General features: G+C 67.2%; 54 protein-coding genes, 1 tRNA gene and 2 riboswitches (2 of these 57 running past the window's edge). Of the genes, 31 read left to right on the top strand and 24 right to left on the bottom strand.

Annotated elements, in window-relative coordinates; all coding sequences use genetic code 11:
• The 6 genes from Q9Q79_RS18195 to Q9Q79_RS18170 all read left to right on the top strand — a co-directional run.
• On the top strand, positions 1–625 hold the 3' end of the coding sequence (locus tag Q9Q79_RS18195) for a HAMP domain-containing sensor histidine kinase (RefSeq protein ID WP_024957883.1). 674 nt of this gene lie to the left of the window's left edge; 625 of the gene's 1,299 nt are visible here — the last part of the coding sequence; its start codon lies off the left edge, out of view; its stop codon occupies positions 623–625.
• 72 nt (positions 626–697) lie between these two features.
• Complete coding sequence (locus Q9Q79_RS18190) at positions 698–1,198, top strand: MarR family transcriptional regulator (RefSeq protein WP_043034562.1); 501 nt, start codon at positions 698–700, stop codon at positions 1,196–1,198.
• Positions 1,195–1,935, top strand: a complete 741-nt coding sequence (locus Q9Q79_RS18185; protein WP_005411219.1) for a DNA alkylation repair protein — start codon at positions 1,195–1,197, stop codon at positions 1,933–1,935. The genes Q9Q79_RS18190 and Q9Q79_RS18185 overlap by 4 nt, the downstream gene beginning before the upstream one ends.
• Positions 1,936–1,982: 47 nt before the next feature.
• Positions 1,983–2,321: a DUF6616 family protein gene (locus tag Q9Q79_RS18180; protein ID WP_005411218.1), complete on the top strand. Its 339-nt coding sequence runs from the start codon at positions 1,983–1,985 to the stop codon at positions 2,319–2,321.
• A gap of 112 nt (positions 2,322–2,433) precedes the next feature.
• Positions 2,434–2,691, top strand: a complete 258-nt coding sequence (locus Q9Q79_RS18175; RefSeq protein ID WP_005411217.1) for a hypothetical protein — start codon at positions 2,434–2,436, stop codon at positions 2,689–2,691.
• A gap of 295 nt (positions 2,692–2,986) precedes the next feature.
• On the top strand, positions 2,987–4,060 hold the full coding sequence (locus Q9Q79_RS18170) for a 3-deoxy-7-phosphoheptulonate synthase (protein ID WP_201863714.1): 1,074 nt from the start codon (positions 2,987–2,989) through the stop codon (positions 4,058–4,060).
• Positions 4,061–4,228: 168 nt separating this feature from the next.
• Here Q9Q79_RS18170 and Q9Q79_RS18165 read toward each other — a convergent pair whose 3' ends face one another.
• On the bottom strand, positions 4,229–4,846 hold the full coding sequence (locus Q9Q79_RS18165) for a trimeric intracellular cation channel family protein (RefSeq protein ID WP_005411215.1): 618 nt from the start codon (positions 4,844–4,846) through the stop codon (positions 4,229–4,231).
• An 84-nt stretch (positions 4,847–4,930) separates the two neighbouring features.
• Positions 4,931–5,034, bottom strand: a riboswitch (glycine riboswitch).
• 13 nt (positions 5,035–5,047) lie between these two features.
• Positions 5,048–5,137, bottom strand: a riboswitch (glycine riboswitch).
• A 40-nt stretch (positions 5,138–5,177) separates the two neighbouring features.
• On the opposite strand from Q9Q79_RS18165, the gene Q9Q79_RS18160 reads away from it, so the two are divergent.
• The 3 genes from Q9Q79_RS18160 to Q9Q79_RS18150 all read left to right on the top strand — a co-directional run bounded on the left by Q9Q79_RS18160 (position 5,178) and on the right by Q9Q79_RS18150 (position 6,417).
• Positions 5,178–5,453: a GIY-YIG nuclease family protein gene (locus Q9Q79_RS18160; RefSeq protein ID WP_005411214.1), complete on the top strand. Its 276-nt coding sequence runs from the start codon at positions 5,178–5,180 to the stop codon at positions 5,451–5,453.
• 71 nt (positions 5,454–5,524) lie between these two features.
• Positions 5,525–5,956 (top strand): nuclear transport factor 2 family protein, encoded by a 432-nt coding sequence (locus Q9Q79_RS18155; RefSeq protein WP_005411213.1) that lies wholly within the window; start codon positions 5,525–5,527, stop codon positions 5,954–5,956.
• A gap of 5 nt (positions 5,957–5,961) precedes the next feature.
• Positions 5,962–6,417 (top strand): hypothetical protein, encoded by a 456-nt coding sequence (locus Q9Q79_RS18150; protein WP_012481379.1) that lies wholly within the window; start codon positions 5,962–5,964, stop codon positions 6,415–6,417.
• A 91-nt stretch (positions 6,418–6,508) separates the two neighbouring features.
• Here Q9Q79_RS18150 and Q9Q79_RS18145 read toward each other — a convergent pair whose 3' ends face one another.
• On the bottom strand, positions 6,509–7,789 hold the full coding sequence (locus Q9Q79_RS18145) for an NAD(P)/FAD-dependent oxidoreductase (protein WP_005411211.1): 1,281 nt from the start codon (positions 7,787–7,789) through the stop codon (positions 6,509–6,511).
• Positions 7,790–7,912: 123 nt separating this feature from the next.
• On the opposite strand from Q9Q79_RS18145, the gene Q9Q79_RS18140 reads away from it, so the two are divergent.
• Both Q9Q79_RS18140 and Q9Q79_RS18135 read left to right on the top strand, forming a co-directional pair.
• Positions 7,913–8,692, top strand: a complete 780-nt coding sequence (locus Q9Q79_RS18140) for an NYN domain-containing protein (RefSeq protein WP_005411210.1) — start codon at positions 7,913–7,915, stop codon at positions 8,690–8,692.
• Positions 8,693–8,835: 143 nt separating this feature from the next.
• Positions 8,836–9,456, top strand: coding sequence for a glutathione S-transferase (locus tag Q9Q79_RS18135; RefSeq protein ID WP_005414615.1), 621 nt, complete (start codon positions 8,836–8,838; stop codon positions 9,454–9,456).
• Between the two features lie 96 nt (positions 9,457–9,552).
• Here the strand turns inward: Q9Q79_RS18135 and Q9Q79_RS18130 are convergent, their stop codons facing one another.
• Positions 9,553–11,730, bottom strand: coding sequence for a primosomal protein N' (locus Q9Q79_RS18130; RefSeq protein ID WP_012481376.1), 2,178 nt, complete (start codon positions 11,728–11,730; stop codon positions 9,553–9,555).
• Positions 11,731–12,143: 413 nt separating this feature from the next.
• On the opposite strand from Q9Q79_RS18130, the gene Q9Q79_RS18125 reads away from it, so the two are divergent.
• The 4 genes from Q9Q79_RS18125 (at position 12,144) to sppA (ending at position 17,410) form a co-directional block, all read left to right on the top strand.
• Complete coding sequence (locus tag Q9Q79_RS18125) at positions 12,144–13,148, top strand: hypothetical protein (protein WP_049460254.1); 1,005 nt, start codon at positions 12,144–12,146, stop codon at positions 13,146–13,148.
• The gene (locus Q9Q79_RS18120; RefSeq protein WP_043034569.1) at positions 13,141–13,725 is read left to right on the top strand and encodes a DUF3106 domain-containing protein; all 585 of its coding nucleotides are present in this window, start codon (positions 13,141–13,143) and stop codon (positions 13,723–13,725) included. Before Q9Q79_RS18125 ends, Q9Q79_RS18120 begins: the two co-directional genes overlap by 8 nt.
• A 282-nt stretch (positions 13,726–14,007) precedes the next feature.
• Positions 14,008–15,372 (top strand): MATE family efflux transporter, encoded by a 1,365-nt coding sequence (locus tag Q9Q79_RS18115; RefSeq protein WP_005414611.1) that lies wholly within the window; start codon positions 14,008–14,010, stop codon positions 15,370–15,372.
• A gap of 115 nt (positions 15,373–15,487) precedes the next feature.
• Positions 15,488–17,410, top strand: a complete 1,923-nt coding sequence (gene sppA, locus Q9Q79_RS18110; RefSeq protein ID WP_005411204.1) for a signal peptide peptidase SppA — start codon at positions 15,488–15,490, stop codon at positions 17,408–17,410.
• A gap of 98 nt (positions 17,411–17,508) precedes the next feature.
• Here sppA and Q9Q79_RS18105 read toward each other — a convergent pair whose 3' ends face one another.
• Positions 17,509–17,721, bottom strand: coding sequence for a hypothetical protein (locus Q9Q79_RS18105; protein ID WP_005414610.1), 213 nt, complete (start codon positions 17,719–17,721; stop codon positions 17,509–17,511).
• A gap of 111 nt (positions 17,722–17,832) precedes the next feature.
• On the opposite strand from Q9Q79_RS18105, the gene Q9Q79_RS18100 reads away from it, so the two are divergent.
• Complete coding sequence (locus Q9Q79_RS18100; protein WP_005411202.1) at positions 17,833–18,609, top strand: SDR family oxidoreductase; 777 nt, start codon at positions 17,833–17,835, stop codon at positions 18,607–18,609.
• Between the two features lie 94 nt (positions 18,610–18,703).
• Here the strand turns inward: Q9Q79_RS18100 and Q9Q79_RS18095 are convergent, their stop codons facing one another.
• The 9 genes from Q9Q79_RS18095 to Q9Q79_RS18055 all read right to left on the bottom strand — a co-directional run bounded on the left by Q9Q79_RS18095 (position 18,704) and on the right by Q9Q79_RS18055 (position 28,343).
• Positions 18,704–19,450: a hypothetical protein gene (locus Q9Q79_RS18095; RefSeq protein ID WP_005411201.1), complete on the bottom strand. Its 747-nt coding sequence runs from the start codon at positions 19,448–19,450 to the stop codon at positions 18,704–18,706.
• A gap of 22 nt (positions 19,451–19,472) precedes the next feature.
• Positions 19,473–20,162: a DUF4124 domain-containing protein gene (locus Q9Q79_RS18090; RefSeq protein ID WP_043034572.1), complete on the bottom strand. Its 690-nt coding sequence runs from the start codon at positions 20,160–20,162 to the stop codon at positions 19,473–19,475.
• A 43-nt stretch (positions 20,163–20,205) separates the two neighbouring features.
• Complete coding sequence (locus Q9Q79_RS18085; protein ID WP_005411199.1) at positions 20,206–20,796, bottom strand: Sua5/YciO/YrdC/YwlC family protein; 591 nt, start codon at positions 20,794–20,796, stop codon at positions 20,206–20,208.
• A 129-nt stretch (positions 20,797–20,925) separates the two neighbouring features.
• On the bottom strand, positions 20,926–23,418 hold the full coding sequence (locus Q9Q79_RS18080) for a DNA topoisomerase I (RefSeq protein WP_201863716.1): 2,493 nt from the start codon (positions 23,416–23,418) through the stop codon (positions 20,926–20,928).
• A 193-nt stretch (positions 23,419–23,611) separates the two neighbouring features.
• Positions 23,612–24,544, bottom strand: a complete 933-nt coding sequence (locus Q9Q79_RS18075) for an RDD family protein (protein ID WP_005411197.1) — start codon at positions 24,542–24,544, stop codon at positions 23,612–23,614.
• A gap of 49 nt (positions 24,545–24,593) precedes the next feature.
• The gene (locus tag Q9Q79_RS18070; protein ID WP_111150225.1) at positions 24,594–25,358 is read right to left on the bottom strand and encodes a pilin; all 765 of its coding nucleotides are present in this window, start codon (positions 25,356–25,358) and stop codon (positions 24,594–24,596) included.
• Between the two features lie 39 nt (positions 25,359–25,397).
• On the bottom strand, positions 25,398–25,871 hold the full coding sequence (locus Q9Q79_RS18065) for a DUF494 family protein (protein ID WP_005411195.1): 474 nt from the start codon (positions 25,869–25,871) through the stop codon (positions 25,398–25,400).
• Positions 25,872–25,914: 43 nt separating this feature from the next.
• Positions 25,915–27,042, bottom strand: coding sequence for a DNA-processing protein DprA (gene dprA / locus Q9Q79_RS18060; RefSeq protein ID WP_012481368.1), 1,128 nt, complete (start codon positions 27,040–27,042; stop codon positions 25,915–25,917).
• A 167-nt stretch (positions 27,043–27,209) separates the two neighbouring features.
• Positions 27,210–28,343, bottom strand: coding sequence for a LysM peptidoglycan-binding domain-containing protein (locus Q9Q79_RS18055; RefSeq protein ID WP_005414604.1), 1,134 nt, complete (start codon positions 28,341–28,343; stop codon positions 27,210–27,212).
• Positions 28,344–28,469: 126 nt separating this feature from the next.
• On the opposite strand from Q9Q79_RS18055, the gene def reads away from it, so the two are divergent.
• From def to Q9Q79_RS18030, 5 genes are all read left to right on the top strand, one after another.
• On the top strand, positions 28,470–28,982 hold the full coding sequence (gene def, locus Q9Q79_RS18050) for a peptide deformylase (protein ID WP_005411192.1): 513 nt from the start codon (positions 28,470–28,472) through the stop codon (positions 28,980–28,982).
• Between the two features lie 120 nt (positions 28,983–29,102).
• Positions 29,103–30,026 (top strand): methionyl-tRNA formyltransferase, encoded by a 924-nt coding sequence (gene fmt / locus Q9Q79_RS18045; RefSeq protein WP_088431957.1) that lies wholly within the window; start codon positions 29,103–29,105, stop codon positions 30,024–30,026.
• A gap of 3 nt (positions 30,027–30,029) precedes the next feature.
• A complete protein-coding gene (gene rsmB, locus Q9Q79_RS18040) occupies positions 30,030–31,361 on the top strand; it encodes a 16S rRNA (cytosine(967)-C(5))-methyltransferase RsmB (RefSeq protein WP_059035547.1) in 1,332 nt (443 codons plus the stop codon).
• Positions 31,362–31,385: 24 nt separating this feature from the next.
• The gene (locus Q9Q79_RS18035) at positions 31,386–33,107 is read left to right on the top strand and encodes a glycosyltransferase family 39 protein (protein ID WP_201863718.1); all 1,722 of its coding nucleotides are present in this window, start codon (positions 31,386–31,388) and stop codon (positions 33,105–33,107) included.
• A gap of 132 nt (positions 33,108–33,239) precedes the next feature.
• On the top strand, positions 33,240–34,514 hold the full coding sequence (locus tag Q9Q79_RS18030; protein WP_219625281.1) for an O-antigen ligase family protein: 1,275 nt from the start codon (positions 33,240–33,242) through the stop codon (positions 34,512–34,514).
• Here the strand turns inward: Q9Q79_RS18030 and Q9Q79_RS18025 are convergent.
• On the bottom strand, positions 34,487–35,608 hold the full coding sequence (locus Q9Q79_RS18025; RefSeq protein ID WP_065183215.1) for a glycosyltransferase family 4 protein: 1,122 nt from the start codon (positions 35,606–35,608) through the stop codon (positions 34,487–34,489). The two genes, Q9Q79_RS18030 and Q9Q79_RS18025, sit on opposite strands and share 28 nt — an antisense overlap.
• A gap of 43 nt (positions 35,609–35,651) precedes the next feature.
• Positions 35,652–36,470, bottom strand: coding sequence for a glycosyltransferase family 2 protein (locus Q9Q79_RS18020; protein WP_065183214.1), 819 nt, complete (start codon positions 36,468–36,470; stop codon positions 35,652–35,654).
• On the opposite strand from Q9Q79_RS18020, the gene Q9Q79_RS18015 reads away from it, so the two are divergent.
• Positions 36,469–37,527: a CDP-glycerol glycerophosphotransferase family protein gene (locus Q9Q79_RS18015; RefSeq protein WP_012481363.1), complete on the top strand. Its 1,059-nt coding sequence runs from the start codon at positions 36,469–36,471 to the stop codon at positions 37,525–37,527. The two genes, Q9Q79_RS18020 and Q9Q79_RS18015, sit on opposite strands and share 2 nt — an antisense overlap.
• 114 nt (positions 37,528–37,641) lie before the next feature.
• Here the strand turns inward: Q9Q79_RS18015 and Q9Q79_RS18010 are convergent, their stop codons facing one another.
• The 4 genes from Q9Q79_RS18010 to Q9Q79_RS17995 form a co-directional block, all read right to left on the bottom strand.
• The gene (locus tag Q9Q79_RS18010) at positions 37,642–39,180 is read right to left on the bottom strand and encodes a PH domain-containing protein (RefSeq protein ID WP_099484464.1); all 1,539 of its coding nucleotides are present in this window, start codon (positions 39,178–39,180) and stop codon (positions 37,642–37,644) included.
• A complete protein-coding gene (locus tag Q9Q79_RS18005) occupies positions 39,177–39,677 on the bottom strand; it encodes a PH domain-containing protein (RefSeq protein WP_005411183.1) in 501 nt (166 codons plus the stop codon). Before Q9Q79_RS18005 ends, Q9Q79_RS18010 begins: the two co-directional genes overlap by 4 nt.
• A gap of 75 nt (positions 39,678–39,752) precedes the next feature.
• Entirely contained in the window at positions 39,753–40,889 is a 1,137-nt protein-coding gene (gene ribA, locus Q9Q79_RS18000) for a GTP cyclohydrolase II RibA (RefSeq protein WP_099484463.1), read from the bottom strand.
• Between the two features lie 65 nt (positions 40,890–40,954).
• Positions 40,955–41,875: a lauroyl acyltransferase gene (locus Q9Q79_RS17995; RefSeq protein ID WP_059035534.1), complete on the bottom strand. Its 921-nt coding sequence runs from the start codon at positions 41,873–41,875 to the stop codon at positions 40,955–40,957.
• A 61-nt stretch (positions 41,876–41,936) separates the two neighbouring features.
• On the opposite strand from Q9Q79_RS17995, the gene dtd reads away from it, so the two are divergent.
• The 6 genes from dtd to Q9Q79_RS17965 all read left to right on the top strand — a co-directional run bounded on the left by dtd (position 41,937) and on the right by Q9Q79_RS17965 (position 47,923).
• Positions 41,937–42,377 carry a D-aminoacyl-tRNA deacylase gene (dtd, locus tag Q9Q79_RS17990; protein WP_201863720.1) on the top strand — a complete coding sequence of 147 codons (441 nt, stop codon included), beginning with the start codon at positions 41,937–41,939 and terminating at the stop codon, positions 42,375–42,377.
• A gap of 89 nt (positions 42,378–42,466) precedes the next feature.
• Positions 42,467–44,320 carry an RNA polymerase sigma factor RpoD gene (gene rpoD / locus Q9Q79_RS17985; protein WP_005411179.1) on the top strand — a complete coding sequence of 618 codons (1,854 nt, stop codon included), beginning with the start codon at positions 42,467–42,469 and terminating at the stop codon, positions 44,318–44,320.
• 588 nt (positions 44,321–44,908) lie between these two features.
• Complete coding sequence (locus Q9Q79_RS17980; RefSeq protein ID WP_236672469.1) at positions 44,909–45,238, top strand: hypothetical protein; 330 nt, start codon at positions 44,909–44,911, stop codon at positions 45,236–45,238.
• Positions 45,239–45,278: 40 nt separating this feature from the next.
• A tRNA-Ile gene (locus Q9Q79_RS17975) sits at positions 45,279–45,354 on the top strand.
• Positions 45,355–45,444: 90 nt separating this feature from the next.
• Positions 45,445–46,086, top strand: a complete 642-nt coding sequence (locus Q9Q79_RS17970) for a hypothetical protein (RefSeq protein WP_099530476.1) — start codon at positions 45,445–45,447, stop codon at positions 46,084–46,086.
• A gap of 61 nt (positions 46,087–46,147) precedes the next feature.
• Positions 46,148–47,923, top strand: a complete 1,776-nt coding sequence (locus Q9Q79_RS17965; protein WP_236672470.1) for a serine hydrolase domain-containing protein — start codon at positions 46,148–46,150, stop codon at positions 47,921–47,923.
• Between the two features lie 18 nt (positions 47,924–47,941).
• On the opposite strand, the gene Q9Q79_RS17960 is transcribed toward Q9Q79_RS17965, so the two are convergent.
• Positions 47,942–48,334 (bottom strand): DoxX family protein, encoded by a 393-nt coding sequence (locus Q9Q79_RS17960; RefSeq protein ID WP_043034583.1) that lies wholly within the window; start codon positions 48,332–48,334, stop codon positions 47,942–47,944.
• Positions 48,335–48,452: 118 nt separating this feature from the next.
• On the opposite strand from Q9Q79_RS17960, the gene Q9Q79_RS17955 reads away from it, so the two are divergent.
• Complete coding sequence (locus tag Q9Q79_RS17955; protein ID WP_005414575.1) at positions 48,453–48,872, top strand: H-NS histone family protein; 420 nt, start codon at positions 48,453–48,455, stop codon at positions 48,870–48,872.
• Between the two features lie 49 nt (positions 48,873–48,921).
• Positions 48,922–49,329, top strand: a complete 408-nt coding sequence (locus Q9Q79_RS17950) for a hypothetical protein (RefSeq protein ID WP_005411174.1) — start codon at positions 48,922–48,924, stop codon at positions 49,327–49,329.
• Between the two features lie 23 nt (positions 49,330–49,352).
• Here Q9Q79_RS17950 and Q9Q79_RS17945 read toward each other — a convergent pair whose 3' ends face one another.
• Together Q9Q79_RS17945 and Q9Q79_RS17940 are read right to left on the bottom strand one after the other, a co-directional pair.
• A complete protein-coding gene (locus Q9Q79_RS17945; protein WP_005411173.1) occupies positions 49,353–49,994 on the bottom strand; it encodes a glutathione S-transferase family protein in 642 nt (213 codons plus the stop codon).
• Positions 49,995–50,079: 85 nt separating this feature from the next.
• A complete protein-coding gene (locus Q9Q79_RS17940) occupies positions 50,080–50,883 on the bottom strand; it encodes a helix-turn-helix transcriptional regulator (RefSeq protein WP_088431974.1) in 804 nt (267 codons plus the stop codon).
• A 118-nt stretch (positions 50,884–51,001) separates the two neighbouring features.
• Between Q9Q79_RS17940 and Q9Q79_RS17935 the strand changes: the two genes are divergently transcribed.
• Positions 51,002–51,841, top strand: a complete 840-nt coding sequence (locus tag Q9Q79_RS17935) for a DMT family transporter (RefSeq protein ID WP_229298686.1) — start codon at positions 51,002–51,004, stop codon at positions 51,839–51,841.
• Between the two features lie 27 nt (positions 51,842–51,868).
• On the opposite strand, the gene Q9Q79_RS17930 is transcribed toward Q9Q79_RS17935, so the two are convergent.
• Positions 51,869–52,897 carry a hypothetical protein gene (locus Q9Q79_RS17930; RefSeq protein ID WP_164172944.1) on the bottom strand — a complete coding sequence of 343 codons (1,029 nt, stop codon included), beginning with the start codon at positions 52,895–52,897 and terminating at the stop codon, positions 51,869–51,871.
• Between the two features lie 260 nt (positions 52,898–53,157).
• Positions 53,158–55,264, bottom strand: partial view of a TonB-dependent receptor gene (locus tag Q9Q79_RS17925; RefSeq protein ID WP_005414571.1) — the 3' portion only. The gene runs 728 nt beyond the window's last position; 2,107 of the gene's 2,835 nt are visible here — the last part of the coding sequence; its start codon lies off the right edge, out of view; its stop codon occupies positions 53,158–53,160.

The following is a 55,264-nucleotide window of genomic DNA, read 5'->3' as shown; positions in this document are numbered from 1 at the left end:
CCAGGACATGACCCATATGCTGGCTGCAGTGGCGCACGACCTGCGCACACCATTGACCGGCCTGCGACTGCGCGCCGAGTTCGCGCCCACACCACAGGCGGCCCGGATGGTGGCGGACATCGAGCGCATGGACACGATGATCGAGCAGGTGCTCGATTACGCACGCGGTGAACTGCAGCCGTTGCAGATGCGCCCGCTGGATCTGGCCGCGCTGCTGGAGGAGTGCGTGCAGGCAGCGTTGCTGCGCGGTGTCGAGATCTCCATCCAGGGGCCGGACAGTCTGCCCTGGCACGGCGACGCGTTGCTGCTTCGGCGCGCGTTCGACAACCTTATCGACAATGCCGATCGCTATGCCGGGGCGATGGAACTGCGGCTTGCCGTGGTTGAGCGAGGGGTCCAGCTGGAGGTGATGGATCGGGGCCCAGGTATCGCCGAGGGCGACCGAGTACGCCTGCTGCAACCGTTCCAGCGCAGCGAGCGTTCTCGTAGTCGCACCACCGGTGGAGCGGGACTTGGGCTGGCAGTGGCCGCCAATGTGGCGAGGCGGCACGCGGGCGAACTGCAGCTGCTGCACCGGGAGGGCGGCGGGCTGATTGCGTGCCTGCTGCTGGGAAAGTTCACCTGATATCGGCTGTGGTTTACAGGCAGCGGCTGTTTGGCTGTATGATTAGGCGCCTAACCATATCACGTGCGTGAGATGATCGAAGCCAAGCATCATGCCCTGATCGAGGAAGCGCAGCGACGCGGTCACGCCAACATCGCGCCGCTGCGCCTGTGTTTCCAGCTGCTCTCGCTGTCCTCGTCGATCGATCGAGACTGCGCCGCGCGGCTGGCGCCGCATGCGCTCAGCGAGGGTCGCTTCATCGTGCTGTTCCTGTTGCACGGGGCCGGTGGCGCACTGCCGCCGCATGTGCTGGCCGAACGCGCCGGCGTGACCCGCGCCACCATCAGCGGCCTGCTCGACGGCCTGCAGCGCGAAGGCCTGCTGCAGCGTCGCAACGACGACGGGGATGGCCGCCGCCTGCAGATCGTGTTGACCGCATCGGGAAAGCGTTTGGCCGAATCGCTGTTCGAGCAGCACACGCAATGGATCGGTGGGCTGTTCAACGGCCTGGATGCTGATGAACAGCAGCAGCTGTCACAGCTGCTGCACAAGGTCTGGCAGCACACGGACGCCGGGCGGGAATCCGCAGCATGAGCACGGCCATTCCTGCGGAACGCCGGCAAGCACTCAACACCGGCCGCGTCCCCGCTACCCATCTGGCCGAATGCCTGGCAGTGGATTTTGCCGCGCTGCTGCAAGTGGTGGCGCCTGCGCTTGCACCGGAGGCGCTGCAACGCATGCGGGACGCCTCAGGCAAGGGCATCACGCTGCGCATGGCCCTGGCTGCGCAACTGCTGCGTGAGGCGGGGCAGGGGGCGCCTGCGCTCTGGCAGCATCACAGCTCCGATACCGTGCGCGGCTGGGCCTGCTACCTGATCGGCAGCGATGCCCGCGCAACGCTGGCAGGGAAGCTGCAGCAGATGCGCACACTGGCCGATGACCCCCATTTCGGTGTGCGCGAATGGGCGTGGCTGGCACTACGCACGGACATCGTTGCCGCACCACTGCAGGCGCTGGAGCACCTGCAACCGTGGTCACAGGAAACATCGCCGTACCTGCGCCGCTTCGCCTGCGAAGCACTGCGTCCGCGCGGTGTCTGGGCCACGCACATCGCACTGTTCAAGCAGCACCCGGAACATGCATCCGCGCTGCTGGAAGCACTGGCCGACGATCCGGAACGCTATGTGCAGGATTCGGTCGGAAATTGGCTCAACGATGCCGGCAAGACCCAGCCGCAGTGGCTGCGCCAGCTGTGTACGCGTTGGCAGCATGAGCGCCACAGCGACGCCAACGCCTACATCCGCAAACGCGCGCTGCGCTCGCTCCGGTAGTGCCGGCCGCTGGCCGGCAACCCCCGAACCCTCAAGGAAGAACCACCATGTCGCACACCTTCATCGAGCTCTACACCGCCACCCCTGCCTGGACCACACTTCCGCCCGAGCAGCGGAACGCCTTCTTCGCCCGTATCGGCGCCGGCATGCAGCAGTTCGATCCGGTCCGCATCACGCCGCTGGCGATGGGCCGCATTGCCTCGGGCGTACCGCACGGCAGCGATGAGCAGTTCTATGCGGTCTGGCGCTGCGCAAGCCGCGAGGAGGTCGACGCGTTGATGGCCGGCATTGCCGCTACCGGCTGGCATGAGTACTTCACCACCACCCAGGCGGTAGGCGCGATGGACAGCATGGCCCAGCACCTTGCCGACCTGGCCGCCTTGTAGCGGGGCGGCAGACGCCGGCAGATCCCGGTGCTGGGCATGGGTGGCACATGCGCCTGTCACCCAGACGCGGTAAACAGGACATTGCCCATTTCCATCCGCAGGAAGGTCGATCATGCAGAGCACGCTCCAGGTCACGCTGTTCGGCCCTCTTGGCGACAGCCCGGCGTTGCAGTTGCCGGGGCTGGAGGGGCCGTCGGTGGCCATCCAGGAATCGGCCCTGCGGCGCTTGGTTTCCGATCTTTACACCGCGCGTTCCCTGCTCAACCCCGAGCAGCTGGACGAGGCCCGGCAGGAACTGGATCGCGTGCTGGAACGCTGGGCCGACATCCATGAGGGCCTGCTGCTGGACGTGGAAGTGCATGGCAAATGAGCGACGTTGCGTGGTTGCCGCCGCGTGGGCAGGGCTGGCGCGCATCTCGCTGAACCGCGTCCCCAGTTGCGGATGAAACATTTTGCACTGCGCAAAAGCTGTGCTATCAATACAACCCATGAACGCAGCCGCCACCCGCTTTTACTGGTATTACTTTCCGAAGCCACTGGCGGAGGAAGGACTGCGCTCACCCTGAAGAAAGCTTCAGACGCATTCCCGAAAGCCGCCAGCGAACCTGGCGGCTTTTTTCATGCCGCCACGCTGGGGACCCCCAACGTTCCGGAGACCTCCCCCAATGCCCCCGCACACCGACGACCTGCGTATCCGCACCATCGAACCGCTGACACCGCCTGCCCAGCTGCTGGCGATGCTGCCGTGTGACGATGAAGCCTCCGACACCGTCAGCGCCTCGCGCGCGGCCCTGCACCAGATCCTGCATGGCCGTGACGACCGCCTGGCGGTGGTGGTTGGCCCATGCTCGATCCACGACCCGAAGGCCGCCATCGAGTACGCCCAGCGCCTGAAGCCGCTGCGTGACGCGCTGGCCGGGGAACTTGAAATCGTGATGCGCGTGTACTTCGAGAAGCCGCGCACCACGGTGGGCTGGAAGGGCCTGATCAACGACCCGGACCTGGATGGCAGCTTCAGGATCGACAAGGGCCTGCGCATCGCCCGTGGCCTGCTGCGCGACATCAACAAGCTCGGCCTGCCGGCCGGTGTCGAGTTCCTCGACGTGATCTCGCCGCAGTACATCGCCGATCTGGTGGCCTGGGGCGCCATTGGTGCGCGCACCACCGAAAGCCAGGTGCACCGCGAACTGGCCTCGGGGCTGTCGTGCCCGGTCGGCTTCAAGAACGGCACCGATGGCAACGTGAAGATCGCCGCCGACGCGGTGGGTGCGGCCTCCAATCCGCATCACTTCCTGTCGGTCACCAAGCAGGGCGGCACCGCCATCGTGTCGACCACTGGCAACCCGGATTGCCATGTGATCCTGCGCGGCGGCAAGCAGCCGAACTACGATGCAGGCAGTATCGCCGAGGCCTGCCAGGCGCTGGCCAAGGCCAAGCTGCCGACGCGCCTGATGATCGACGCCAGCCATGCCAACAGCCTGAAGAACCCGGACAACCAGCCGAAGGTGATCGAGGACATCGCCGTTCAGTTGGAAGACGGTGAACAGCGCATCGTCGGTGTGATGATCGAGAGCCATCTGGTCGGTGGTCGCCAGGAACTGGTGGAAGGCCAACCGCTGGTCTACGGGCAGAGCATCACCGATGGCTGCATCGACTGGGACACCACCGTGACGGTGCTGGAGCGACTGGCCGCGGCCGTGCGCGCCCGTCGCGACGTGAAGGTGTCCGAAGCCGCTTGAGTGCGGCACGTGTGTGGATGGCGGCCAGCGCCTGCGGGGGTGCGGCCGCGATCAGGGCCGGTCGGAGTTGGAGACCGGCCCATCTGCACCGGCGATGCGCCTGGCGCTGCGCATGAGCGACAGCGCCAGGTACATCGCCGGGGTGGTGCGGATTCGGCCGCGCGAACCTCAATGCACTTCGTCGTGGTACACGAACTTCGGCATTTCCCAGCGGTAGTGGATCGCCAGCAGGCGCAGCGCGAAGCCGCCGCCGAGGCAGCACAGGATCGCGGTGGCGTCGGCCACGCCCCAGTGCAGCAGCAACAGGTAGGCCGCGCCGGTCAGCAGCGCGATGATCGCGTACAGCTCCTTCTGGAAGATCAGCGGCACCTCGTTGCAGAGGATGTCGCGCAGCACGCCGCCGAACGCGCCGGTCAGCATGCCGGCGATCAGCACGATCGGCATCGCATGGCCGGCTTCGCGCGCGATCGAGCAGCCGATCAGGGTGAAGGCGATCAGGCCCAGCCCGTCGAGGACCAGGAAGGTGCGGCGGAAGTGGTGCATCCAGCGTGCGACCCAGGTGGCGATCAGCGCCGCGCACACGGTGAAGCCCAGGTACTCGGGATGCTTCACCCAGCCCAGCGGGTAGTGGCCGAGCAGGATGTCGCGCAGTGAACCACCGCCGAGGGCGGTGACGCAGGCGATCATGACCACGCCGAACAGGTCCATGCGGCGGCGGCCGGCAGAAAGTGCGCCGGTCATGGCTTCGGCGGAAATGGCGATCAGGTAGATGATGGACAGCAACATGGGGCAGGCTCCGGGCGCGGTGGGGCCGGCCATGCGCGGACGCCGCCATTGCCTGCGCAATGACGGAATGACGATGACCGGTGCCGCTCCCGCTGTCCTTTTGCCTGAGAGTTCAGCGGCATGGGCCGCGTGCCCCTTCGGCGGATCGTCCCGGGCATGCCCGGTGACCTCTCTCCAGCTCGGCGAGTCGAATGCATGGTTGGTGGGATTCCAGCCCACCGGCCTGAGCGATCATGGGAGCCTGCGCCTTCGGCGGGCGCCAGCGCGGCGCCTCTCTCCTGCATTCGGGCGCCAGTATATCCGCTGCAGTGCAGCACGGCATAATCCGGGCATGGCCCCGTCCCTCCGCCCGTGGTTCCTGTACCTGCTCGAATGTCGCGATGGCAGCTATTACGCCGGCATCAGCACCGACGTGGACGCGCGTTTCGCCGCCCATCAGGCTGGCAAGGGCGCGCGCTACACCCGGGCCCGGCCGCCGCTGCGGGTGCTGGCCGTGCGCGAGTACCCGGACCGGGCCGCCGCCTCGCGGGCCGAATGGCAGCTCAAGCAGCAGCCGCGCGAACGCAAGCTGGCCTGGCTGCAGGCGGTGGATGCTGGGTCCCTGTAGATCCATGGCATACATGGATGCCTCTGTGCCGCCATGCGATGATCGCCCAGCCCTCAGCGCTGGAGACCCGGATGTCCACCGTCGCCCTGTTGTTCGCTCTCTCCGCGTCAACCAGTCCCGCTGCCGACCCGGCCACCCTCGCGGCCATCGAAGCCACCTGCCATGACTACGTCGACGGCCAGCTGGAGGCCGACCCGCAGCGCGTCGCCCGCTCCCTGCACCCGGACCTGGCCAAGCGCGCGGTCCTCGGCGATACGCCCGACGAGCGGCTGGGCCTGCGCCGCATGTCGAAGGAAGAACTGGTCGCGCTGACGAAGCAGGGCGCGCTGAAAACCCCGAAGGATCAATGGGACCGCCGCTGCACGGTGCTGGACGTGACCGGCAATGCCGCCTCGGTGCGATTGGAAACGCCGTGGTTCGTCGATTACTTCCACATGGGGCGCTTCGACCAGCGCTGGGTCATCGTCAACGCGTTGTGGTACCCGAAACCGAAGGCGAAGTGAGCACGATGCGTGCCGCCGGTAAGGCATGGGTCTCCGTCGTCGTACTGGCCGCCGGCATCGCACTGCTGCCTGGCCTGCTGTACCTGCTCGGGCTTGCCCTGGTGGGCGGTTGGCCGAAGCCAGCAGACCGTGCGCCCAGTGGTGTGGCTGCGTGCAGCAGTGAACCGCGAACAGGATTTCAGCCGATGAATCCCTGGAGTTTCGCCGCGCAGTTCTTCGACGACGACGCGATGAAGAAGAAGGTGCCAGAGGTGGAACGGGAGGCGTTCTGGATTGCCCGCCGCCATCTTTGGCGGCAGCCACGGCACGACATGCTGCGCTGGCATCTGAGCAGCACGGCACTGACGATCTGGATTACCCGCAACTGGAGTGCCGCGCAGATTGCCGACACCGCAAGGAAGGAGGACTTCTGCCGCGCATGGTCGAAACGGCGGGCGCCCGGCGGCCCGATGAAGCGGTAGATCCACGCCATGCATGGATGATGTTGACGGAGTCAGAGCCCTTTCCTGCGGAAAGGGATCGGACCGCGTGGCAGCCGGCCAGCGGCGGGCACTACCGCCTCGGTCGCCGGTCTTCCTGGTCATCGCCGAAGATGATGCGTGCGCTGCGCTGGTAGCTCCAGTACGCCACGGCCCAGTTCAGCAGCACCACGATGCGGTTGCGGAAGCCGATCAGGAAGAACACGTGCGCGGCCAGCCAGAACCACCAGGCCAGCACGCCCGACAGCTGCAGCCGCCCCAGGTGCACGATCGCGGCCATGCGACCGATGGTGGCCAGGTTGCCGTAGTCGGCGTACTTGAACGGGCCGGGCTCGGGCTTGCCGTGCAGGCGTGCGCGGATCACCTCGGCCACGTATTTGCCCATCTGCTTGGCAGCGGGTGCCACGCCGGGTACCGGCTTGCCGTCGGCCTGGCTCAGTGCGGCCAGGTCACCGGCCACGAACAGCTCCGGGTGATCGGGCAGGGTCAGGTCCGGTTGCACCGGCACGCGGCCGGCGCGGTCCAGCGGCACGTCCAGCGTGCGCGCCAGCGGTGAAGCGGCCACGCCGGCGGCCCAGACCACGGTGCGGGCCGGTACGAACTGGTCACCGAGCGTGAAGCCCTGGCTGTCGATGTCGCTCACCGGGGTACCGGTCAGCACTTCCACGCCCAGCTTTTCCAGCTGGCGGCGTGCTTTCAGCGAAAGTACTTCCGGGAACGAGGACAGCACGCGCGGGCCGGCCTCGACCAGCCGCACCTTGGCGCTGGCCGGGTCGATGTGGCGGAATTCGTTGCGCAACGTATGCCGCGCGATCTCGGCCAGGGTGCCGGCCAGTTCAACACCGGTGGGACCGCCACCGACCACCGCGAAGCTCAGCCATGCGGCCTTCTTCGCCGGGTCCGGTTCCGCCTCGGCGCGCTCGAACGCCAGCAGCAGCTTGCGGCGCAGCGCGATCGCATCGTCCAGCGTCTTCAGGCCGGGCGCATCATCGGCCCACTGGTCGTTGCCGAAGTAGGCGTGGGTGGCGCCGGTGGCCAGCAGCAGGCTGTCGTAGTCCAGCGTGCTGCCATCGGCCATGCGGATCTGCCGGGACTGCTTGTCGATGGCGACCACTTCGCCGAGGCGGACTTCCACGTTGCGCTGGTGGCCGAGGATATGGCGCAGTGGTGCAGCGATATCCGGCGCGGACAGGCCGGCGGTGGCCACCTGGTACAGCAGCGGCTGGAACAGATGATGGTTGCGGCGGTCGACCAGGGTGATGCGTATGCGCTCGCGGGCCAGGGCACGGGTGGCCCAGAGACCGGCAAAACCGCCGCCGACAACAACCAGGTGGGGAACGCGCTCGCGACTCATCGACTCACTCCAGTGGGGGCATTGGGGGAAGCGCCTGGCATCTTCGCACGGCGGCCGCCTGTCACGTCAGCGCCCGCGTGGATCGGCGATACTCGGGTTCAGGCAACCGCCCGCGAGGAGTCCATGAGCGAACCGGAAAAGCGCATCGCCCTGTTGATCGACGCCGACAATGCGCCGGCCTCGAAGATCGACGAGGTGTTGGCCGAAGTGGCCCGCTATGGGGTGGCCAACGTGCGCCGCGCCTATGGCAACTGGAAGAGCCCGCGACTGAAGGGGTGGGAAGCGGTGCTGCATGAGTATGCGATCCGTCCCATCCAGCAGTTCGCCTACAGCAAGGGCAAGAATGCCTCGGACATGGCGATGGTGATCGATGCCATGGACCTGCTGTACGCGCGCAACCTGGATGGCTTTGCCATCGTCTCCAGCGATGCGGACTTCACCCCGATGGTGATGCGCCTGCTGACCGATGGCGTGAAGGTGTACGGTTTCGGCGAGAAGAAAACACCCGAGCCGTTCGTCAACGCGTGCTCGAAATTCACCTACCTGGAAGCACTGGGCCAGACCCACGCCAGCGTGCCGGATACCGAACAGGCATCCAGCGAACAGGCCTCGAACGAGCCGGTGGCCAACGACGATGCGCGCCCGCGCAAGAGCGGTGCGGAAATGCGCAGCGACACGCGGCTGGTGAAGATGCTGCGCCGCGCGGTGTCCGCGGCCGAGGGCGAGGATGGCTGGTCGCACCTCGGCCCGGTCGGCAGCCAGATCGGCAACCAGGCGTCGTTCGACCCGCGCAACTACGGCTACGGCAAGCTCAGCGATCTGCTGGCAGCGATCGGCCTGTTCGAACTGAAGAAGGATGGCAAGTCGTCCTACGTGCGCGCGCTGCCGAAAAAGAACCGGTAATGCCGGCCGCTGGCCAGCGAGGAACCGGTAGTGCCGGCCGCTGGCCGGCAATTCCCAGACGCCAGATCCCGTATCCGATATGCACACACCCCGCCCGATCAGGGGTATCGTTGCCGCTCGCATTGCCAGCAAGGAATACCCGCATGTTGAAGATCTGGGGCCGTCGCAATTCCAGCAACGTCCGCAAGGTGCTGTGGTGTGCCGAGGAAATCGGCCTGCCGTACGAGTCCATCGAGGTCGGTGGCAGCCACGGCGGCACGCAGACGCCGGAATACCAGGCGATGAATCCCAATGGCCTGGTACCGGTGATCGAAGACCACGGCCTGCCGCTGTGGGAATCGAACGCCATCGTGCGCTACCTGAGTGCGCGCTACGCGCTGGGCACGCTGTACGCTGAAGACCCGATGGAACGCGCCCAGGCCGAGAAGTGGATGGACTGGAGCACCTCGCGCATGGCGCCGCTGTACACCGACCTGATCTGGGGCATCATGCGCACCGCCCCGGCCGACCGCGACGAAGCGCGGATCAATGCCGCCATCGTGCGCGCCGGCGACTACCTGGCGATGGCCGATGCCACCCTGGCCAAGCAGCCGTGGCTGTCCGGCGAGACATTCGCGATGGGTGACATCCCGCTTGGCTCGCTGATCTATGCCTGGTTCGAACTGCCGATCCAGCGTCCGGAACTGCCGCACCTGGCCGACTGGTACGCCCGTCTTCGCGAGCGCCCCGCCTACCAGCGCGGCGTGATGTCGCCGCTGACGTAAGCGAAAGCGTCCGGGGTCAGAGCCCTTTTCTGCGAAAAGGGATCCGGCCCCAGGGCATCGGGGTCGGATCCCACCCGACGGGTGGGCTCTGACCCCTCAATAAAGATCCGTCGGATCCACATCCAGCGACCAGCGCACCTTGCGTGCTTCCGGCAGCGCATACAGCTGCGGTACCAGTTGCGAAAGCACCCCGTGCAGCGGTGGCCGCTGCGCGGCAGACAGCAGCAGCTGGGCGCGCTGATAACCGGCGCGCCGTGGCATCGGCGCCGGCATGGGTCCATAGGCCTCCACCACGTCCTGCTCGCCCAGCAGCTGTCGCGCTGCCAGCAGGAATGCATTGGCATGCTCCACCTGCTGCGCTTCGGCGCGCATCAGCGCCAGATGCGCGAACGGCGGGAATCCTGCGGCCTGGCGCTGGTTCAACTCGGCCTGCGCGAACGGGTGGTAGCCACCGCTGACCAGGGTTTCCAGCAGTGGGTGCCCCGGGTGATGCGTCTGCAGCCAGACTTCGCCCGGGTCGCGCGCGCGTCCGGCGCGACCGGCGACCTGGATCAGCTGCTGCGCCAGTTTCTCGCTGGCGCGGAAGTCGGCCGAGAACAGGCCTTCGTCGATGCCGACCACCACCACCAGGGTCAGCTTGGGCAGGTCGTGGCCCTTGGCCAGGATCTGCGTGCCGACCAGGATGCCGGGCTGGTCGCCCAGTTTCGCCAGCTGTTGTTCCAGTGCATCGCGTCGCGACGTGGTGCCGCGGTCGATGCGCACCACCGGGAAGTCGGCGAAGGCGGCGGTGAGATGTTCTTCCAGGCGCTCGGTGCCGATGCCCTGCGGTTGCAGCGCCAGACTCCCGCACGCGGGGCATGCCAGCGGCGCCGGTTGCCGCGCACCGCAGTGATGGCACTGCAGGCGACGACCGCCGCCATGCACGGTCATCGGTGCATCGCAGCGGTTGCATGGCGCGGTCCAGCCGCAGTCGTGGCACAGCAGTACCGGCGCATAGCCACGGCGGTTCTTGAACACCAGCACCTGCTGGCCGCGCTGCAGGTGCTCGCCAATGCCGGCCAGCACGTCGGCCGAGAGGCCGTCATGCAATGGTCGCTTGCGCACATCAAGGATGCGCACGCGCGGTGGCCGCGCATCACCGGCACGCTGCTTCAGGCGCAGGTGGGTGTAGCGCCCGGCATAGGCGTTGTGCAGCGTCTCCAGTGAAGGCGTAGCGCTGCCCAGCAGAACCGGAACGCCCAGCGCCTTGCCCCGGACCAGAGCGAAATCGCGTGCGTGGTAGCGGATGCCGTCCTGCTGCTTGTAGCTGCCGTCATGCTCCTCGTCGACGATCAGCAGGCCGGCCTGCGGCAGCGGCGTGAACACCGCCGAGCGGGTGCCGACGATCACCCGTGCCTCGCCGCGCGAAGCCGCCGCCCAGACCCGGGCGCGCTCGTTGTCGTTCAACCCCGAATGCAGTGCATGCACGGCGATGCCGAGGCGGCCGCGGAAGCGTGCCAGGGTCTGCGGGGTGAGGCCGATTTCCGGCACCAGCACCAGCGCCTGCTTGCCTTGGGCCAGGCAGTGGATGATGGCCTGCAGGTAGACCTCGGTCTTGCCGCTGCCGGTTACGCCATCCAGCAGGAACGGTTGGAAGCCCTCGACTGCGTTGATCGCCGCCACGGCCTCTGCCTGCTCCGTGTTGAGGGTGGGGCCAGGCAGTGGCTGCGCGTGCTGCGGAGCGACGCGCAGCGCCACGCGTTCGGCCAGCTCGCGCTTGGCCAGGCTGCGCGCGGCGGTGCGCCAGTCGTCCATGCGTTCGCCCAGCACGTCCTCATCGACGATGGCGTCGGCCAGCAGCTCGGCCAGCTGCCGGGGGCGGCTGCCGGCGCGCAGTTTTTCGCGCTGGGCGCGGCCTTCGGCGGTCAGCTGCCAGCCCCAGTGATGAGTGTCGGGCAGGGCGTCGCCATGGCGCAGCGGGCCCGGCAGGGCGGTGCTCAGCACCTCGCCCAGTGGCGCATGGGTGTAGCGCGCCAGCCACTGCAGGCTGTGCCACAGCTCGCCCTGGAGCAGCGGTTGCGGGTCGCACCAGGCCAAGGCCTGGCGCAGTCCCTGGCCGTCATCGGTCTGGCCGTGCCCCACCACCACGCCGACCAGCTCGCGGTTGCCGAACGGCACCTTCAGGCGGCAGCCGACCGCGACCGTGGGGCCATCGCCCTCTGGTGACAGGTAGTCGAACAGGCGCGGCAGCGGGACGGGCAGGGCGACCTGCAGGGTCGGAATGGGTGAAAGCATCGGGCCAGTGTAACGGGCCATGCGCGCGCGGATGGCAGGGGCCAGAGACTGCCGGGGGGCCCTCGTCGAATCATAAATGTCACCTAAATATCGGTGTCCATTGGAGATTCAGTCTTATCCACATGTTCTGTGGATAACGTTGTGCGTTACCGGTCGACGGGAACGCAGGAGGCCGATGGCGACGAGCTCACGCTTGGGTTGGTCAAAAAATCGCCACACTTCAAAGTCATTCAAAATCAACAACTTGAGTGTGAAACATTGCTGAAACAGAGTGAATTCAGCTGGATGCCGCAGTTTTCCCCGAGGCGGGCGTGGTGCTGTGCACAACCTGCAGCACGAAGTGCCTGCGCGCGCAAGTCCTACGGGTGCCGATGGGCTGCCGCTATCATGCCGGCAGACCTTTGGAGTGACCGATGACGGCTGTGCCCGCCCCTGTTTCCTCGACCGCGGCCGGCGCGCTGTCGGCGTTCCTGCGCGGCGTCGAGCGCCGTGCCCTGGTGGTGGCTGAGCTGCAGTGCGGCGATGCCGCGCGAGCCGAGCAGACCCTGGTGGCGGTGATGCGCGCCTTCGCCGCGGTCGCCAGCGACCTGCCGATGGCGCAGTGGCCGATCCGCTTCTGGACCCTGCTGGGCCAGCGCCAGGCGCTGCGCGAGCCGGTGGGCGGCCAGTGGCTGCCGCCGTTGGCCGCGCTGGGCGAAATGGGGCCGCTGCCGCGCTTGGCACTCCTGCTGCGGGTGGGCGGCAGTCTGGACGAGGGTATCGCCATGCGCGTGCTCGACCAGGACGAAGCGGGCTACCAGCACCTGCTGGCCGATGCCTGCCCCCGTGATGCGCACGGCCAGCCCGATGCGTCGGCATGGCGCCAGCTGGCCGAACAGGTGCAGCTGCGCATCCGCGACCTGCCGGCCAAGCGCCTGCAGCAGCTTCAGCAGCCGGCTGCGCCGGCCGCCAGCAATGAAGCTCCCGCGACCGGCTGGCGCGCACCGCAGCGCGATGATCGTGCGGCCGCCCAGGGCAAGCGGCGGCGTCCCAATGCCAGGCCGCGCTGGCGCGGCCCGGTGATCCTGCTGGTGACGGTCGCGGTGCTGTTGGCCGCGGCACTGGGCTGGCGCTACTGGCAAGGACATTCATCCGGTAGCGACGCTCCACTGCCGGAAGGGGTAGTGGGCGAAGCTGGCCCGGTCACGGTGGAAGCTCTTCCGCCGAGCAAGGTCAATGCCACGCCGGATGCGACCCCGGCCCAAGCCTCCGACGACGCCATGATGCTGGCCGACCGCGACTATCCGCTGGTGGCCGATGCCGATCTGTATGCCTGGACCGCCGCCGGCGGCCCGTTGCCGGTGGACGAATCGCAATCCAGGCCGAGCCGGCCCGAGCCCGCCAGCGCCACGCTGGAAACCGCTGCCGCCGATGAATAAGACCCTGCTCGCCAGCCTGCTGCTGGCCCTGCCGTTGTCGCTGTCCGCCGCGCCGCAGACCTTGAGCGTGCCGCTGCCGCCGCCAGTGCCGGGCAGTTCACCGGCGGCTCCCGCTCCGGCCACCACAAACACGACGCCCGCTGCGTTCACCCAGCTCGACGCCCAGCAGCAGCGTCAGCGCCGTGCCGACTACGCGGCCTGGCGCGCCCTGCCGGAGAGCGAGCGGGAGCGCATCCGGCAGGCTGCGGCGCGGTTCAATGCGCTGCCGGCGGACCAGCAGCAGCGCCTGCGCGAGCAGTTCCAGGCGCAGGACCAGGCCTTCCGCGAGGGCTGGCGGCTGGGCCCGCAGCTGGGACTGGAGTTCCCCAAGCTGCACGGCCTGTTCGGCTTCGTGCCACCGGAACAGCGCGAGGCCGCGCTGGCCGTGCTGCGCCAGCTCAGCCCGGCGCAGCTGGCCCAGCTGACCCTGGTCGCGCAGCGCACGCCACCGCAGGAGCGTGACACGGTGCGAGGCGCGTTCCTCGCCGTGCCCGCCGCCGAGCGCGACGCCTGGCTCAAGCGCCAGGCGGGTCAGTAAACCGGAAGGCGTAGCGTCCAGGGGTAGCGTCGACTGTTGGTCGACTGCTCTTCATACTGATCCGCGAAAAACCCGCGCTGCGCGCGGAAGTCGACTGACAGTCGACTCTACAGGGCGGGCGGTTTTCCCGGTAACGCGATCGCAACGCGTGATGCCGCGGCCTGCCGGAACCCAGCATTCACGCCATGTCATGGGAATGCGCGCGCTGCGCGCGTAAGATGACCGGCCGCAACCCGGTGCCTGTGCCCTTCGCGCGCAACCGTAGTTCGCGTCAAGCACCTTATGTCTACTGCAACCTCCACGCCGCGCTTCAGCAAGGAAGTCGGCGCCACCGGTCTGCTCGCCCTGCCGCTTGTGCTCGGGCATGTGTCCACCGGCCTGATCTCCTTCGTCGACAACGTGATTGCCGGCCACCATGCCACCGCGACCCTGGCCGCAGTGACCATCGGCACGGCGCTGCTGTGGCTGCCGATGCTGATCCCGATCGGCACCCTGATCTCGCTCACCGCCTCGGTATCGCAGCTGCACGGCGCCGGCCGCGAGCGCGAAATCGGCCCGCTGTTCCGCCAGGCACTGTGGCTGGCGCTGGGGCTGGGGCTGATCATGTTCACCTTCCTCACGGTGGTGCCGCCGCTGCTGCCATCGTTCGGGATCGCGCCGGACATCGTGCCGGGGGCGACCGCGTTCCTGCACGCGGTGCGCTGGGGCGGGCCCGCACTGACCCTGTACTTCTGCATGCGTTACCTGAGCGAAGGCATGCACTGGACGTTGCCGACCATGCTGCTCGGCTTCGGCGGCCTGCTGGTGCTGGCGCCGATGGGCTACGTGCTGGCCAACGGCAAGCTCGGTTTCCCGGAACTGGGTGCGGAAGGCCTGGGCATCGCTTCGGCGGTGATGATGTGGCTGCAGGCCACGGCGTTTGCCCTCTACCTGTGGCGCACCAAGCGCTTCGCCCACCTGCAGCTGTTCTCGCACTTCGAAGGACCGCGCTGGAAGGCGATCTGGGACCTGCTGCGCACCGGCCTGCCGATCGGCATTACCGTGCTGATGGAAGGCGGCCTGTTCATCGTCACCGCGCTGCTGATCGGCCGCCTGGGTGCGAATGAAGCGGCCGCGCACCAGATCGCGATCAACGTGGCGCAGCTGTGCTTCATGATCCCGATGGGCGTGGCCGAGGCCACCACCGTGCGCGTCGGCCATGCGGTTGGCCGTGGCGATGGCTTCGGCGTACGGCGTGCGGCCTGGGCCGGCTACGCGATCATCATGGGCACGCAGACGCTGTCGGCGGCGGTGCTGCTGTTCGGCCACGATGCCATCGTCGGTGTCTACACCAACGACCTGGCGGTGGCCGGCCTGGCCTCGACCCTGCTGCTGTACGCGGCCACCTTCCAGTTCCCGGATGGCATCCAGGTGCTGTCGGCCGGCGCGCTGCGCGGCCTGAAAGACACCCGCGTGCCGATGTTCATCGCCATGTTCGCTTACTGGGGCCTGGGCATGCCGCTCGGCGCCGGGCTCGGCCTGGGTCTGGGCATGGGCCCGCAGGGCATGTGGATCGGCCTGATCGTTGGCCTGACCGCCGCTGCCATCCTGATGGGCTGGCGCCTGCGCCGCAGCAGCCTGCGCATCGGCCAGTCGATGTTGTCCTGACCTTTGCGCCCGTCATGCCGACCCATGGCGGGCGATCCCCTGACTTGTGTCCGATGCCGCATCACACGGCACCGGCTATGCTGGTACCACGGCAAGAAGCCATCCGGAGCGTTCCATGAATCAACCCGTGCCCCCGCTGCCCCCGGCGCGTCGCAACCCCGTCGCCAGTTTCTTCATCGGGCTGTGGGACGTCATGAACTTCACCCGCCGGTTGATCCTCAACCTGCTGTTCTTCGGCCTGCTGTTCCTGCTGCTGGTGATGTTCGTCATCGCGGCGGGCATGGGCGCCGGTGCCAGCAAGTCGCTGCAGGACCGCACTACCCTGGTGATCGCCCCGGAAGGCCGCCTGGTCGAGCAGTTCAGCGCCGACCCGGTCAGCCGCGCACTGGCCAAGGCGGTGGGCGACAACGGCGCCGAAGAGATCCAGCTGCGCGACCTGCTGCGGGTGATCGAGTCGGCCAAGGAAGACAAGAAGATCGAGCGCGTGGTGCTGGAGCTGGACAAGCTGCAGCCGTCTGGCTTCGCTTCGCTGCGTGAAGTGGCCACCGCGCTGCAGGACCTGCGTGCCTCCGGCAAGCAGCTGGTGGCCTACAGCGAGAGCATGGGCCAGTCGCAGTACCTGCTGGCCGCACAGGCCGACGAGGTCTACCTGGACCCGATGGGGTCGGTGGTGCTCGAGGGCCTGGGCCGCTACCGCCAGTACTTCCGAACCGGCCTGCAGGACAAGCTGGGCGTGGACGTGCACCTGTTCAAGGTGGGCGAATACAAGTCCGCGGCCGAGCCGTACGTGCTCGATGCGGCCTCGCCGGCCTCCAAGGAAGCCGACCTGTTCTGGATGAACGACGTGTGGCAGCGCTATCTGGCGGACATCGCCAAGGCGCGTCGCCTGGACCCGGCACAGCTGGCCGCCGGCATCGACACGCTGCCGGAAGGCATCGCCGCCGCCGGTGGCGACCTGGCCAAGTTCGCCCTGCAGCAGAAGCTGGTGACCGCGCTGAAGACCCGCGAGGAATTCGAGGATCTGATGATCGAGCGCGGCGTGGCCGACGACGATGCCGACGGTGGCTTCCGCAACGTCGACTTCGGCACCTACCTGGGCCAGCTCGATGCGCGCCGCAACCCGGTGGACAACCGTCCGCAGGTAGCGGTGGTTGTGGCCGCCGGCGAAATCAGCGGCGGCGATCTCCCGGCCGGCCGCATCGGTGGCGAATCGACCTCGGCGCTGCTGCGTGCCGCGCGTGACGACGAGAACGTGAAGGCGGTGGTGCTGCGCGTGGATTCGCCGGGCGGTGAAGTGTTCGCCTCCGAGCAGATCCGCCGCGAAGTGGTGGCCCTGCAGGCCGCCGGCAAGCCGGTGGTGGTGTCGATGGGCGACCTGGCCGCCTCCGGTGGCTACTGGATCAGCATGAATGCCGATCGCATCTATGCCGATCCGTCGACCATCACTGGTTCGATCGGCATCTTCGGCATGGTGCCGAACTTCAGCCGCGCGCTGGACAAGATCGGCGTGCACACCGATGGTGTCGGCACCACCCGTTTCGCGGGTGCGTTCGATGTCACCCGCCCGATGGATCCGGCCGTTGGCCAGGTCATCCAGTCGGTGATCAACAAGGGTTACGCCGACTTCACCGGTCGCGTCGCCGACGCCCGCAAGAAGCCGGTCGAGGCCGTCGACGAAGTGGCGCGTGGCCGCGTGTGGAGCGGTGCGCAGGCCAAGGAGCGTGGCCTGGTCGATGCCTTCGGTGGCCTGAAGGATGCTGTGGCCGATGCCGCCAGCCGCGCCAAGCTGGGCAAGGCCGATGCCTACCGCGTGCGCTACATCGAGAAGGCGGCAACGCCGTTCGCGCAGTTCGTCAGCGGTTTCGCCGGCAGCCGCGCCGGCGCCTGGATGCTGTCCGACTCGGGCATGGCGCGGATGGTGCTGGCGCGCACGATGCCGGAAGTGGATACGCAGCTGCGCTTTGTCGAGAACGCGGCGCGCGAGAAGGGCAACGGTACGCCGGTGAAGGCGCTGGCCTACTGCTTCTGCGGGTTCTGATCGGCAACGGTGACGAATGAAAACGCCCGGCCCTGGCCGGGCGTTTTCGTTGGTGGGGTCGGATCCCTTTGCCCCGCAAAGGGCTCTGACCCCACAGGTCACTGCGTCGCGTCGGCCTCGGCCTTGCGCTCGCGTGCGGCGGCTTCTTCCACCGCTTTCTGCGCGCCCTTGGCGCGGTCCAGCGGTTCCTGCATCGCACGCGACATCGCTTTGGGCACCGGTGGCTTCTCCGGGTTCGGCGTCGGCGGCCGCTGGCAGGCCACCAGCAGCACGCCGGCCAGCAGGGACGAGAACAGGGTCAGGATGCGCATGGCGGCTCTCCGCAGTGGGCGTACGTGCAGTGTCGCATCCTCGGCAGAGGGCCGCCGTGAGCGCGTATCCTTGCCGCATCGAAATGCAGCGGGCGCGGCCCCGGAGGACACATGACCCAGCAACGGTGGCGCCTGGACGGGCAGACCGCCCTGATCACCGGTGCCAGCGCCGGTATCGGCCTGGCCATCGCGCACGAACTGGCCGGCTTCGGCGCGGACCTGATGATCGTCGGGCGCGATATCGACATGCTGGAGACCGCGCGCGACGAGCTGCTGGATGTGTATCCGCAGATGCAGGTGCACGCGCTGGCCGCCGATGTCTCCGACGACGAGGACCGCCGGCAGATCCTGGACTGGGTGGAAGACCACAGTGATGGCCTGCACATCCTGGTCAACAACGCTGGCGGCAACGTCACCAAGGCGGCCACGGAGTATTCAGAGGACGAATGGCGGAAGATCTTCGAGACCAACCTGTTCTCGGCGTTCGAGCTGTCGCGCTACGCGCATCCGCTGCTGGCTCGCCACGCATCGTCGTCGATCGTCAACGTCGGCAGCGTGTCCGGCCTGACCCATGTGCGCAGCGGCGTGGTCTACGGCATGAGCAAGGCCGCGATGCACCAGATGACCCGCAACCTGGCCGTCGAGTGGGCCGAGGATGGCATCCGGGTCAATGCAGTGGCGCCGTGGTACATCCGCACGCGGCGGACCTCCGGTCCGTTGTCGGACCCGGATTACTACGAGGAAGTGATCAACCGCACGCCGATGCGTCGTATCGGCGAGCCGGAGGAAGTGGCCGCCGCGGTGGGCTTCCTGTGCCTGCCGGCAGCCAGCTATGTCACCGGTGAGTGCATCGCGGTGGATGGCGGCTTCCTGCGCTACGGGTTCTGATCTTTCAGCGGGTAGTGCCGGCCGCTGGCCGGCAACTGCATTCATCTGAAGATCCTGTGGTTGCCGGCCAGCGGCCGGCACTACCGGGTGGCGGTCACCCCGGTACCGGGCAGTTGCTGGCCTCCAACACCGCCTGCAGCCGCTCGCGTTCACCGCGCGCGGTATCGCGGTTTTCCGGTGCGGCGAAGCGTTCACGGCCGCGGGCATCGCGGAAGCGCTGCTGCCAGCTTCCGCATCGCTGTGCTTCGGGAAGTTCCTCGCAGCGGTCGCGTACGACTTCGCAGCCGGCCGCGTTCATCGGCGTGACCCCGCCCAGGCCCTGCACCGTCATCGGTTCGCAGCGACCAGGTGATGCCTCGTACTCGTGCAGATAACCACCGCCCTGTCCGTCGGTGCACTGGAAGATCGGGGGAAGCGGCGGCTTCGGTGGACCGTTGCCTGCTTCGGCACGGGCATCGGCATCACGGCGCAGGGTCGCACTGTCGAGAATCTGGTTGGCACCTTCGCGTTCAACCATTCCCGCTTCCATGATGGTGCGTCCTTCGTCCGCGCGTCGTGGTTTCGCTGGGGCCGCAGGGGCAACGGCCGGTCCGGCCGGCACCGGCGCGGGTGTTTCGACGGGGGCGGGTGCAGGTTCCGCAGCCACAGGTGCAGCGGCAGCCGGCTGCGGGTTGGCCGGGCCGGGCACGCGCAGCACCTGCTGCTTGCTGCCGGTGGGGCACGGCGTGCGCTGCAGGGTAGGGACGTCACTACTGCTGGAGGTACAGCGGTAGATCACGCCCTCTTCGGCCAACGCGCTTCCGGGCAGCAGCGCCAGAAGCAACCAGATCAGTCTGTTCATGCTCACAGCGTACAGGCTGCGCTCAACGCTGGCAGTCGCGTGACAGGCGCGCGTCGATGCCACGCTGTTCGTTGTTGATGGCGGTGCGCTCGCTCTGCAATGCGCTGTTGTAGCGACGGTCCAGTTCCCAGCGGCGGTCGCGCAGGCGCGCACAGACCTCCTGTGGCGGCAGCGCGTGGCAGCTGTCGCGCACCAGCACGCTGCCGGCCGGGACCTGCACGCCTACGCCGACGGCGGGCGGCCGGTAACCGGGGCCCTCGCCGACGGGCGGACCGATCGGTGTGCCGATGGCCGGGCGCGGACCCGGGTACGATGGGCCCCGATGCCCGTGTGGCAGCCAGACGCTGGTCCACAACGGCACCCAACGCGGATTGCCCTCGTTGCTGTCGCTGGTATAGCGCTGGCCATCGTCGCGCACGCATTCGTAAAGCGGCTGGGGCGGCTGGATGTAGACGTGGCGGACCTCGCGGTCACGCATCACCGGAGATTCGTCCGGCGGTGCGGGCGGCGCATCGCTGCGCACCACCCGCGGCGCTGGATCGCGCGGGCGCTGCAGGTCGCGGACTTCCTGGCGGCCGCTGTTGCAGGGCCTGTCCTGCAGGGCCACGGCGCCGTTGCTGGCGACGCAGCGGTAGACCCGCACATCCTCGGCCGCCGGTGCCGTCGATGGCAGCAGCAGGCACAGGCCCAAAGCGGTGCGCAGCAGGTTCATGACGGCAGGGTGCGCGATTGTCCGGGGCAGCGCAATCGGCCGCTCAGGAGCGCAGCACGTTGCCGCTGAGCGCGTCGCGGATCGGGGTGGGCTGAGCCAGGCCGCCGGTTTCGCCATCCAGGATGCCATCAAGCAGGCGCAGCAGGCGTGGATCCAGTTCTTCGCGGCGGCGCGCCGGTGGTTCGCCGGCCAGGTTGGCGCTGGTGGAGACCAGCGGGCCTCCCCAGGCACGGCAGAGTTCGGCCACCAGCGGGTGGGCGCTGATGCGCACGGCGATGCCGCTGTGCTCCCCGGTGACCCACGGCTGGGCACGGGGTCCGGCCGGCAGGATCCAGGTGTTGGCGCCGGGCCAGCTGGCCAGCACCGCGCGCTGGCGTGCGTCCGGCAGGGCCTGCAGGCGCACCCAGCCTTCCAGCTGCGCCAGATCGGCCGCGACCAGAATCATGCCTTTTTCGATCGGGCGTTGTTTCAGTCGCAGCACCATGTGCACCGCCGCCTCGTGCGAAGGGTCACAGCCCAGGCCCCAGACCGCTTCGGTCGGGTAGGCGATCACGCCGCCCGCGCGGAGCGTGGCGACAGCAGAGTCCAGGGTGAGTTCTTTCATGGCGGCGACCGGCCCGGCGTGGGCCTTCATTATCCCCCTGCTGCGTGCAGAAGGGGTGGACCCTGGCACCCGGTAGTGCCGGCCGCTGGCCGGCATCTGATGCTTCTGGGGTTGCCGGCCAGCGGCCGGCACTACCCCTCATCCACGTATGGCGTGGAGTTACTTCGCGGCCTTCTTGGCGGCCTTCTTCGCCGGGGCCTTCTTCGCGGCGGCCTTCTTTACTGCTTTCTTGACCGCGGCCTTCTTGGCAGGCGCTTTCTTTGCAGCGGCCTTCTTCGGCGCCGCTTCCTTCTTCACTGCCGCCTTCTTGGCCGGGGCTTTCTTCGCGGCGGCCTTCTTGGCACCGAAGCCCTTGCGCACCGGCTTGCCGGTTTCTTCCATCAACTGCTGCACTTCAGCCAGGGTCAGCGACGCCGGTTCGCGATCCTTGGGGATCTTGCCGTTCATCCTGCCGTCGCTGATGTACGGGCCGAAGCGGCCGTTCAACACCTGGATGTCGCTGCCCTCGAACTCCTTGATGATCCGGTTGCGCGCGATCTCTTCCTTCTCTTCGATCAGGAACACGGCGCGGGCCAGGTCGATGGTGTACGGGTCGTCCTCCTTCTTCAGCGACGCATAGGTGCTGCCGCGCTTGGCGAACGGGCCGAAGCGGCCGATGCCGACGCTGACCGGCTCGCCGTTGTCCTCGCCCAGTGCGCGCGGCATCAGGAACAGCTCCAGCGCGTCTTCCAGGGAAATGGTGTGCATCGACTGGCCGGGGCGCAGCGAAGCGAACTTCGGCTTCTCCTCGGCATCTTCGGCAGTGCTGCCGATGGCGGCATAGGGCCCGAAACGGCCCAACCGCACGCTGACCGGCTTGCCGGTCTTGGGGTCGGTGCCGAGCTCGCGCGCGCCACTGGCCTCGGCGCGGTCGACCGATTCCTTCTTGTCTTCGACCAGTTCCTTGAACGGTTCCCAGAAGCGCGACATCAGCGGGATCCAGTCTTCTTCGCCACGCGAGACGGCATCGAGCTCGTCTTCAAGCTTGGCGGTGAAGTCGTAATCCACGTACTGGGTGAAGTGGCTGGACAGGAACTTGGACACCGCGCGCCCCACATCGGACGGGCGGAAGCTGCGCCCTTCCATTTCCACGTACTTGCGGAACAACAGGGTCTGGATGATCGAGGCGTAGGTCGAGGGACGGCCGATGCCGTACTCTTCCAGCGCCTTCACCAGCGCCGCTTCGGTGTAGCGCGGCGGCGGCTGGGTGAAATGCTGTTCGGCCTGGATGCGTTCCAGCGGCACGCGGTCGCCGGGCTTCATCGCCGGCAGCTTGCGGCCTTCGTCCTCGTCCTCGGCACTCTTGTTGTCCTTGCCTTCCTCGTACACGGCCAGGAAGCCGGGCACGACCACGGTGGTGCCGCTGGCACGGAACACGTGCTCGCTGCCGGCCGAAAGGTCGACGCTGACCGTGTTGAGCGTGGCCGGAATCATCTGGCAGGCCACTGCACGCTTCCAGATCAGTTCGTACAGGCGGCGCTCGTCGTCGGTGAGGAAGCGGGCGACCTGGGCCGGGGTGCGCAGGGCCGAGGTCGGGCGCACCGCTTCGTGCGCCTCCTGGGCGTTCTTCGACTTGGTCTGGTAGGTGTTGGGCTGGTCGGGCAGCGAGGCGATGCCGTAATCACGGGCGATCACGTCGCGGATCTCGGCCAGCGCATCCTGCGACAGGTTCACCGAGTCGGTACGCATGTACGAGATCAGGCCGACGGTGCCTTCGTCACCAATCGCCACGCCTTCATACAGCTTCTGCGCCACCTGCATGGTCTTGCGGGTGGTGAAGCCGAGCTTGCGCGAGGCTTCCTGCTGCAGGGTGGAGGTGGTGAACGGCGGCGCCGGGCGGCGCTTGCGCTCCTTGCTGGCCACGTCGGTGACGTGCAGCGAGCCCTGCGCGGCCTGCTGGATGCGCATCCGCGCCGCTTCAGCGGTGTCGCCATCGGTGATGGTGAACTGCTCGAACTTCTGCCCGTCCAGCTTGATCAGCTTGGCGTTGAAGTGCTGCGACGGGTGCGCGCACTCGGCGGCGATCGACCAGTACTCGCGGGCGATGAAGGCTTCGATCTCTTCCTCGCGCTCGACGATCATGCGCAGCGCCGGGCTCTGCACGCGGCCGGCGGACAGGCCGCGCTGGACCTTGCGCCACAGCACCGGCGACAGGTTGAAACCGACCAGGTAATCCAGCGCGCGGCGCGCCTGCTGGGCATCGACCAGGTCGCTGGCGATCGCGCGCGGCTGGCTGATGGCTTCCTTGATGGCGCGCGGGGTGATCTCGGTGAACACCACGCGCTGCATCGGCTTGTCCTTGACCAGCCCGCGTTCCTTCAGGATCTCGGCGATATGCCAGCTGATCGCTTCACCCTCGCGATCCGGGTCGGTCGCCAGCAGGATGTCGTCGGCGCCCTTGGCGGCCTTGGCGATCGCGTCGACGTGCTTCTCGTTCTTGTCGATCACGTCATAGTGCATGGCGAACCCGTTGTCCGGGTCGACCGCGCCTTCCTTCGGAATCAGGTCACGCACATGCCCATACGAGGCCAGGACGGTGTAGTCCTTGCCGAGGTATTTGTTGATCGTCTTGGCCTTGGCCGGCGATTCGACGATGAGCAGGTGCTTGGGCATGGCAGCAGGGTCTGTGGGGCGAACCGTGGGGAAGGGGCCGCTAGGGTGGAGCAAATGGCCGCATTAGTGAAGCGGCCACGCGCAAATCCATAAACTGAACGCCCGGTAATGTGCCGGGCGTTCAGGTTTCACCTTATTAGAGGAATCACGCCCGGCCAGCCCGTGTCAAGCAGCCAGCCGTGAGGATGGCCGTTCAGGAGGCCATCTTGGCGATGAAGCCGACCGCGAACACCAGCAGCGCCAGGCCCACCAGCGACAGTACCGCCGTCAACACCAGTACCAGCACGGTGACGGTGCCCAGCTCGCGGCGCTGCAGGTGGGGCTGGTCGGTGTAGGCCCAGCGGTCAACCACCAGAGTGTCGCAGATCATGTCGTGCAGGCCCTGCTTGCGTTCGGTGAAGGCCGCCATCAGGAAGCCGATGCCGAGGGTGAAGCTGCTCAGCAGCATGGCCCAGTAACGACCGAACGCGCGGGCCTTGGTCAGGCGCTCGCCGTTGCCGCGGACGACCTTGATGCCGACCGCCATCTTGCCCAGCGTGGCGCCGCCCTTCGAGGCATGGAACCAGGTGTAGTACGCCATGCCGATGCAGAGGTTGATCAGGGCACTGGCCAGCTGGGCCACGATCTCGATGGCTGATTCGCCACTGCCCACCGCGCCCATGCTGGCGCCCAGGATCGCACCGAGGATGGCCCCGATGATGCTGCCGGGGATGACCAGCACGAAGTAGTCGATCATGTAGGCCGCCACGCGCTTCCAGAAGCCTGCGTAGACCACTTCACCGCCCACCACAGGTTGTGCGTGGCCACCGCTGCCGACGGCGGCTGGAGCGCTGTATGGCGAGCTGCTGAGCGCGCCGGTGCCGGGCAACGGTGCGGTGCCGCTATCGATGGCGGCATAGTCGCTGCGCAGGTCGAACCCGCCGCTGCTGGTGGCCGTACTGGCATCGGCCAGCGTCTGCAGGCCGAGCTCGTCGACCACCTGGCGCAGTGCAGCCCACTGGGCCATGCCCTCGCGCCAGACAAGGGTGTCCAGGTTCAACTGGCCGCGCTGGAAGCGCTGGCGGATCTCCTGGACCGGCAGCGGGCCCTGGCGTTGCTGTCCTTCGGCGTAGTACCACTCAGTCATTGCATGTTCCCTGTTGAATCATCCTTGGAGGTGCTGGCGTGCGCGTGGCTCAGCCGCGGCACGTCGGCGGCAGGTACTTGTCGTTGCTTTCGCCACTGCATTCCCAGCGGCCGCTGTCGCGATCGTATTCCAGCCACAGCAGGTCGCCGTCGATGCCCTTGCCTGGTACCGCCAGCGTTGCTTCGATGCCGCAGTGACCGTTGTTGAAGCGGCCGATGTTCACCGCCGACAGGCCCGCGTTGGCGAAGTCGCCCGGGGCCGGGAAGCCGGCGTCATTGGCACCCGGGCAGCGGCCTTCGTCATCGGCGAAATGCTGCACCTGGTCCTTCAGCGGCTGCAGCGCGGCCACGGCGCCGGCGACTTTGCTGCGCACGGTGTAGTCGTTGTAGGCCGGCAGCGCGATGGCGGCCAGGATGGCCACGATCGGGACCAGTACCAGCAACAGGGCACCACCGATGATGGCGGTCAGCGCACAGCCGGACAGCTTCTTTTTCGGTGCCGGCAGGACGGTGGCCGATGCACTGGCGGCGTAGGGCGTGGACGCCGGCAGTACCGGTGGCTGCGGCGGAGGCGGTGCGACGGGTTCCGGTTCCGGTTCGGGTTCGGGTTCGACCGGCGGTACGGCGGCGTCCAGCGCCGGCACGATCAGGCCGAGTTCGTCCACGACGGTGCGCAACGGCTGCCATTGCGGCAGTCCGTCGCGCCACACCAGGGTGTCCAGGGTGATCTGGTTGTTGCGGAACAGCTCGACCAATTGTTCCGCCGGCAGCGGACCTTGCTGCCGGTTGCCTTCTGCATGGAACCACTCGCTCACGGGGACGCTCCTGAATGCGCTATGCCCCCAAGTGTACGGTCAGTGCAGGGGTTCTGGCTCGTCCATGAACATCTGCGTCTCCATCCAGGCATAGGCCGCTTCGGAGCCAGGCTGGTTGAACAGCACCATCAGTACGACCCATTTCAGGTCGTCCAGGTCCAGTTCGTCCTGGTCCAGAGCCATCGCCCGGTCCAGCACCAGTTCGCGCTGGTCGGCGTCGAGGATGCCGTGCTGTTCCAGGTACAGCAGGAAGCCGCGGCATTCCACGTCCAGCTTGTCCAGCTCGGGGCCGTGGTAGACGCGCACGGGGCCGTCGACCCGTGCCTGGGCCACGCTCGGCCGCTGCGCGGCCAGGGCGTCGAGCCAGTCGAACGCCTTGTTGATTTCGGTTGGGCTGAAACCGGCCTGGATCAGGCCGTTCTGGAGCGAATCGCGGTCACGGATCAGGTCCGCGTCTTCGCTGAAATAGTGTTCAAACAGGTACAGCAGTACGTCCAGGATGCTCTCTTTCATTGCCCCTCGGCCTGCGTCGCGCGACGCTGTGGAGGTGAAGAAACTAGGGAGTTCGACAGTAGCGGCCGTGTACGCACACCACGATTCCCGCCAGTTCCATGGCCAGCAGCATGGAGGACACCTGGGGCGCCGTCAATCCACAGCGTGTGATCAGTGAATCCATACTGCTTGGGTCGTGGTCCAGGGCCCGCCACAAGCACTGGTAGTCAGGGTCGTCGGCCCAGCGCGCCGGCAGGAGCGCCGGCGGTGCCTGTTCAGTGGGGGTGCCCAGCCGTGATTGCAAGCCCGGCAGCTGCTGGCGAAGGGCAGGGGCCAGCAGTTCCAGCACTTCCTCGGGGCGCTCGACCAGTGCGGCCCCTTCACGGATCAGCCGGTGGCAGCCCGCTGCGCGTGGGTTGAGTACCGAGCCGGGCAGGGCACAGACTTCACGGCCCGCCTCGGCAGCCAGCCGTGCGGTGATCAGGGCGCCGGAGCGTTGCGCGGCCTCGACCACCACCGTCGCCAGCGCCAGCCCGGCTACCAGGCGGTTGCGCGCGGGGAAGTGGCCCGGGCGTGCCGGTGTGCCGGGCAGGTACTCGCTGAGCACCGCGCCCTCGGCGGCGATCCGCCCCTGCAACCGTTGGTGGCTGTCCGGATAGGCCCGATCAGGGCCGGTCCCGATCACCGCCACGGTGCAGCCGCCTGCCTCCAGTGTGGCCAGATGGGCGGCCGCGTCGATGCCGGCCGCCAGGCCACTGGTTACGGCCAGTCCGGCCTCGACGAAGCAGCCGGCAAAGCGCGCGGCCAGCGCGCGTCCTCCCGGGGTTGGCGAGCGGCTGCCGACCAGCGCCACCGAGGGGCGCCAGGCCAGGCTCGGATCGCCCGCCACGAACAGCGCCAGTGGCGGGTTCGGGACGTCCAGCAGGGGCGGCGGAAAGGCCGCATCGGCGAAGGACAACAGATGGTGGTCGTCGTCTTCCAGCCAGTGCCGTGCCACGGTCCAGGCGCGGGCGTCGGGGTGTTCCAGTGCAGCGCACTGCTCTGGCGTGCAACCGTGCGCGCGCCAGTTCGCGGCGCCCTGCGCGATCGCGGTCTGCGCGCTGCCCGCGGCCTGCAGCAGGGACCGCCGTGGCGCCAGCGCGCCGCCTGCCATCACCAGGCGCAGCAGCGCCTCATCAGCTTGCTTGGTCATTCCCCCACTATCGAGCGCATGCAACAAAGGCGCCCTAGGGCGCCTTCGCATGTGGCTGTCAGGCTTTGCCGGAGACCGCCCCTGTAGAGTCGACTGTCAGTCGACTACCGCGCGCAGCGCGGGCGATTTCGGGGGGGCGGTGAAGAGCAGTCCACTAACAGTCGACTCTACCGCGCGTCCGGGTGCAGCGCGTTGTACCCCACGCGCACCGGCTTCACGCCCTGCATCACCAGCGCGTAGCTGACATTGTCAAAGGTGCGGAACACCATGGCATGCGCCGCGTACTCGTCCGGCAGCGAGACCCGGCCGGCGCCGGTGCTGAGCGAATCGTCCGTGCGCGACGAGTTCGGGTACTTCATGCGGTGCGCCACATGGCGGCCCGGGCGCCACAGCGAGAACACGGTTCCATTGTCCACGCCCTGCGTGCGACCAGCCGAGATCGCGATCACGTCGCGGGGGCCGCCGGCGGTGAACATGTCGGTGACGGCCAGCACGCGTACGTCGACGCCCTCGACGCCTGCGGCGGGGACATGGGGCACGAACTGCAGGTCGTACGGCCTGGCCTCGATCGGCACCAGGCGGTCGCCGGCACGCACCTCACGGCCGCCTTCGTTCTTGTCCAGCACCAGGGTGGACGCCTCGACCTTGCCTCCGGCGACATGGGTGATGGTGCCGGTGGCGACCTGGGCCAGCTCATAGCCGAGCACGCCGCGGCGGTGGTTGGGTGCGCTGTAGGCGCGCCACAGGTTGCCGCTGCCCGGGGTGACGTCGCCGTTGGCGGTCAGGTCCTCGGTCGGCTTGGGCTGGGCGTAGCGCACGGTCGGGCGGACAACCGCCCAGCGCTGGCCTACCTGGGCGTCGGCCAGGCGCACATAGACGGCGTGGCCGCTGGTGGCGCGCAGGCGTTCCTCTTCCAGGCCGGCCACGTAGGGCAGCTGCTCGATGCTGTCGACCACGCTCAGCTGCTTCAGGAACGGCTCGACCTGGGCCAGCGGAATGGCGTCGATCGGGGCCTCCTGGCGTGGGCCGGGCCGGGCCGCCACGGTCACCCGGTCCAGGTAGGCCAGGCTCAGGACGTCACCGGGATAGATCAGGTGCGGATTGGCGATCTGCGGATTGGCCTGCCAGATCTCCGGCCACAGCCACGGCTTCTGCAGGAAACGTGCGGCGATATCCCACAACGTATCCCCTTTTCGGACCACATAGGTGTCCGGGTGCCCGCCATTCACTTCCACGGCGGTAGCATAGGCAGCCACGGTCAGCATCGCCGCGGCGACGACCGTACGAAAACGAAGCAACATAGGTGTGAAGCCCTGATTCCCCAACAGGTTCGCGCACTATAGTCCAGAAACCGGGGCGCAAGGCAAGCGTTGGAGCTAGAATCTGCGACGTATGCCGGCGTGCCGGCCCCCTATCCGGAAACAGCCATGGCCCTTCTCCCCATTCTCGAGTTCCCCGATCCGCGCCTGCGTACCAAGGCCGCGTTGATCGAAGCTGCCGAAGTCACCACGCCGGCCTTCCAGGAACTGATCGACAACATGTTCCTGACCATGTACGACGCCCCGGGCATCGGCCTGGCCGCCACCCAGGTGGACGTGCACAAGCGCTTCATGGTCATCGACGTCAGCGAAGAAAAGAATGAACCGCATGTGTTCATCAATCCGGAAATCGTCGCCAAGGACGGGGGCCGGGTGTACCAGGAGGGCTGCCTGTCGGTTCCGGGCATCTTCGCCGACGTGACCCGTGCCGACACCATCACCGTGAAGTACCTGGACCGCAACGGCCAGGAACAGCAGATGGAGGCTGGTGACGTGCTGGCCACCTGCATCCAGCACGAGATGGATCACTTGGACGGCAAGCTGTTCATCGACTATCTGTCGCCGCTCAAGCGCGAGATGGTGCGCAAGAAGCTGGCCAAGCAGCGCAAGCACGTGGCGTGATCGCCAATCCGGGCCACCCTTCGGGTGGCCCGTGCCTGCGCGGCTCGCGCGGGCTCTACGGCGCCGGCCGACGGCGCCGTTTTCTTTCCTGCACGAATCCATCCTGCAAGTGGGGTAGCCATGAGGATTGTCTTTGCCGGTACGCCGGAATTCGCGGTGTCGTCGCTGCGCGCGGCTGCGCGCCACCATGAGGTCGTGGCCGTCTATACCCAGCCTGATCGCCCGGCCGGCCGAGGCCGTGGCCTGGCGCCTTCGCCGGTCAAGCTCGAAGCCGTGGCCCGTGGCATTCCGGTCTACCAGCCGGGGTCGCTGAAGGACGCGGCCGCCCAGCAGCAGTTGCGCGACCTGCAGCCGGACCTGATGGTGGTGGTGGCCTATGGCCTGATCCTGCCCAAGGCAGTACTGGCCATCCCGACCCATGGTTGCTGGAACGTGCATGCCTCGCTGCTGCCGCGCTGGCGCGGCGCTGCGCCGATCCAGCGTGCGATCCAGGCTGGTGACGCGAAGACCGGGGTGTGCCTGATGCAGATGGAGGCTGGCCTGGATACCGGCCCGGTGCTGCTGCACCAGGAGCTGCCGATCGCCGCCACCGATACCGGCGGCCAGCTGCACGACAAGCTGGCCGAGCTTGGTGCCCAGGTGTTGTCCGATGGCCTGGGCCTGCTGCGCGCGGGCATCAAGCCGATCGCGCGACCGCAGCCGGAACAGGGCGTGACGTACGCGCACAAGCTGGACAAGGCCGAAGCCAGGCTGGACTGGGCGCAGGACGCCGACGCGCTGGCGCGTACCGTGCGCGCGTTCAATCCGTGGCCGATCGCCGAGGCAACGCTGGCTGGCGAACGCGTGCGCATCCATGGTGCGGTGGCACTGGAGGCAGACCACGGACAGGCGCCGGGCACCGTGCTGGCCGCCGGCCGCGACGGCATCGACATTGCCTGTGGCCAGGGCGCGCTGCGCCTGCGCGTGCTGCAGCGTGAAGGCGGCAAGGCGATCACCGCTGCCGATTACCTCAACGCTCGCCGCGACCTGCGCGTGGGGGCATAAGCGGTGTCCAAGCAGAACGATTTCTCCGTCGCCAAGGCGGCACCGGGCGCGGCCACGCGCATGCTGGCCGCACGCGTGCTGGCACAGGTGTTCACCCGTGGCCGTTCGCTGAAGGCCGAACTGGCCTGGGCGCTGCCGAAGCTGGCCGACAGCCGCGACCGCGCGCTGCTGGAAGCCCTGTGTTTCGCTGTGCTGCGCCGTCGCAGCACCTATGACGCGGCCTTGCAGGCCTGGATGCAGAAGCCGCTGTCGGCGCGCGATGCCGACCTGCGCACGCTGCTGATGGTCGGTTTCGCCCAGCTGGACGTGCTCGAACTGCCTGCGCACGCAGCGCTTTCGGCTACGGTCGATGCGGCGCGCGCGCTGGGCCGTGAGCGCCAGGCAGGCCTGGTCAACGCGATCCTGCGCCGCGCCCAGCGCGAGGGGTTCCCCGAGCAGCCTGCGCGCGACGCCTTCCCGGAATGGTTGGCTGATGCGATCGAACGCGACTGGCCGGCGCAGGCCGAAGCGATCTTCAGCGCCAGCCTGCAACCCGCGCCCTTGTGGCTGCGTGCCAACCGCCAGCACGGCGGTCGCGACAAGGCCCTGGCGACGCTGGCCGAGGCCGGCATTGCCGCTGAAGCCACTGCACTGTGCGCCGATGCGTTGCGCCTGGCGACCCCCGTTGCCGTGAACCAGCTGCCGGGCTTCGGCGATGGTGCACTGTCGGTGCAGGACCTGTCGGCGCAATGCGCGGCCGATGCGCTGGCACCCGCGACCGGTGCCCGCGTGCTGGATGCCTGCGCGGCACCCGGCGGCAAATCGGCGCATCTGCTGGAGCGTGACCCGAGCCTGCGCCTGCTGGCGCTGGATATCGACGCGCGCCGTCTGGCCCGTGCACGTGACACTTACACCCGCACCGGTGTGGGCGAGCATGCGCAGACCCTGGTCGCCGATGCCAGCGATCCCGGTTCGTGGTGGGACGGCGTGCCGTTCGACGCGATCCTGCTGGATGCGCCATGTTCGGCCACGGGCGTGATCCGCCGCCAGCCGGATGTGATGTTCCACCGTCGCGCCGAGGACGTCGATGCGCTGGTGGGCGTGCAGGCGCGCCTGCTGGAAGCCTGCTGGTCGATGCTGCGCCCCGGCGGCGTGTTGCTGTACGCCACCTGCTCGATCCTGCGCGCCGAGAACATCGATCAGGTGCGTGCGTTCCTGAAGTGGCATCCGGACGCGGTGGCGCAGCCGCTGGGCGATGCGTTCGGCGTGGATTGCGAAGGCGTGGCACGCCAGCGACTGCCTGGTGACAACGATGCTGACGGTTTCTTCTACGCGCGTCTGATAAAAGCAGCCTGACCCCCCGCTGCCGTTTCGAGTCCCATGCTGAAGACCCACGCGTCGCGCCAGACGTGGTTGTTCGTGGTGGTGGCCCTGCTGGTGCTGGGGGCCGGTCTCGGTCTCCGCGATCCGTGGCCCTCTGACGAACCACGCTTCGCGCTGGTGGCCAGGCAGATGGTCGACAGCGGTTACTGGTTGTTCCCGCATCGCGGTACCGAGCTGTATTCGGACAAGCCGCCGATGCTGATGTGGTGGCAGGCCTCGCTGTATGGCCTGGTTGGCCACTGGCGCGTGGCCTTCCTGCTGCCCTCGCTGCTGGCCGCATTGGGCACGCTGTGGTGCGTGGTCGATCTGGGGCGCCGGCTGTGGACGCGGCAGGTCGGGCTCTGCGCGGGGTGGGCACTGCTGTTCGCGCTGCAGTTCACCTTCCAGGCGAAGAAGGCGCAGATCGATCCGCTGCTGGTGCTGTTCATCACCCTGGCCAACTATGGCCTGCTGCGCCACCTGCTGCTGGGCCCGGCCTGGCGCTGGTGGTGGCTGGGCTGGTTCTTCGCCGGTATCGGGGTGATCACCAAGGGCGTAGGCATGCTGGCGCTGCTGATGATCGTGCCGGCGGCCATCGCTGCAGCCCTGCAGTGGCCCCGTGTTTCCCTGCACGCGCGCGATGGCCGCTTCTGGCTGGCACCGCTGGCCTTCCTGCTGGCGGTATCGCTGTGGCTGGCGCCGATGCTGCTGGCCGCGCTGGGCACCGGGTCGGACGAGTACCGCGGCTACATCAACGACATCCTGGTGCGGCAGACGGCCCGCCGCTACACGCAGTCCTGGGACCATCACCAGCCGTGGTGGTACTTTTTCGGCGTGATGCCGTCGATGTGGATCCCGGCGTTCCTGGTGCTGCCATGGGCGATTCCCGCATGGCGCAGGCGCCTGCGCCGACGTGACCCTCGCTACCTGCTGCCGCTGGCCTGGTGGTTGCTGGTCGTGCTGTTCTTCTCGATTCCCCAGGGCAAGCGCGATGTCTACATCCTGCCGGCGCTGCCGATGTTCTGCCTGGCGCTGGCGCCGCTGCTGCCCGGGCTGCTGAAGCGGCGCGATGTGCAGCGCGTGCTGGGAGGGTTTGCCGCGTTGCTGGCACTGGGATTGAGCCTGGTCGGGGCGCTCGCGTTGCTGGGTGATCCGCGCTTCGAGGTGAACCTTGCCCATGGACGCGGATTGCCGCCGGGCGCGACCGATGCACTGGCGTGGACGATCCTGGCGATGGGGCTCTGGGGTGGCTTGAGCCTGGTGGTGACCGGCTGGCGTCGAAGCCATCTGGCGCTGCTATCGACCCTGGCCGTGGCCTGGGTGCTTTACGGCCTGTTCGGCTACCCGTTGCTGAATGATTCAAGCTCTGCGCGTGGTCTGATGCGTGACGTCGGCGCGCGTCTCGGGCCAGGCGCGGAACTGGGACTGGTGGCCTGGAAGGAACAGAATCTGCTGATGGCGGACCGCCGCGCGGCGACCTTTGGATTCGAGAACCGCTGGCATGAACAGCTGCAGGCGGCCGTGCGCTGGCAGCGCTTGTCCCCCCGGCATCGCTGGTTGCTGGTGAATGACGATGCCATGCAGGAGTGCATTGATCGTTCGCAGGCGCAGATGGCCGGCATATCCAACCGCCGTCGCTGGTGGCTGGTTCCCGCCAGGGCGGTGTCCGGGGCCTGCGTGCCTGACCTGAAGGAGCTCGAGCGCGAGTACCGGCTGCAGGGGCCACCGGATGCGGACTGAACGAATGAGCGACGGACATGGCCAGTCTGCGTCAACCAGCGGCCTGCTCTGTCCTAGAATGAGGGCCGCTCCCGGCACCGTGCCGGTCTATCGCCATCGACCTGCCGACCGCACCACGTGACTCCGCTTTCCTTGCCTACTTCCCGCACGACGGGCTTCCTGGCCGGCGCCTACGCCGTGGTGCTGGGGGCGTTGCCGACGCTGCTGATGATCACCATGGAGGGCGGCAGCGCGGGGTTCTACCTGGCGATCCTGCTGTCGATCGTCCTGCTGCTGTTGCCCTCGGCCGCTCCGCGCCTGCTGCCCGGTTCCGCCCGGCGCTATGCATGGATGGGCATCGGCATGGGCGTGATGCTGGTCGGCGTGCTGATCAGCCTGGGCGTGCATGGCATCTGGAAGGGATCGGAGGTCGAAAAGGCCGCACGCCTGTTGTCGATGCTGCTGATCCTGTTCGCCGCGCTGCGGGTGCCGCGCAGGATCCTTGCGCGGGCGATGCTGGGCACCCTGCCTGCGGTGTGGTCGGCAGCAGCCATCATTGGCTGGTTGGCGCTGGAGACCGGCGTGCGGCCTGCCACCCAGCAGTTCAATGCGGTGACCTACGGCGACCTGACCCTGTTGTTCGGTGTGCTGAGCCTGATGTCGCTGGGCCTGCCGGTAACCCGTTTCACCCGCATCGAAGCCACGCTGAAGCTGCTGACCGGCATCCTTGGCCTGGTCGCATTCCTGTGGACGCAGACCCGCGGTGGCCTGCTGGCGATTCCCTGCTTCCTGCTGATCGGCCTGCTGGTGATGGGGCGCCGGCTTGGCCGGATGAAGATCCTGCTGGGCCTGGTACTCGCGGCCGGCGTCGGCATCGTCGCCACCCATGATGGTGCGTTGCGCGATCGCATCGATGCGGGCGTGAGCGAGTATGGCGATTGCAGTGCCGACCACCTGGCAGATACCTCGGTCTGCATCCGCCTTCAGTTGTGGACCGCGGCTGGCTACATGATCCGCGAGCAGCCGGTGTTCGGTGTCGGTGGTGGCGACCGCTTCCGCCAGGAACTGGAACGACTTGCCGGACAGGGAAAGGTGTCGGCGATGGTCGCGCGTGATTTCGGCGAGACCCACAACGACCTGCTGTATTTCCTGGCCACCTACGGCGTGCTGGGGGGGCTTGGCCTGGTGCTGGTGTACGTGGCCCCGGCGCTGGTGTTCGTGCCACGCCTGTGGCGTGGCGACGAACGGTCGCGGTTGCATGCCGCGGCAGGGTTGAGCATCTGCGTGGCATTCGCCGTCTTCGGGGTTACCGAAATGATGCTGCGTGACATGCGGACCGCCTCGTTCTATGCCGCCTGGGTTGCCCTGCTGCTGGCCCTGTCCGAGCCGCGCCGGTCAGATCAGGCTGAGGCCAGCACCGCTTCGTAGCTGGCCAGGGTCGCCCCGGCGAAGGTCTGCAGGCCGAACTCACGCTCTGCATGGCGGCGGGCGGCCATGCCCATCGCCGGCAGCGCCTGGCGTTGTTCATACATTGCCTGCACCTGTGCGGCGATGGCGGCCACGTTGCGGGTGGGCACGACCCAGCCGTCGACTCCCTGCTCGATGTTTTCCGGCAGCCCCGCGTAGTCGCTGACCAGCATCGGCCTGGCGCTGGCCATCATTTCGCGGCAGGCGAAGGAAATTGTCTCGATGTCGTTGGACAGCACGAAGCCGACATCGCCGGCGGCGATCAGTGGGCGCGTATCGGCCAGCAGTCCGGTGAAGTGGACCTGCGCGGCGACATCGCCGAGGGCCTGCACCTGCGCGCGTTGCTGCGCGTTGGGCAGGTGACCTGCGACCGCCATGTGTACGTGCGGCCGGATCGCGTCGGGGAGCAGGGCAATGGCCTGCGCAAGGTCGATCCAGCCCTTGTAGTCATCGGTGCCGGCGTTGCTGACCAGCAGCAGCGCATCCGGATCCTGCGTCCATTGCTGCCGCATTGCCTGGCCGGCGTCGGCCGGCAGCGGCGCGAAGCGGTCCAGGTCGACGCCGTTGCGGACCACATCGATCGGGCAGCGCCGGTACGGGCCCTGCTCCAGCAGGCGCCCGGTGTGTGCCGAAACCGCAATCACGCGGTCGGTGGCCCAGCGGGCCCTGAAGGCATTGCCAAGCGTACGGGTGGGCTTGCTGTTGTGCTTGGTCAGGATGATCGGCGGGCGGCGCATGCCGAGCAGTCCCTGCATCACGAAGCGGTGATCACGCGCACCGTTGACGTGGACCAGGTCGATGCCCTCGTCCCGCACCAGCCGGCGCAGCGCATGCTGTTCGGCCAGTTGTCGTGGCAAGGTCGGCAGGCCGCTGCCAAAGGCCATCGGCAGCGGGGTGGCGATTCCTTCCTCGGCCACCGTGCGCAGCAGGCGGCTGTCGGCGGGGGCTGCGACATGGACCGTGTGCTGGCCATGCAGGGCGCGCGCCAGGGACACGATGTACGTGGTGTGGCCGCCACCGTCGCCATAGTGGAAGTTGGTGTACAGGATTTTCATGGGGGATCTTCAGGCAACGCGCGGCAAGTGTGACACAGCCGGCTCAGGGCCGTTCCACAGGGGCTGGAGGATCGGCCACCGCCTGGCCGTTGCCCAGCATCCACAGCATGATGGTCTTCTGCCGTACGTAGTTGGCACGCACATAGGCATAGACCAGGCCGTGCCAGCCGTCGCGGAAGCCGCCGCGGAACAGGAAGCCACGCCAGAACCGCCAGGCCGGGGCCAGCACCAGCTTGCCCAGCGTGGCGCGCTTGCCACGCGCGAACTCGTGCTCGGCCATCATCCGCGCATACTTCTCGGTCTTGGCCAGCTGCTGCTGCAACGATCGATAGGGATAGTGGATGAGATCGCCGCGCAGGGTGCCGACGCTGCCGTCGACGCTGGCCGCCTCGTGGATCTCGCGCTTGCCGCGCCAGCCGCCCTGGCGGCGGTCGAACAGGCGCATCACCCGGTCCGGGTAGGCATTGCCGTGGCGCAGGAACCTGCCAAAGTACTCAGACAGGCGGGCGAAGCGGTAGCCGGCGTGGCCGGCGAAGCCGCCGTCACGGGCCTGTTCGATGGCCGCACGCAGCTCGGGGCTGATGCGCTCGTCGGCATCCAGGCACAGTACCCAGTCGTGGCTGGCCTGCTCGACGCAGAACGCCTTCTGGCTGCGGAAGCCCTCGAACCGACGCTGCAGCACGCGGGCACCGGCAGCCTCGGCGATGGCCACGGTCGCATCGGTGGACTGCGAGTCCACCACCACGATCTCATCGCAGAAGGCCAGCGAGGCCAGGCAGTCGCCGATGCGCCCGGCCTCGTTGAACGCGATAATGCACGCCGTGATGCGAGGCCGTTCGATGGGAGCGGTCGTGGAGGACATGATGGCCGGGTACCTGTTGTTTGCGACGGAGCGCTATGCGCTGCCTATTCTCGCCCCGTTGGCGCAGGCGTTGCACGCGTCCGGGCAGGAGGTTGCGGCCTGGTTCGAAGGCGGCGCGGCCGGCAGCAGCCTGCCGGGGGTGGCCAACGTCGGCCTGAAGCAGGCCCTGGCAATGCGCCCGCGGGCGGTGTTCAGCGCGGCGAACTGGGTGCCGACCTTCCTTTCGGGGGCCAAGGTGCAGCTGTTCCATGGCTTCAATGTGGAAAAGCGCGACAGCGCGCGCGGCCACTTCCGGGTGCGCGGCATGTTCGACCTGTACTGCACGCAGGGGCCGGCCACCACCACACCGTTCCGCGAGATCGCGGCCCAGCAGGGCCATTTCGCGGTGGCCGAGACCGGCTGGCCGAAGCTGGACCCGCTGTTCCGCGATGACGGTGGCGAGAGCGCCGCACTGCGCGCGCCGGCCGGCGATCGCCCGGTGATCCTGTTTGGTTCCACCTTCACCGAGCGGCTGAGTGCGGCACCGCACCTGCATGCGCAGATCGCCGCCGATATCGCTGCCGGTGGGCGCTACTGGCTGCTGACCCTGCATCCCAAATGTCCGCCGGAACTGTTCGAGCGCTACCGCGCGCTGGCCGGTGCCAATGCCCGCTTCATCGAGCCGGAGCAGGTGATGGCCGCGCAGCGCGCCGCCGATGTGCTGGTGTCGGACACCTCGTCGATCGTTTCGGAGTTCATCGTCCAGCACAAGCCGGTGGTGACCTTCCGCAACCGCGTGCCGAAGCCGCACATGATTGATTTCGACGACCCGGCACAGCTGCCGGCGATGCTGCAGCGCGCGCTGCATCCGGATGCCGCGCTGCAGGCGGAAATCGTGCGTTACGCCGATGCCATCCATCCGTACCGCGACGGCCTGTCCAGCGAGCGGGTAATCGCGGCCACCGAGGATTTCCTGTCCGGTGAAATGGGTGCGCTGCGCCGCAAGCCTCTCGGCAGCTGGGTGCGCGATCTGCAGATCCGAAGGGACCTGGGCTATTGGGGCCCCTCGCAGCGATGATGCCTCGCTGACCCTGCTCGCGGTCGTGCCGGCCGCTGGCCGGCAAACCGGGGGATGTGCAGTTGCCGGCCAGCGGCCGGCACGACCCGATTCAGGCCGGGATCCGACCCCGCATCACCAGCGCAGTTTGCGCCGCGCCAGCGTGGCCGCCAGTTGATCCATCGCCTGCTGTGCCTGTGCCTGCGGCAGATGGTGCAGGGTGAGTGCCACGTCGCCATGCGCACCGGCGGTGTCCAGTTGCAGGCTGCTGGTGCCCAGCACCTTGTCCAGCGGTGAACGCTGCAGGCGCAGGCCCTGCACCTTGTCCAGCTCGGCCCAGCGCCACCAGCGTTTCCACCAGCCGCCGCGCACGGCCACATAGTGCTCGTCCAGATACCAGCCCATGCGTGCCATCTGCCGGTGTGCGACCAACAACGCGACCGGCAGCCAGGCCAGCACGACCAGGCCCCATGGGCCCCAGCGCCAGTACGCGGCGGCGGCCAGCAGCGGCACCAGCAGCAGCGCGCCCAGGCACAGCCGCCACCAGCCACGCTGCGGGATGGACTGCCATTGCGCCGGTGGCCAGTGCAGCTGGGGGAGCAGGTGCTGCACCAGTTGCGTGCAATGCTCGCGGGTTGCCAGCGGCGCCAGTTCGCGCAGGGCGCGGTCCTCATCACGCGAAGGGCCACCGGCGGCACTGTCGATGCGCAGCTGGCGCAGCCCGAACCAGCGCTGCAGGGTGCCTTCGCGCAGCGTCCAGGCCTGGATGCGGCGACGTGCCACGCTGCTGCGGGTGCGGCTGAGCATCCCGGCCGACACCGTCAGGCGGCGGTCCTGCTCGACGAGGGTGAAGCCGTGGTAACGCAACAGGGTCAGCACCACTGACAGCACGCGCAGCGCCAGCCAGCCCAGCAGCAGGGCCGCCGCCGCCAGCAGCAACGCGCCGGTCACGCCGGGATGCAGGTGGCTGGCATAGCCGAAGGCCTCGCGGCCGCCGCGCTGGATGGCATCGTCCATCACCGGCCGCGGCACTGTCTGGAACAGGACGCCGAACGCGGCCACTGCCAGTGCCCAGCCGCGGTTGGAGAGCAGTCCCATGCGCACCACGTCCCAGCTGGACAGTCGCAGCAGTACGCGTTCGCTGTCGACGTCGGCAATGGGCGGCGCATCGACGGCGTCGTTGGCCTGCGGCGCCTGCCCGCGCTGGCGGACCAGCCGTTCCAGCGCCAGTGCCTGGTCCAGCTTCAGCACCCGCATCTCCGCTTCAGGGCGCACACCGCCGGCCGATTCCAGGCGCAGCTCGGCCACGCCGAACAGGCGGTGCAGCGGGTTCTGCCGCACTTCCACGTTGTGGATGCGGGCGAACGGGATCTCGCGGCGGTTGCGCGCCAACAGGCCACTGCGCACGGTGATCGCATCGCTGCCGATGCGGTAGCGGTAGCTGAGGTACTGCAGCACCGACACCAGGACCAGGGCGGCAATTGCCGTCAGCGGAATCAGCTGCGCCCACATCGGATCGCGGTCGCCGCGCTGGCCGAACACCAGCAGCGCGACCAGTGGCAGGAAGTAGTGGCGCAGCTGCATCAGCAGCACGAACAGCCACGACCACGGGTGCAGGCGGTGGTCCTCGGTACCGGCGGGCAGCGGTGCAGGCAGGGGCGGCGGCAGGCTCACAGGGCGTCGGCGTCCTGGTCGAGCTGGTGGGACAGGGTGTCGCGCAGGCGCTCGGCATCCGCCTCGTCCAGGCCGCTCACGGTCACCGCGCTCATGCGGGTGCCTGCGGTGTGCACGATCAGCGTGGCCAGGCCGGCACGGCGCTCCAGCGGGCCCCGGCGCAGATCGAGATGCTGCACTCGCGAAAGCGGGATGCGCGTTTCCAGCTGCCACATGAGGTCGCGGCGCAGGCCCAGGCCCTGTGCGTCCAGCCGCCAACGGGTGCGGACCAGGCGTCGACGGCCCAGCCACGCACCAAAAGCCACACCCATCAGCAGCCCGGCTGCAGCGGTCCACAGGCCACCGGGCAGATCGAAGAACCACGCCGCCGCCGCCAGTGGCAGGCCCGGGACGAACAGGCCGCCAAAGGCACCTTCCAGTGCGGCCAGGCGGGCTGCGCGTTGCGGCAGTGACTGCCAGTCGGTGGCGGGTGGTGCAGGAATCGTGGCGTCGGTCACGCGGGCTCCGTCAGGCAGCAGGGCGGGCGGTAGCGGCCGTGGCCGCACCGCGCAGACGGTAGCAGGTCGGCTGCGTTACTGGGCAGCCTGGATCAGCGCATCGACATCCAGCAGGTGGCCGGCACGGTCGGCCTTGGTGCGCAGGTAGTTCTCGTTCTCGGCAGTGATCTCGCCGGTGACCGGAATGCAGTCCAGCACTTCGATGCCGGCATTGCGCAGGCGCTGTGCCTTGGTCGGGTTGTTGCTGAGCAGGGCCACGCGCGAAATGCCCAGGCCATGCAGCATCGCCACTGCACTGCCGTAGCGGCGCTCGTCGGCACCGAAGCCCAGCTGTGCATCGGCATCGATGGTGTCCAGGCCGTCGTGCTGGTAGCCATAGGCGCGCATCTTGGCGGCGATGCCGGTGCCGCGGCCTTCCTGGTCCAGGTACAGCAGCACGCCACCACCCAGGTCCTTCAGCTTGCGCAGGCCACGCCGCAGCTGGTCGCCGCAGTCGCACTTGAGTGAACCGAACAGATCGCCGGTCAGGCACGAAGAATGCACGCGTACCGGCACCACTGCCGACAGGTCCGGCTCGCCGACGATGATCGCGACCTGGTCGCGCTGCGCCACGCCGCCGCGGAAGACTGCAAAGGTGGTCATGCCGACGTCGCGCAGCGGAACCGGCGAACGCGCCACCAGTTCGTAGTCGTGGGCCGCATGTGCTGCGCCTTCGGCCAGGTCGCACAGGGCCACCTCGGCCGCACCGTCGAAAGTGTGGTCATCGACGTCCAGGCGCACCGCGACCATCGCTGGCAGCAGCAGACCCAGGCGGGCAAGCTCCACCGCGCCGGCATCGAAGGCGTCGCCGGCGCTCCAGCTTTCGGGCATCGGCCCGGGTTCGCGCAGGTAGCCCAGCGAGGGCAGGGCCTCGAAGGCCACGCCGCTCAGCGGCAGGCGCGCGCCCTGTGGTGCCTCCACGCCGAGCACGCGGGCGCGGGTGGCGGTCAGGAACAGGTAATGGCGCTCGCGGGCGGCAGCGGCGAAGGCGGCGAAGCTGCTGGTCGTGGCGCTGTCCAGCGCGATCACCGCCAGGCGCTGGCCCTGGCCATCGTGGAGCAGCACCGGACGACCGGCGCGCAGTTCGGCCACCGCGCGTTCGCAGCGGATCGCGGCCGGATCGCCGAACAGGGAAGAAGCAGCAGGCATGGCAGGACCGGGGGAGGCGGACATCGCAGTCTCTATGGGGGCGCCGGCGTCGTATTCAACGTGGTGCGGCCAGTGGTCGCAGGCGGCCGTCAGTGGGGGTGTTCCTCAGTTGCGTACGGGTCTTCCTCGCTACTGCCCGGTGGCCGCAGCGTATAGCGCTTGTAGGTCCACTGGTACTGCGCCGGGTCGCGGCGGGCGATGCGTTCGATACCGGCGTTGAGGGCGGTGGCCGCCACCAGCGGGTCCGGATCGGCCACGGCCGGGTCGGTCGGCTCGATGTGCAGCGCGAACTCCATGTCCGGCCCGATGCGTTCGCACCAGCCATAGAGCACGGTGGCACCCGTGCGTTCGGCCAGCCGGTTGACCAGGGTCATGGTCAGCGCCTGCACGCCGAAGAACGGCACGAACACGCCATCGCCGGCCTTGGGCTGCTGGTCGGGCAGGATGCCGGTGGCGCCGCCGTCCTTGAGCACCTTGAACAGCTGACGCACGGCCGGGCCTTCGGCGCGCACCTGCTGTACGTTCTGGCCGCCGCGCACCAGCTGCAGGAAGGCATCGCTGGCCTCGTCCTCCGGCGGCTTGTAGACGATGGCGATCTGCCCGCGCGAGGCCAGCCACTGGTTCAGCAGCTCCCAGTTGCCGAAGTGCGGCGCGGCCACGATCACGCCCTTGCCGCTGGCCAGGGCGGCGTCGTACAGGGCCTCGCCATGGCGCTGCTTCAGGTGCCGGCGCAGGTTGTCGGCCGGCGCCTGGCTCCACAGCCGCAGGGTTTCGATGGCCTGCAGCGCGGTGGAGCGCAGCAGATCACGGTGCAGGCGGTCGCGCGCGGCGCCATCCAGCTCCGGGTAGGCCAGTTCCAGGTTGCGCCGGGTGACGCGGCTCTCACGGGCATTGAGGGCGATCCACGCCCACGCCAGGGCGCGCGCGAACGCCCGCAGCAGCGGCCAGGGCAGGCGGGCGAACAGGGTGGTGGCGCGGTAGACCAGCCGGGCTTTGCGTTGCGGATTCATCGGCGCCAGTTTAGCCAAGGGCGCTGCTATCGTGGCCGGCCCTGTTCATTGGAAGCCCACGATGCTCGTCCTGATTCAGCGTGTCAGCCAGGCCGCCGTCCATGTCGACGATGAGGCCGTGGGGCAGATCGGCCCTGGCCTGTTGGCCCTGGTCGGCATAGAGCCGGGCGATACCGAGGCCCAGTTGCGGCGGATGGCCGAGCGCCTGCTGGGCTACCGGGTATTCGCCGACGAGGCCGGGAAGATGAACCGCTCGCTGCGCGATACCGGCGGCGGCCTGCTGCTGGTCAGCCAGTTCACCCTGGCCGCCGACACCCGTTCGGGCATGCGGCCGAGCTTCACCACGGCCGCGCCGCCGGAAGAGGCTGAACGCGGGTTCAACCGTTTTGTTGAGATCTGTCGTGAAAATCACGCGCCAGGGGTGGAAACGGGCCGATTTGGTGCCCATATGGTCGTCAGCCTGGTCAATGACGGTCCCGTGACCTTCCTTCTCCGGCCCTGAGCCTGCGGGACCACCGCCCGGCAGGCAGGGCCTCGGGCTGGTATAATGCTACGTTCCCTATTTCTCCCTGCCGGTGGCGCGAGCACTACATGGCCAACGAACGTCCTGCCCAATCCGAAATCAAGCAACTGATCAGCAAGGGCCTGGAACAGGGCTACCTGACCTACGCCGAAGTCAATGACCATCTGCCGGACGACATGGTCGACCCGGAACAGATCGAAGACATCATCGGCATGATCAACGGCATGGGCATCGATGTCCATGAAGTTGCGCCGGATGTGGAAACCCTGCTTCTCAACGATGGCAACACCGGCAACCGCGAAGTCGATGACACCGCGGCTGAAGAAGCTGCCGCCGCGCTGAGCGCGCTCGACACCGAAGGTGGCCGTACCACCGACCCGGTGCGCATGTACATGCGCGAAATGGGCACCGTCGAGCTGCTGACCCGCGAAGGCGAAATCGCCATCGCCAAGCGCATCGAGGAAGGCCTTTCGCAGGTCCAGGCGGCCCTGGGCCAGTTCCCGGTTTCGGTCGAGTCGCTGCTGAACGACTACGAAGCCCACAAGGAAGGCAAGAAGCGCCTGGCCGAAGTGATCGTCGGCTTCAACGACCTGGTCGACGAAGAGCCGGCGCCGCCGGCGGTCGCTGCCGATGACAGCGCCGATGCGGACGCCGAAGGCGACGAGGACGAGGACGACGATGTCGACGGTGGCGATGAAGAAGCCGCACCGACCGGTCCGGATCCGGAGGAAGTCGCCGCGCGCATGCAGGCGCTGAGCGATGCCTTCAACGCCTTCAAGAAGGCCGCGACCAAGGGCGACAAGAAGAACCTGCCGCGCCTGCGCGAAGAAATGTCGGCGGTGTTCGTCACCCTGAAGCTGCCGCTGCCGCTGACCGACGTGCTGACCAAGCAGCTGCGCGACACCATGGCATCGATCAAGGCCCATGAGCGCCGCGTGCTGAACCTGGCGACCGTTACCGCCCGCATGCCGCGCAAGGACTTCATCCGTTCCTGGGAAGGCAACCAGACCAACCTGGAGTGGGTGGAAGACGCACTGAAGCGCAAGCAGAAGTGGTCCTCGGCGCTGCGCGAAGTGAAGGACCAGATCATTGCCGAACAGCAGGCGACGATCGACATCGAGACGCTGACCCAGCTGGACCTGGAAGAGCTGAAGGAAATCAGCCGTGCCATGGCCTACGGTGAAGCCAAGGCGCGCAAGGCCAAGAAGGAAATGGTCGAGGCCAACCTGCGCCTGGTCATCTCCATCGCCAAGAAGTACACCAACCGTGGCCTGCAGTTCCTCGACCTGATCCAGGAAGGCAACATCGGCCTGATGAAGGCCGTGGACAAGTTCGAGTACCGCCGCGGTTACAAGTTCTCGACCTACGCCACCTGGTGGATCCGCCAGGCGATCACCCGCTCGATCGCCGACCAGGCGCGCACCATCCGTATTCCGGTGCACATGATCGAGACGATCAACAAGTTGAACCGCATTTCCCGCCAGATGCTCCAGCAGTACGGCCGCGAGGCTACGCCGGAGGAGCTGGCCAAGGAAATGGACATGCCGGAAGACAAGATCCGCAAGGTGATGAAGATCGCCAAGGAGCCGATCTCGATGGAAACCCCGATCGGCGACGACGAGGATTCCCATCTGGGCGACTTCATCGAGGACACCAACGTGGAGTCCCCGATCGAGAACACCACCAACATCAATCTGTCTGAAACCGTGCGCGACGTGCTGGCCGGCCTCACCCCGAGGGAAGCCAAGGTGCTGCGCATGCGCTTCGGCATCGACATGAACACCGACCACACGCTGGAAGAGGTCGGCAAGCAGTTCGACGTGACCCGCGAGCGCATCCGCCAGATCGAAGCGAAGGCCCTGCGCAAGCTGCGTCACCCGAGCCGCTCGGAGCAGCTGCGCAGCTTCCTGGATATCGATTGATTTCCAGCGGCTGTTGAAGCGTTGAGAGAAACCCCGCCTGGTGCGGGGTTTTTCTTTTTGGAATGTGTACGCTCTGCCTACTCTTCGGCAGAGCCGAGCCATGCTCGGCTGCTGTTCGCGATGACGTATCCGGCAGATCTTCTCAACAGGTGTCGGTTGCTTGCCGCACCTTGTGACGCAACTGGCCTGAGAATTGTTGAACCCTTCGCTGCGATTCATCGTCGCAGGAGACCGTCATCCGGCCGAAGTCCAAGTGGCTCAACGATCCAAGTACCCAGCTTCGAGTGCTGCGCGCAGACGGTGTCGCAATCGCCAATTGAAGCCACTACCTTCTCTTCCACACAGTCCTACGCAGGTGCTCAACACACCGTCGTAGGCGGACTGTCTGCCGCAACAGCAGGCAATCCAAGGTCAATCCGCAACACTCGCCATTCCGGTGAGCCCAAGGGTTTCTGGCCGGGTGGCGCGCAGCCATACAAGACCCTGCAAGGGGAAAAGCTGCGGGCGGCCCTACGACCGTGTTGAAGCACCCGGTCGCCTCTCTCAACAGGAGGCGGAAGAGGTTCGACGAATCGTAGGAGAGTGACTATGGAGCTGAAGGAGATTGCTGCCGGGCACGGTAGGCGTGAATCGGACGCGCATGACTGCGCGTTTGCGCCGCTACTGGATTGGGAAGATGTGATGCGCGACGAGCGCGAGGATTCACTGGGATTCGCCCGAAGAGCAACATTGACGTTGCTGACGCAGTCGGGTGCTGGGTTGCTTGCGGGCTTCGGCGGCGACAAGCAGAAGGGGCTGGAAGAGGCCAGGAGGACGGTGGCGCTGTTCCACGCACACCTGCGGCGGCAGGTGTGGTTTGCGGACGTGGCGGAGAAGCGGTTGGGGCATGTGGCTGAGGCTCTTGCTGCTGCCGGGTAGCCGATCGAGCGCGGCCTCCACTACACTGTGATGCTGCGCCGGGCCTATAGCTCAACGGTTAGAGCAGGGGACTCATAATCCCTTGGTTCCAGGTTCGAATCCTGGTGGGCCCACCAACCGACCTCGCCTGACCGGTCGCAGGTCTCATCGCTCCCCAACGCGACCTGCAGCGTCGGTACCATCTGATCCGCACACAGGGATCGACCATGGCCAGCACCGATACCCCGGTGGAAGACTTCACCAACGAAATCGAAGACAGCCGGCACCTGTTTGCCTGGTGCCTGGTCCACTATGGACAGGTGCCCGAGGCGCTGGCACTTGAACAGGCACGCCAACGCTATCCCGACCAGAGCCCCGGCCGCGATTACGAACACGCGCTGATCTTCCACGACGAGCCCTGGCATTGGGCGATGCTGCAGGTGGCGGGGGAAGGTTATTGGCACCGGCGCCCGGAACTGGCGCAGCCATCGCTGGACTACGAAGCCGAATCGGACGCACTGTGCCTGGCCCGCAGTGAGCGGGTCCCACTGCTGGATGAGGACGAGTACCTTGGCGCGCTCGCGCATGCGCGCCACATGCGTGCATGGACGCTGGTCCATCAGACGGGTCGTTCGCCGGATGAAGCGCGCCAGGAGGCGCTCGGCCACTACGCGTATCATCCGCGCCATCATCGCGGTCGATTTCAGGTTCATGATCCGCGTGATGGCTGGCGTCATGTGATGAGCGTATTGAATGGCGACGATTACTGGGTGCGACCAGAGTTGCGGGAACCGCCACAGGCCTATTGGAGCGAGTCCCGCGCCTTTGTTTCGGCGCAGGGAATCCGCTTGCCGGACCCTCCGGGCTGAGGCCTGCTCGGCCGGCGAAGGCGCAGCACCGTCGATCACCGCACTCTGTGCCGAATGACACATGCCCCGCCATTTCTGCTGGCGGGAAGATGGCGGCATCCCGAAGTGGAGTGATCTGATGCCTGGTACGCTCAGTCGTCGCGCCTTCCTGGCCAATGTCGCGGCTGTTCCGGCGGCCACGCTCATGCCCACCGGTGTTGCCACGGCGGCGCAGCCCACCGTCACCACCGGGAACCTGATCGAAGCGGAGCGCAGCGTGATCCGCTCCGCCATGCAAGGCAGCGGCATCGGTGCCGCTGCCGTCTGCCTGGTCGAAGGCGGGCAGGTGCGCTGGCTCGAGGGCTTCGGGTACGCGTCGGGTCACGGTAGTGCAGCAGTAGACGCCAGTACGATGTTCAGCATCCAGTCCACCTCGAAGAATTTCGCGGCGGTGGCGGTGCTGTTGGCCGTGCAGGACGGCATCCTTGATCTGGATGCGCCCATTACCCGCTATCTGCCGTCGTTCACGGTGCGCAGTCGCTTCGAGCATTCCTCGCAGGAGCGCATCACCCTGCGCCTGCTGCTTGCCAATCGCGCGGGATTCACGCACGAGGCGCCGCTGGGCAACAATTACGAACCGGCGTCACCGGGCTTTGATGCGCACGTCCGCAGCATCTCGCAGACATGGCTGCGCTTTCCGGTGGGTACGCGCTATCGCTATTCCAACCTGGGCTTCGACCTTGCCGGTCATGTCCTTGAGCAGGTTGCGGGCATCGGCTATCCGGCCTGGCTGCAGCGCCGGATCTTCGAGCCACTGGGAATGCACGACAGTACGGCCGATGCGTCGGTTTACCTGGCAAGCAAGGGGCGGGCACTGGGAACCCAGGAAGGCCATGCGCAGGTGCCGCCAGTGACACCGCTGGTGGTGTCGGGAGGCGTCTGGACCAGTGCCGCCGACATGGCGAAGTATCTTGGCTTCCTGCTCGGTGGCGGCCAAACCGGCGCGCAGCAGCTGCTCGAGCCCCATCTCTGGGACGAGATGCATGGCTTCGGCCTGGGTGGTGACTACGGGCTCGGCGTAATGCGCAGCGAACGGCTCTACGGCAGTACACCGGTGCGGCTGCTGCACCATCGCGGCGGAGGCTTCGGATTCGGGTGCGTGTTCACCTACTGCAGGCAGGCCAACGCTGGATTCGCCGCGATGTTCAACCGCGCGACGTCCGCGGGGTACGGCATCGGCGAGCGTCTGCTCGATCAATTGCTGTCGGCGCGTTTCGGGCCCCGTCAGCCGCGTGTGCCGCTATCGTCCCTGGCGCCGATCAGGTTGAACCAGGACCAGATGCAGCGGATGGCGGGAGACTGGATAGGGCGCAGCGGCAAGGCGAAGATCGTGGTTGCCGGAAGCGGTGAACTGCAACTGCATCGTGGGGCGCAAGCTGTGGGCAGACGGTTTGCGGCCATCGACGGCGACCAGCTGTTCACCGCGGACACCGATGGAGAGGTTGCGACGTACCGTTACCATGCGGCGACGGAGAGGCTGCCGGCGCACCTGGAATGTACGAACGGCGAGGATGGCCTGGACCAGAACGATCCCATCGATGGGTCCACCGGGCCGCGCGCGCCCCATTGGCAACCCTGGCTGGGGCGCTATCGCATCGACCAATGGGGAAAACCGTCGATGTCCGTTGTGCTGGAGCAGCGACAGGGCTGGCTGTACATCGATGGCATCCGCCTGGTCACTGAAGTGGAACCAGGCCTGCTGTTCACCAGCGATGGCGAAGCGGTGGATTTCCGCGGCTCCCAGCCGACATGGCGCAACCTGCGTCTGCAGCGCGTCCAGCCCGTGGGCCAGGGGTGATGGCGGCATGCCGCGTGCTCACCCGCGCCGCCCACGCCCATCAATGCTGTAGCGCCCCGCCCCGGTGCAGGCCAGCAGCAGGAAGCCACCGGCCAGCCCCAGGTTCTTCAGGAACATGATCTGCTGGGTCGGGTCGGCAACGTTGTGGTGGAAGATGAAGGCGGTGACCAGGCTGAAGCCTGCCAGCACGATCGATACCAGCCGGGTCTGGAAGCCCAGCAGGATGCACAGGCCGCTGCCGATCTCAAAGGCGATGGTAGGCCACAGCAGGATGCCGGGTACCCCCATCGCTTCCATGTAGCCCTGGGTACCGTTGAGGTCGCCGAGCTTGCCGATGCCGGACACCAGGAACAGCGCCATCAGCAGGATGCGCGCAAGCAGGTAGGCGAGCGAATGCGATGAGTTGCTCACGTCGAAGTCCTCGGAGATGGCTGCCGAAGGCGATCGGAGCCCACCGGCAGTGAAGCCCGTGTCTACGTACCGGGCAAGGCGGCTTGACAGCTGGCCGGCCGCAGGACACCTTTCCACCATGACGATCGATATTGAATCGCTCAGCCTTCGGGAGCTGGGCGCCTTGGTGGTTGCCGCTGAACAGCGGAAACAGCTCATTTCCAGCCGCCGTCCGGCCAGCGCGGTGCGGCGGATGTTGAAGGCTGCCGCGGCCGAAGCCGGCTACACCCTCGAAGAACTCTTCGGTGGCGAAGCTTCGGAAACACCTGCGCCCGCCCGCAAACCCACCCGCCGTAAATCCGGCAAAGTCGCGCCCAAGTATCGCGACCCGGAATACAAGCGCCTGACGTGGACCGGTCGCGGGCGCATGCCGCGCTGGCTGGCGTCCAAGGTGTCGATGGGCCACAAGGCCACCGATTTCCTGATTCCTGGTTTGGCCAGGCCGACCGCTGGCAAGACCAGCACCATCGGCAAGCGGACTGTCATCAAGAAGGGATGAGGCTGCAGCACTGCTACCCTGCCCGGGTCTTTCAACCAAGGAGCACCGGATGGCACACGAGGGTGGCATGACGATCACGCCGAAAGTCCTGTACACAGCCGCAGGCGTGGCCGTGCTGGTCAGCCTGTTGGCCTGGGCGGTGGAGTGGAGCGGGATGGCCTATGTCTGCCCATACTGCCGCGTACAACGCACTGTCATCGGTGTGCTGGGCGTGCTGACATTGTTCGCGCGGCCGGGGAGCCTCATCGTGCCCTGGTTGTCGTACACAGCGGGCGGCTTCGCGTTCGTGGTTGCAGCGATGCAGCACTTCAATGGCTGGAAGCGCATTTCCGCCGGCGATTTCAGTTTCAACGCGCAGTGGTACATCGACCCGTGGCTGCTGTCAGGCGGCGCGATGCTGATCCTGGTAGCGCAGCTGATGCTGGTGCAGGCCGCCTGCCGGCGCAGCTTGCGCTGAGTGTTTCCCCCCATGGCGTGGAACTACCCGTTCTGGAATACCGCCAACTGCGCAGCAAACGCGCGCTGATAGGCGGGACGCTGCGTCGCCCGTGCCACATAGGCCACCAGCAGCGGGTACTCGTCGAGCAGGCCGCTGCTCTTCAGGCGCAGCAGCACCGAGACCATCATCAGGTCGCCCACGCTGAACCCGCCGTCCAGCCACGCCGCCGCGCCCAACCACGCGGACAGTTGCGAGAGACGCATCCGCACGCGTTCGTCCAGCATCACCAATCGCTGTGCATACCAGGGCTGTTCGCGCTCCAGCACCCAGGCCATCGAGCGCTCGACGATGGGTGGCTCCACCGTATTCAACGCGGCGAACACCCACATGACTGCGCGCATGCGTGCATCCGGACCGACGGGCAGCAGGCCGGCATGCTGTTCGGCCAGGTGCAGGACGATCGCGCCGGATTCGAACAGGACCTGGTCGCCCTCCTGCCAGGTGGGAATCTGTCCGAAGGGATTCCGCGCCAGGTGGGCAGGTTGCTTCATTTCGGCGAAGGTCAGCAGCTGCACGTCATAGGGCACGCCCAGTTCCTCCAGCGCCCAGCGCACGCGCATGTCACGGGCCAGGCCCTGGCCGCGGTCGGGGGAGGTGGCAAAGGCGGTGAGGATGGGGGACATCGCGGCGCTCCTGCAGGCGGGAAGGCCTGTCTCTTCTGTTCCGACGAACGACGAGGACGGAAATCGACATCCCTCGATGCGCTCTTCACCCCGCCTGATGCAGTTTCCGGTACTGGTCCGGCGTGCACTGTGCGTGCCGCTTGAACATCTCTGCGAAGGCGCTGACGCCGGAGTAGCCCAGCTCCTCGGCAATCCGGCTGATCGGTCGGCGTGTGCACAGCGCTTCGGTGGCACGCACGAACTTCACCCGACCGCGCCAGTCACCGAGTGACATGCCCAGCTCGCTGCGTGCCATGCGCTCCAGCTTGCGTACGCTCATATGATGCCGCTGCGCGATATCGGCGACCGACTCGGCTGCGGACAGGTGCTTCTCGATGTACGCCATCACCTGTTTCAGGGCATCGCTGCTGGCGATCGGCAGGAAGCTGGGCAGCACTGCGGCATTGAGGATCTGGTCGATCACCACGGCGGCCATGCGCCGCTGGGCCGGCGTCCGCGGATCGGTCACGCCCTGTCGCGCCAGCTCGTGCAGCAGCTCGCGCAGCAATGGGCTGACTTCCAGCGCACTGCAACGCTCGGGCAGGCGGCGTGACAAGGCCGGCGACAGGTAGGCCGAGCGATAGGCCAACCGCGACCGGTTGCGCGAATAGTGGGGCATTCCCGGTGGGATCCAGATCGCGTAATGGGGCGGGGACACCATCCACTCGCCGTCGATCTTCATCTCCATCACCCCTTGTGCGACGAAGTTGAACTGGCCCCAAGGATGGCTGTGCGTGCCCCAGTCGGTGGGCTCCATCGCACCCTGCCGGAAGTAGACCGGACCGGGCAGCTGGCGGAAGGTGGGGATGGGTTCCATCGGTTGCCGCAACCCGGGGTCGGAGTGACGCATCTTCAGGATGTCCTCGATATGCGCCAAGCGTACGCTGGCCATTCCCCCACGTACACCCACGCTCTTGAACTACCTCTTCCCAATCCTTGCCTGCCTGCTGTGGGGCGCGAATACCATCGTGACCAAGCTGGCCTCGGGCGCGGTCGGTCCCATCGATATTGGATTCTTCCGCTGGCTGGTGGCGGCCATTGTCCTGTTGCCCTTCGCGCTGCCGCGGCTGCGCAACAACCTGCAGACCGTGCGTGCCAACCTTGGCCGCTTCCTGCTGCTGGGGTGCCTGGGCGGGGTGATGTACCAGTGCCTTGCGTACTATGCGGCGCACTTCACCTCGGCCACCAACATGGGCGTGATCCAGGCATTGATTCCATTGCTCGCATTGGCGTTGTCACGCGTGTTCATGGGCCATCCGGTGCGCGGTACCTCCATTGCCGGTGCGGTGATTTCCACTGTCGGGGTGGCGGCGGTGGTCTCGCAGGGCGACCTGGCACGACTGGCCGCTCAGGGCGTGAACCGCGGTGATGCGATCATGCTGATCGGTGCGTTGGCCTTTGCCGCCTACAACGTGCTGATGCAGCGCTGGAAGATCCCGCTGACGGTGCTGGAATCGTTGTTCCTGCAGGCCACCGCCGCGTCGCTGATCCTGTTGCCGGCGCAGCTGCTGGTCGGTACCGGGGTGAACAATCTCACTGCGGTCGGTTGCATCGGGTTTGCGGCAGTATGCGCGTCGATCCTGGCCCCACTGACCTGGATGACCGGATTGTCACGGTTGGGCGCAGCGCGTGTCTCCGGCTTCTTCAACCTGGTGCCGATCGTGACCGCCGCACTGGCCGTGCTGCTGCTGGGTGAATCGCTCAGTGGCTGGGTACTGGCAGGGGGCGTGCTGGCGGTATCCGGTGTGGTCTTCGCCGAGTACGCAGCGAAGCGCGCGACGATGGCGAGTGGGGGCGAAGCGTCCTGACGCGGTCGGGCCGGACCCGCGCGGACCTCAGCCGTGGCGTGTCGTCCCGCACAGCGCCTGCTCCACCTCCTGCTCCAGCGCGTCGGCGTCGTAGCCGCGCTTGCCCTGCAGGCTCAGGTACAGCGACAGCGGGTCCACGCGGTCACCGCTACCGGTGAAGGCAGGCGGATACGACCATATCTGCAACGTTCCGCTGCGCGTGCAGTCGGGGCCGGCTGCAGGCAGTGCCCCCAGCTTCCGCCAGGCATCGATGTACAGGGCGCGCGTGATGCCGTGGTCTTTCGACGGCACCGCAAGCATTGCTTCCGTCCCTGCCTGGGGGGCGGATTGAGCATGTCGGGCCAGAACGTCGGCGACCTGTTCCCAGCAGACCTCCACTTCCTTCAGCACGGGGGAGCGCAGGAACGGCTGCGCTCTCGCCCAGACTTCGCCGCGGCTGCCGGCGAGTCTCAGGAAGCGTTCGCGTCCGCCGGTGGAGCGTTCGGCCAGTCCGCGACCGACCAGTTCAGCGGAGAGCCTCGACGCGGTCATCGAGGTGTATCCGGCAGCACGGCTGACCTCACGCGGCGACCACCAGCGTGCCTGGCCGGACAGGAGTACGTGGATGAGCACGGCCTGCGCCGAAGGCAGCAGCGAAATCGCCTTCTTCTCGTGGTCGGGCGCATCGCGGAACTCGATCGCCAGGCTGGGGGCGTACAGCTGGTTGTGCGGTACCACGAAGTCGATATGGTTCTCGACCAGGAACCTGCGCTGGGTGGGGGTGAGGTACGGCGAGACATACAGCACCATGGCCTTTGCCGCTGAGCGCAGCACTTTCACATCCTGGATGACGCGGCTGCTGGATTCGCCCGGGACGCGTGGAACTGCCAGCATCGCCGGCGTTTCACCATAGAGGGTCAGCTCGGCGATGTGATAGCGCGAGGCCATGATCTGCGGAATGAAGCGTGCCGCAGCCACGGGGCCGACCACCGAGGCCAGGCCGGGCAGGATCCGGCGCAGGTAGCGCTGCGCATCCATGACCAGATCGGTCAAGCCACTGTGTACTGCCGTTGTCATCGCTTGCTTCCCTTGGACCAGCCTCATCCCCGCAGCGGGGAGGGGGTGGTCCATCGCATTCAGTGGTGAATCCGGAGAGGTCGGGCGAGGTGGATGCCGCGCGGGCGATCCTCGCTTGCCTGCTCCATCTGCTGCCGTTGCGCCAGTGTTGCCGGGGATGTTGGAGATTGGGTCGAAGTAGCGTGGAGATTGGGTGGAGGTTGTGTGCGGCGTGGCCGGCGGAACTCCCCTTCCGCCGGCCACGTGCACGGACGCTACGGTCAGAAGCGCTGCGAGTACTTCACGTACACCGTGCGGCCGATATCGAAGCCGCCGTAGTAGGGGAAGGAACTCTGCGGCTTGGAGAACATGATCGGGCCGCGATGGTCGAACACATTGTTCGAGCCCACTGCCACGGTGCCATCCCAGGGCAGCCTGTAGCTGACCTGGATGTCGTGGAACGCGTTCGAGCCGACCCTGCGCACGGCATCCGGTTCGCCGTTGGCGATGCGTTCGGGCGCGGTGCAGGGCCGGTTTGGCATGCAGCCTTCCATCATCCCGGAGTAGTAGCGCACCGTGTACTGGGCCGAGAGGTTGCCCAGCTGCCAGTTGACGCCGAGATTGGACCGCAGGCGGAACACCCCCGGGCGTCCAATACGACCGTCCATGATGGTGTCACCGGCCGAGTTCTGCTTCTCCTCGTCGTACTTGGAGACGTAGCTGTTCTGCAGGTCAAGGGTGAAGCGACCGAACGCATACTCCGGCAGGCGGTAACGGATGCCCAGGTCCCAGCCCTCGGTCTTCATCGCGCCGAGGTTGGTCAGGCCGTAGAACATGCTGGTGATGTGGCCATCAGCGGCACGCTTGACGCTGCCGCAGCGCGAGGCATTGCCCAGCACGTAGCAGTCACGGAGGATGCGATCGACGTTGTCCTCGATGATCATGTTGGTGATCTTGTAGCTGTACCAGTCCAGGTTGATGTCCAGACCGTTGACCCAGCGCGGGCTCCAGACCACACCGACGGTCTTGCTCTTGGACTCTTCCGGGCGCAGGTTCGGGTTCGAGCCCGTGGTGAACTCGTTCGGGGTGGCGCACGGGTAGCTGGTGCAGGGCTTCAGGCCCTGGGCCAGCTGCTCGTAGCCACGCGGAACACCGGCGGCGTTGCAGGCCGCGTTGCCGTTGACGCTGTTGGTGGCGCCGATGCCGCAGGGGTCCACGTAGGTTTCGAAGCTGGTGCCCAGGCCGCCATACAGGTCGGAGATGCTGGGAGCACGGAAGCCCTCGGCGAAGGTGCCGCGCACCATCAGCTCCTCGACCGGGCGCCAGGCGAAGCTGGCCTTGGTGTTGGTGGTGCTGCCGAAGTTGCTGTAGTCGGAATAGCGTGCCGCAACGTTGACGGTCAGCTCCTTGGCGAACGGAAGGTCACGCAGCACCGGCACATTCACTTCGGCGAAGACTTCATTGAGGCTGTAACCGCCTGCAGTGGTCTGTGCCCCCAGTGCAGTGCTCTGGCGCGACTGGGCAAAGGCGTCGGGAACGTAGCGACCTTCTTCCTTGCGATACTGGTAGCCCATTGCCACCGAGAGCTCGCCCGCCGGCAGTTCCAGCACCGGGCCGGAGATGTTGGCGAAGTAGCTTCGGGTCTTGGTGATGCCGGTATCGGTGAACGTGGGGAACAGGAAGCGCTGCAGTTCCGGGTCGGCAAGCGAGCCGGCGCCAGCAACGCCGTACGGCAGCAGCGGATTCCAGGCCAGGCAGCCGGCGATCGGTGCACCTGCGCTGCCACAGCGTGCTACACCGTTGCCATCAACAAAGGACTGTCCCAGCGCTTGGCGCGAGGCGATCAGGCTCATGTCACCACGGCCGGTCTTGGTCACCTCGTTGCGGTTGAACAGCGCGCCCACCTCCCAGTCGAACGTTTTGCTGGCCAGTTCGAAGTAGCCCGACAGCGTCGGTGCCACGCGCAGCGACTTCAGCTTGCTTTCGGTCGTGCGCGGAAGCTCCCACAGGCGGCGGTTGAAGGCGATGTCATGGCCGACCGGATTGAACGCACTGTTGCCGGCCAGCGGCGTCCCGAACTTGGTCGATTCGTAGGGGTAGCCGGCAATCTGCTGGTCCGAGATGCGCTCGTTGTAGCCGATATCGGTGGTGAAGGTAATCTGGTCACTCAGTGCATAGTCGGAGCTGAGGAACAGCGACCGGCGCTCGATGCCGGTCTGCACATGCATCTGCTCGTTGCCGTTGGAATACTCGGCCGGCGTGATCGGATGGTAATCGTTCGGGTTCTTCGGGTCGCCACCACGATTGAGTGTCTTGAACACGGAATTTCCGGTGGCACAGTCGTAAAGCGCCGGGTCACACCAGGAGCCGTTCTGGCTGAGGTCGCTC

It is taken from the genome of Stenotrophomonas sp. a6 (assembly GCF_030913325.1).
Classification (GTDB): domain Bacteria; phylum Pseudomonadota; class Gammaproteobacteria; order Xanthomonadales; family Xanthomonadaceae; genus Stenotrophomonas; species Stenotrophomonas maltophilia.
Note: the sequence above shows the minus strand (reverse complement) of the source record. Positions and strands in the feature narration are given on the sequence as shown.

Bases quoted from the DNA above. Each gene is read 5' to 3' on its own strand.
- Q9Q79_RS18190 (WP_043034562.1), top strand. From the start codon at position 698: ATGATCGAAGCCAAGCATCATGCCCTGATCGAGGAAGCGCAGCGACGC.
- Q9Q79_RS18185 (WP_005411219.1), top strand. From the start codon at position 1,195: ATGAGCACGGCCATTCCTGCGGAACGCCGGCAAGCACTCAACACCGGC.
- Q9Q79_RS18180 (WP_005411218.1), top strand. From the start codon at position 1,983: ATGTCGCACACCTTCATCGAGCTCTACACCGCCACCCCTGCCTGGACC.
- Q9Q79_RS18175 (WP_005411217.1), top strand. From the start codon at position 2,434: ATGCAGAGCACGCTCCAGGTCACGCTGTTCGGCCCTCTTGGCGACAGC.
- Q9Q79_RS18170 (WP_201863714.1), top strand. From the start codon at position 2,987: ATGCCCCCGCACACCGACGACCTGCGTATCCGCACCATCGAACCGCTG.
- Q9Q79_RS18165 (WP_005411215.1), bottom strand. From the start codon at position 4,846: ATGTTGCTGTCCATCATCTACCTGATCGCCATTTCCGCCGAAGCCATG.
- Q9Q79_RS18160 (WP_005411214.1), top strand. From the start codon at position 5,178: ATGGCCCCGTCCCTCCGCCCGTGGTTCCTGTACCTGCTCGAATGTCGC.
- Q9Q79_RS18155 (WP_005411213.1), top strand. From the start codon at position 5,525: ATGTCCACCGTCGCCCTGTTGTTCGCTCTCTCCGCGTCAACCAGTCCC.
- Q9Q79_RS18150 (WP_012481379.1), top strand. From the start codon at position 5,962: ATGCGTGCCGCCGGTAAGGCATGGGTCTCCGTCGTCGTACTGGCCGCC.
- Q9Q79_RS18145 (WP_005411211.1), bottom strand. From the start codon at position 7,789: ATGAGTCGCGAGCGCGTTCCCCACCTGGTTGTTGTCGGCGGCGGTTTT.
- Q9Q79_RS18140 (WP_005411210.1), top strand. From the start codon at position 7,913: ATGAGCGAACCGGAAAAGCGCATCGCCCTGTTGATCGACGCCGACAAT.
- Q9Q79_RS18135 (WP_005414615.1), top strand. From the start codon at position 8,836: ATGTTGAAGATCTGGGGCCGTCGCAATTCCAGCAACGTCCGCAAGGTG.
- Q9Q79_RS18130 (WP_012481376.1), bottom strand. From the start codon at position 11,730: ATGCTTTCACCCATTCCGACCCTGCAGGTCGCCCTGCCCGTCCCGCTG.
- Q9Q79_RS18125 (WP_049460254.1), top strand. From the start codon at position 12,144: ATGACGGCTGTGCCCGCCCCTGTTTCCTCGACCGCGGCCGGCGCGCTG.
- Q9Q79_RS18120 (WP_043034569.1), top strand. From the start codon at position 13,141: ATGAATAAGACCCTGCTCGCCAGCCTGCTGCTGGCCCTGCCGTTGTCG.
- Q9Q79_RS18115 (WP_005414611.1), top strand. From the start codon at position 14,008: ATGTCTACTGCAACCTCCACGCCGCGCTTCAGCAAGGAAGTCGGCGCC.
- sppA (WP_005411204.1), top strand. From the start codon at position 15,488: ATGAATCAACCCGTGCCCCCGCTGCCCCCGGCGCGTCGCAACCCCGTC.
- Q9Q79_RS18105 (WP_005414610.1), bottom strand. From the start codon at position 17,721: ATGCGCATCCTGACCCTGTTCTCGTCCCTGCTGGCCGGCGTGCTGCTG.
- Q9Q79_RS18100 (WP_005411202.1), top strand. From the start codon at position 17,833: ATGACCCAGCAACGGTGGCGCCTGGACGGGCAGACCGCCCTGATCACC.
- Q9Q79_RS18095 (WP_005411201.1), bottom strand. From the start codon at position 19,450: ATGAACAGACTGATCTGGTTGCTTCTGGCGCTGCTGCCCGGAAGCGCG.
- Q9Q79_RS18090 (WP_043034572.1), bottom strand. From the start codon at position 20,162: ATGAACCTGCTGCGCACCGCTTTGGGCCTGTGCCTGCTGCTGCCATCG.
- Q9Q79_RS18085 (WP_005411199.1), bottom strand. From the start codon at position 20,796: ATGAAGGCCCACGCCGGGCCGGTCGCCGCCATGAAAGAACTCACCCTG.
- Q9Q79_RS18080 (WP_201863716.1), bottom strand. From the start codon at position 23,418: ATGCCCAAGCACCTGCTCATCGTCGAATCGCCGGCCAAGGCCAAGACG.
- Q9Q79_RS18075 (WP_005411197.1), bottom strand. From the start codon at position 24,544: ATGACTGAGTGGTACTACGCCGAAGGACAGCAACGCCAGGGCCCGCTG.
- Q9Q79_RS18065 (WP_005411195.1), bottom strand. From the start codon at position 25,871: ATGAAAGAGAGCATCCTGGACGTACTGCTGTACCTGTTTGAACACTAT.
- dprA (WP_012481368.1), bottom strand. From the start codon at position 27,042: ATGACCAAGCAAGCTGATGAGGCGCTGCTGCGCCTGGTGATGGCAGGC.
- Q9Q79_RS18055 (WP_005414604.1), bottom strand. From the start codon at position 28,343: ATGTTGCTTCGTTTTCGTACGGTCGTCGCCGCGGCGATGCTGACCGTG.
- def (WP_005411192.1), top strand. From the start codon at position 28,470: ATGGCCCTTCTCCCCATTCTCGAGTTCCCCGATCCGCGCCTGCGTACC.
- fmt (WP_088431957.1), top strand. From the start codon at position 29,103: ATGAGGATTGTCTTTGCCGGTACGCCGGAATTCGCGGTGTCGTCGCTG.
- Q9Q79_RS18035 (WP_201863718.1), top strand. From the start codon at position 31,386: ATGCTGAAGACCCACGCGTCGCGCCAGACGTGGTTGTTCGTGGTGGTG.
- Q9Q79_RS18025 (WP_065183215.1), bottom strand. From the start codon at position 35,608: ATGAAAATCCTGTACACCAACTTCCACTATGGCGACGGTGGCGGCCAC.
- Q9Q79_RS18015 (WP_012481363.1), top strand. From the start codon at position 36,469: ATGATGGCCGGGTACCTGTTGTTTGCGACGGAGCGCTATGCGCTGCCT.
- Q9Q79_RS18020 (WP_065183214.1), bottom strand. From the start codon at position 36,470: ATGTCCTCCACGACCGCTCCCATCGAACGGCCTCGCATCACGGCGTGC.
- ribA (WP_099484463.1), bottom strand. From the start codon at position 40,889: ATGTCCGCCTCCCCCGGTCCTGCCATGCCTGCTGCTTCTTCCCTGTTC.
- Q9Q79_RS17995 (WP_059035534.1), bottom strand. From the start codon at position 41,875: ATGAATCCGCAACGCAAAGCCCGGCTGGTCTACCGCGCCACCACCCTG.
- dtd (WP_201863720.1), top strand. From the start codon at position 41,937: ATGCTCGTCCTGATTCAGCGTGTCAGCCAGGCCGCCGTCCATGTCGAC.
- rpoD (WP_005411179.1), top strand. From the start codon at position 42,467: ATGGCCAACGAACGTCCTGCCCAATCCGAAATCAAGCAACTGATCAGC.
- Q9Q79_RS17980 (WP_236672469.1), top strand. From the start codon at position 44,909: ATGGAGCTGAAGGAGATTGCTGCCGGGCACGGTAGGCGTGAATCGGAC.
- Q9Q79_RS17970 (WP_099530476.1), top strand. From the start codon at position 45,445: ATGGCCAGCACCGATACCCCGGTGGAAGACTTCACCAACGAAATCGAA.
- Q9Q79_RS17965 (WP_236672470.1), top strand. From the start codon at position 46,148: ATGCCCCGCCATTTCTGCTGGCGGGAAGATGGCGGCATCCCGAAGTGG.
- Q9Q79_RS17955 (WP_005414575.1), top strand. From the start codon at position 48,453: ATGACGATCGATATTGAATCGCTCAGCCTTCGGGAGCTGGGCGCCTTG.
- Q9Q79_RS17950 (WP_005411174.1), top strand. From the start codon at position 48,922: ATGGCACACGAGGGTGGCATGACGATCACGCCGAAAGTCCTGTACACA.
- Q9Q79_RS17945 (WP_005411173.1), bottom strand. From the start codon at position 49,994: ATGTCCCCCATCCTCACCGCCTTTGCCACCTCCCCCGACCGCGGCCAG.
- Q9Q79_RS17940 (WP_088431974.1), bottom strand. From the start codon at position 50,883: ATGCGTCACTCCGACCCCGGGTTGCGGCAACCGATGGAACCCATCCCC.
- Q9Q79_RS17930 (WP_164172944.1), bottom strand. From the start codon at position 52,897: ATGACAACGGCAGTACACAGTGGCTTGACCGATCTGGTCATGGATGCG.